Genomic DNA, 57671 nt, shown 5'->3' with positions numbered 1-57671 from the left:
CGTGATGGATGAGCCAACAGATGCCCTCACCGATACCGAAACCGACTCTCTGTTCCGCGTGATCCGCGAGCTGAAAGCGCAGGGGCGCGGCATCGTCTATATCTCCCACCGCATGAAAGAGATCTTCGAGATCTGCGATGACGTCACCGTCTTCCGCGACGGGCAGTTTATTGCCGAGCGTGAAGTGGTGACCCTCACCGAAGACACGCTGATTGAGATGATGGTGGGACGTAAGCTGGAAGACCAGTATCCGCGTATCGATAAGGCCCCGGGCGATATCCGCCTGAAGGTCGATAATCTGTGCGGCCCTGGGGTGCATGACGTCAGCTTTACCCTGCGCCAGGGGGGGAGATCCTCGGCGTGGCCGGGCTGATGGGGGCCGGACGTACCGAGCTGATGAAGGTGCTGTATGGCGCCAATCCACGCGCCAGCGGATACGTCACCCTTGATGGTCATGAGGTTGTCACCCGTACGCCGCAGGATGGCCTGGCGAACGGTATCGTCTACATCTCCGAAGACCGTAAGCGCGATGGCCTGGTGCTGGGCATGTCGGTGAAAGAGAACATGTCCCTGACCGCGCTGCGCTACTTCAGCCGCAGCGGCGGTGGCCTGAAGCATAAAGACGAACAGCAGGCCGTCAGCGATTTTATCCGCCTCTTTAACGTCAAAACCCCGTCGATGGAACAGGCAATCGGTCTGCTCTCCGGCGGTAACCAGCAGAAAGTGGCGATTGCCCGCGGCCTGATGACCCGTCCGAAGGTGCTGATCCTCGATGAGCCAACCCGCGGCGTGGACGTTGGCGCGAAGAAAGAGATTTATCAGCTCATCAACCAGTTCAAGGCTGACGGGCTGAGCATCATTCTGGTCTCTTCCGAGATGCCAGAGGTATTAGGCATGAGCGATCGCATTATCGTCATGCATGAAGGGCATCTCGGCGGTGAATTCAGTCGCGAGCAGGCCACCCAGGAAATTCTGATGGCTGCCGCTGTGGGCAAGCTTAATCGCGTGGATCAGGAGTAAGAAGATGACTACCCAGGCTGTTTCTGGACGCCGTTATTTCACGAAGGCATGGCTGCTGGAACAAAAATCGCTGATTGCCCTGCTGGTGCTGATCGCGATTGTCTCCACCATGAGCCCGAACTTTTTTACCGTTAATAACCTGTTCAACATTCTTCAGCAGACTTCCGTCAACGCCATTATGGCGGTGGGGATGACGCTGGTGATTTTGACGTCGGGTATCGACCTGTCCGTCGGTTCCCTGCTGGCGCTCACCGGCGCGGTTGCCGCTTCAATTGTAGGGATTGAAGTCAACGCGCTGGTGGCCGTAGCAGCGGCGCTGGCGCTGGGCGCCGCAATTGGTGCTGTCACCGGAATGATTGTGGCGAAAGGCCGCGTGCAGGCGTTTATTGCCACCCTGGTGATGATGCTGCTGCTGCGCGGTGTGACCATGGTCTACACCAACGGCAGCCCGGTGAACACCGGCTTCACCGACAACGCCGATCTGTTTGGCTGGTTCGGTATCGGTCGCCCGCTGGGTATCCCGACGCCGGTCTGGATCATGGGCCTGGTGTTCCTCGCGGCGTGGTACATGCTGCATCACACCCGTCTGGGTCGCTATATCTATGCTCTGGGCGGTAACGAAGCGGCAACGCGTCTGTCCGGCATCAGCGTCAATAAAGTCAAAATTATCGTCTACTCCCTGTGCGGCCTGCTGGCCTCGCTGGCGGGCATTATCGAGGTGGCGCGTCTCTCCTCCGCGCAGCCAACTGCGGGTACGGGTTATGAGCTGGACGCCATCGCTGCGGTGGTGCTCGGCGGCACCAGCCTGGCAGGGGGTAAAGGTCGTATCGTGGGGACGCTGATCGGTGCGCTGATCCTCGGCTTCCTGAACAATGGTTTGAATTTGTTAGGTGTTTCTTCCTATTACCAGATGATCGTCAAAGCGGTAGTGATTTTGCTGGCGGTACTGGTAGACAACAAAAAACAGTAACTGACGACACTACAGGACATCTTTGATATGAACATGAAAAAACTGGCTACCCTGGTTTCTGCTGTCGCGCTGAGCGCAACTGTGAGTGCAAACGCCATGGCGAAAGATACTATCGCGCTGGTGGTTTCTACCCTGAACAACCCGTTCTTCGTCTCCCTGAAGGATGGTGCGCAGAAAGAAGCCGACAAACTGGGCTACAACCTGGTGATCCTCGACTCCCAGAACAACCCGGCGAAAGAGCTGGCTAACGTTCAGGACTTAACCGTTCGCGGCACCAAAATTCTGCTGATCAACCCGACCGATTCCGATGCGGTAGGTAACGCCGTGAAGATGGCTAACCAGGCCAACATCCCGGTGATCACCCTGGACCGTCAGGCATCTAAAGGCGAAGTGGTCAGCCACATTGCGTCTGATAACGTGCTGGGCGGTAAAATCGCCGGTGACTACATTGCGAAGAAAGCGGGTGAAGGCGCTAAAGTTATCGAACTGCAGGGCATTGCCGGTACTTCCGCAGCGCGTGAGCGTGGCGAAGGCTTCCAGCAGGCCGTTGCTGCCCACAAATTCAACGTGCTGGCCAGCCAGCCGGCAGACTTCGACCGTACTAAGGGTCTGAACGTGATGCAGAACCTGCTGACCGCTCACCCGGACGTTAAAGCGGTATTCGCACAGAACGACGAAATGGCGCTGGGCGCGCTGCGCGCCCTGCAAACCGCAGGCAAATCTGATGTGATGGTTGTCGGATTTGACGGCACGCCGGATGGTGAAAAAGCGGTAAACGATGGCAAACTGGCTGCGACCATTGCTCAGCTGCCGGAGCAGATCGGCGCGACCGGCGTGCAGACTGCTGACAAAGTGCTGAAGGGCGAGAAAGTTCAGGCTAAATACCCTGTTGACCTGAAACTGGTCATCAAGCAGTAATATGCGATTCAGGCAGCTACCGGCTGCCTGAAGGACAACATATAAAGAAAAGCGTGGCATACGCCACCGGGTAATACCGGTGGCGATCTCAGATGGACACCTCAATGATGAAAACCGCAGGTAAGCTTGTCGTCCTTGGCAGTATTAATGCCGATCACATTCTCAACCTTGACGCTTTCCCGACGCAGGGCGAGACCGTAACGGGCAATCGCTATCAGGTCGCCTTTGGCGGCAAGGGCGCAAACCAGGCGGTCGCCGCCGGACGCAGCGGCGCAAACATCGCCTTTATCGCCTGTACCGGCGATGACGATACCGGTGAGCGCGTGCGCGAACAGCTGGCAAGCGACAACATCGATATCGCGCCGGTCAGCGTGGTGGAAGGTGAATCTACCGGCGTGGCGCTGATTTTTGTCAACGCGGAAGGGGAGAATGTCATCGGTATTCATGCGGGTGCTAACGCGGCGCTGACGACGGAACGCGTGGCGGCGCAACAGGCGCGTATCGCTGATGCAGACGCTCTGCTGATGCAGCTGGAATCGCCGGTTGAAAGCGTGCTGGCGGCTGCGCAAATTGCCCATCAAAATCATACCACTGTCGTACTTAATCCCGCGCCCGCCCGTGTATTATCAGACGAGCTGCTGGCGCTGGTGGATATCATCACCCCTAACGAAACCGAAGCCGAAAAGCTGACGGGCATTCGTGTCGAAAACGATGACGATGCGGCGCGCGCGGCGCAAGCCCTGCACCAGAAAGGCATCAGTACGGTTATCATTACCCTTGGCAGTCGTGGCGTTTGGGCCAGCGTCAAGGGAGAAGGTCGTCGCGTTCCCGGCTTTAAGGTGAAAGCGGTGGATACCATCGCGGCGGGCGATACCTTTAATGGTGCGCTGGTCACGGCGCTACTGGAAGGTGAGCAGCTGGATACCGCGATCCGTTTTGCCCATGCGGCAGCGGCCATTGCGGTAACGCGTCCAGGCGCACAACCTTCTGTACCATGGCGCAATGAGATCGATGAATTTTTAAGTCAGCAGAGGTAGCGTTTGGCCACAATGAAAGATGTCGCTCGCGTGGCGGGCGTCTCTACGTCGACGGTCTCCCATGTCATTAATAACGATCGCTTCGTCAGCGAAGCGATCCGGGAGAAGGTCGAAGCTGCAGTTAAATCCCTCAACTATGCGCCTTCTGCCCTGGCGCGCAGTCTGAAGCTCAACCAGACCCGCACCATTGGCATGCTCATCACTGCCAGTACTAACCCCTTTTACTCTGAGCTGGTGCGCGGCGTGGAGCGCAGCTGTTTCGAGCGCGGCTACAGCCTGGTGCTCTGCAATACCGAAGGTGACGAGCAGCGCATGAACCGTAATCTGGAGACGCTGATGCAAAAGCGCGTCGACGGGTTATTACTGCTCTGTACCGAAACGCATCAACCCTCTCCCGAGATTATGCAGCGCTACCCTTCCGTTCCCACGGTGATGATGGACTGGGCGCCGTTCGACGGTACCAGCGATCTGATTCAGGATAACTCGCTGCTGGGCGGGGACATGGCGACGCAGCATCTGATTGATAAAGGGCATACCCGCATCGCCTGCATTACCGGTCCGCTGGATAAAACCCCTGCCCGCCTGCGGCTGGAGGGCTTTCTGGTCGCCATGGATCGCGCCGGTCTGCCGGTGCCTGACGGCTATCAAATTACCGGCGACTTTGAGTTCAGCGGCGGGTTTGAGGCGATGCAGTCCTTACTGGCGCAGAAAGATCGCCCGCAGGCGGTGTTTATTGGTAACGATGCGATGGCCGTGGGAGCTTATCAGGCACTCTATCAGGCGGGACTCCGTGTCCCGGATGACATCGCCGTGGTGGGGTATGACGATATCGAACTGGCGCAGTATATGACGCCGCCGCTCACCACCATTCATCAGCCAAAGGATGAACTGGGCGAGCTGGCGATTGACGTGTTGATCCATCGTATCGCCCAGCCCGCGCTGCAACCGCAGAAGCTGCAGCTTACTCCTGTTCTGATGGAACGCGGGTCGGTTTAGGTTTGTGCCGTTCTTTAATGAGGTTACGACCGTCTTTCGGTTTTAACAGCATAAAGACCAGGGCAGAGATCACCGTCAACACGCCCATAGTGATAAAGGTGGAGTGAAACTGTTCGACAGTGTTGTTACTGTCGAACCCTTCGTAAAAACGCAGCACCGCCGCACTGACCGCAACCCCCAGACTGATCGACAGCTGCTGCGTCACGGCCAGCATGCTGTTGCCGCCGCTGGCGTTCTCATCGCTGAGATCGGCAAGGGTTATGGTGTTCATCGAGGTGAACTGGATGGACATCGCCATCCCCAGTACAAACAGCGGCAAAATCAGCATCCACACCGGCAACTCTGCCGACTGCAGTGAAAATTGCGCAATCATCACGCCGATAAACACCGTCACCCCGACCAGCGTCCTGCGGTATCCCAGCCGGCGTAACAGCTGGGTCACGCCGGATTTAGCCAGTATCGAACCCACCGCCGTGGGCGCCATCATGCAGCCAGCAATCAGCGCCGGATAACCAAACCCGACCTGCAGCATCAGCGGCATCAGGAAGGGAACACAGCCGGTGCCGAGTCGCGAAGCGATGTTTCCGGCAATGCCCACCGAGAAGGTGCGCGTGTTAAACAGCGAGAGCGAAATCAGCGGCGTAGGATGGCGACGCGCATGACGTATATAAAGAAGGAAAAGAAGAATGCCGCTGAAGATGATGGAGACGGCCAGCCAGGTGGCCACGACTTTCTCACCGAACAGCTCCATGCCGCTGGAGAACAGCACCAGACTCAGACCAAACAGGAAGAACCCCCCCCATATCGAATTTGCGCCGCGGGGTGGTGAAGTTCGGCATAAATTTACGGGCATAGAAAATACCGGCGATGCCAATCGGAATATTAATGAGGAATATCCAGTGCCAGCTGGCCCAGGTGACCAGCACGCCCCCCAGCACCGGCCCGAGGATCGGCCCGACCAGGCCCGGCATGGTAACAAAGTTAAGCACCGGCAACAGTTCGCTGCGCGGATAGGCCCTTAGCAGCGCCAGACGCGCGACCGGCATCATCATCGCGCCGCCAATACCCTGAATCACCCGGAATACAACCAGCTCACCCAGCGAACTGGAGAGTGCGCAGGCCAGTGAACCCAGCGTAAACAAAGTCACCGCCAGCATAAAGACACGTCGCGTGCCGAAGCGATCGGCCAGCCAGCCGCTCACCGGGATCAGCATTGCAACGGTCAGGGTATAACTGATGATGGCTGACTGCATGGCCAGCGGAGAACGGTTAAGGCTTTCGGCAATCGCCGGAAGCGCGGTGTTGAGGATGGTGGCGTCCAACGCCTGCATAAAGAAAGCCATTGCCGCGATCCATGGCAAACCCGCCATGCTGCGCGCTTTTTTTACTGTCATTCGAATTCCTGTTTTTTGTTGCTACCGTGCCGGTGCGGCAAGCAGTGCCTGGCTGGCCGTCATGGCGCGTAGCCCATCGCTATCCTGAATGGCATCAACGATAGCCTGGTGTAAATCCAGCTTCACCACCTCGTCCTGAGTAATAGACGTAAAGTAGGTGTGATAGACAGAGTGAAAGAGCGAGGCAAAAGAGGTCAGGAAGGGATTACCGCTCATCTCATAGATATGCTCGTGCCAGGCCATATCCACTTCTATCCAGCGTTCCCGGTTAAAGTGCTTTTTCAGATGCACCATCTCATCCATCAGGGTATTTAATCGCGCTTTTTGTTCTGCCGTTCCGATCGTGGCGGCCAGCAGGCAGGCCTGCGGCTCCAGACTGCTGCGCATGACCAGGAAATGGTCGATCACCTGATGGAAGTTATCTTCCGTCATCCACCAGGAGAGTAGCTCCTGATCGAGAAAGTTCCAGTTGCTCTGAGGCATCACGCGCGTACCGATACGCGGGCGGGGAAGTACCATCCCTTTCGCGGTTAAGGTTTTCACGGCTTCACGCACGGCAGTTCGGCTCACGCCAAACTGCTCACCCAGTTCCAGTTCGCCCGGCAAGATACTCCCTGGCAGATATTCACCCGCCAGGATCCGCTGTGCCAGTTTTTCTGCCAGCACATAGGAGAGGTTTTTTTGTGCCGCCAGCTGTTGCGCGCTCAAAGGCATAACGCATATTCCTTGATTCTTAATGCTAGTAAGTATGCCATCTGCAGGATAGTTGTGGTTGGTAAAACGACAATTAGCGCAATTTCTGGCTAAAAGACGGGTCTTTTGGTGAAAAAAAGTACGGTTGATTATTTTTTTTAAATTTACTCTTGTCACTGCCGAAGAACTCCCTATAATGCGCCTCCACTGACACGGAACAACGGCAAACAGGCCGCCGGGTCAGCAGAGAAAAGCGCGAAATAATCGCTTGACTCTGAAAGAGGAAAACGTATTATACGGGACCTCGCAACGGTGAGCGAAAGCCGCGTTGCACTGCTCTTTAACAATTTATCAGACAATCTGTGTGGGCACTCAAAGTGACATGGATTCTTAACGTCGCAAGACGATAAATGAATACCAAAGTCTCTGAGTGAACATACGTAATTCATTACGAAGTTTAATTCACGAGCATCAAACTTAAATTGAAGAGTTTGATCATGGCTCAGATTGAACGCTGGCGGCAGGCCTAACACATGCAAGTCGGGCGGTAGCACAGGGGAGCTTGCTCCCCGGGTGACGAGCGGCGGACGGGTGAGTAATGTCTGGGAAACTGCCTGATGGAGGGGGATAACTACTGGAAACGGTAGCTAATACCGCATAACGTCGCAAGACCAAAGAGGGGGACCTTCGGGCCTCTTGCCATCAGATGTGCCCAGATGGGATTAGCTAGTAGGTGGGGTAACGGCTCACCTAGGCGACGATCCCTAGCTGGTCTGAGAGGATGACCAGCCACACTGGAACTGAGACACGGTCCAGACTCCTACGGGAGGCAGCAGTGGGGAATATTGCACAATGGGCGCAAGCCTGATGCAGCCATGCCGCGTGTATGAAGAAGGCCTTCGGGTTGTAAAGTACTTTCAGCGGGGAGGAAGGCGATAAGGTTAATAACCTTGTCGATTGACGTTACCCGCAGAAGAAGCACCGGCTAACTCCGTGCCAGCAGCCGCGGTAATACGGAGGGTGCAAGCGTTAATCGGAATTACTGGGCGTAAAGCGCACGCAGGCGGTCTGTCAAGTCGGATGTGAAATCCCCGGGCTCAACCTGGGAACTGCATTCGAAACTGGCAGGCTAGAGTCTTGTAGAGGGGGGTAGAATTCCAGGTGTAGCGGTGAAATGCGTAGAGATCTGGAGGAATACCGGTGGCGAAGGCGGCCCCCCTGGACAAAGACTGACGCTCAGGTGCGAAAGCGTGGGGAGCAAACAGGATTAGATACCCTGGTAGTCCACGCCGTAAACGATGTCGACTTGGAGGTTGTTCCCTTGAGGAGTGGCTTCCGGAGCTAACGCGTTAAGTCGACCGCCTGGGGAGTACGGCCGCAAGGTTAAAACTCAAATGAATTGACGGGGGCCCGCACAAGCGGTGGAGCATGTGGTTTAATTCGATGCAACGCGAAGAACCTTACCTACTCTTGACATCCAGAGAACTTAGCAGAGATGCTTTGGTGCCTTCGGGAACTCTGAGACAGGTGCTGCATGGCTGTCGTCAGCTCGTGTTGTGAAATGTTGGGTTAAGTCCCGCAACGAGCGCAACCCTTATCCTTTGTTGCCAGCGGCTAGGCCGGGAACTCAAAGGAGACTGCCAGTGATAAACTGGAGGAAGGTGGGGATGACGTCAAGTCATCATGGCCCTTACGAGTAGGGCTACACACGTGCTACAATGGCGCATACAAAGAGAAGCGACCTCGCGAGAGCAAGCGGACCTCATAAAGTGCGTCGTAGTCCGGATTGGAGTCTGCAACTCGACTCCATGAAGTCGGAATCGCTAGTAATCGTAGATCAGAATGCTACGGTGAATACGTTCCCGGGCCTTGTACACACCGCCCGTCACACCATGGGAGTGGGTTGCAAAAGAAGTAGGTAGCTTAACCTTCGGGAGGGCGCTTACCACTTTGTGATTCATGACTGGGGTGAAGTCGTAACAAGGTAACCGTAGGGGAACCTGCGGTTGGATCACCTCCTTACCTTAAAGAACCTGCCTTTGTAGTGCTCACACAGATTGTCTGATGAAAAGTAACGAGCAAGACGGCTGCGAAGTCGTGACACATCGTGTCCCCTTCGTCTAGCGGTTAGGACTCCGCCCTTTCACGGCGGCAACAGGGGTTCGAATCCCCTAGGGGACGCCACTTGCTGGGTGTGAGTGAAAGGCACAACCAATCAGTATCTCAAAACTCATCTTCGGGTGATGTTTGAGATATTTGCTCTTTAAAAATCTGGATCAAGCTGAAAATTGAAACGACACGCCGTGTCTGCTCTCCGTAATAAGAGCAGATAAGCGGTGTGTTGGAGTCTCTCAAATTTTCGCAATCAGAAGTGAAACATCTTCGGGTTGTGAGGTTAAGCGACCAAGCGTACACGGTGGATGCCTAGGCAGTCAGAGGCGATGAAGGACGTGCTAATCTGCGATAAGCGTCGGTAAGGTGATATGAACCGTTATAACCGACGATTTCCGAATGGGGAAACCCAGTGCAATCCGTTGCACTATCGTTAAGTGAATACATAGCTTAACGAAGCGAACCAGGGGAACTGAAACATCTAAGTACCCTGAGGAAAAGAAATCAACCGAGATTCCCCCAGTAGCGGCGAGCGAACGGGGAACAGCCCAGAGTCTGAATCAGCATGTGTGTCAGTGGAAGCGTCTGGAAAGTCGCAGGGTACAGGGTGATACTCCCGTACACGAAGATACACCTGCTGTGAACTCGAAGAGTAGGGCGGGACACGTGGTATCCTGTCTGAATATGGGGGGGACCATCCTCCAAGGCTAAATACTCCTGACTGACCGATAGTGAACCAGTACCGTGAGGGAAAGGCGAAAAGAACCCCGGCGAGGGGAGTGAAAAAGAACCTGAAACCGTGTACGTACAAGCAGTGGGAGCACCTTCGTGGTGTGACTGCGTACCTTTTGTATAATGGGTCAGCGACTTATATTCTGTAGCAAGGTTAACCGTATAGGGGGAGCCGAAGGGAAACCGAGTCTTAACTGGGCGTTAAGTTGCAGGGTATAGACCCGAAACCCGGTGATCTAGCCATGGGCAGGTTGAAGGTTGGGTAACACTAACTGGAGGACCGAACCGACTAATGTTGAAAAATTAGCGGATGACTTGTGGCTGGGGGTGAAAGGCCAATCAAACCGGGAGATAGCTGGTTCTCCCCGAAAGCTATTTAGGTAGCGCCTCGTGAATTCATCTCCGGGGGGTAGAGCACTGTTTCGGCTAGGGGGCCATCCCGGCTTACCAACCCGATGCAAACTGCGAATACCGGAGAATGTTATCACGGGAGACACACGGCGGGTGCTAACGTCCGTCGTGAAGAGGGAAACAACCCAGACCGCCAGCTAAGGTCCCAAAGTCATGGTTAAGTGGGAAACGATGTGGGAAGGCACAGACAGCCAGGATGTTGGCTTAGAAGCAGCCATCATTTAAAGAAAGCGTAATAGCTCACTGGTCGAGTCGGCCTGCGCGGAAGATGTAACGGGGCTAAACCATGCACCGAAGCTGCGGCAGCGACACTATGTGTTGTTGGGTAGGGGAGCGTTCTGTAAGCCGTCGAAGGTGGACTGTGAGGTCTGCTGGAGGTATCAGAAGTGCGAATGCTGACATAAGTAACGATAAAGCGGGTGAAAAGCCCGCTCGCCGGAAGACCAAGGGTTCCTGTCCAACGTTAATCGGGGCAGGGTGAGTCGACCCCTAAGGCGAGGCCGAAAGGCGTAGTCGATGGGAAACAGGTTAATATTCCTGTACTCGGTGTTACTGCGAAGGGGGGACGGAGAAGGCTATGTTGGCCGGGCGACGGTTGTCCCGGTTTAAGCATGTAGGCGGAGGTTCCAGGTAAATCCGGTACCTTTTCAACGCTGAGGTGTGATGACGAGGCACTACGGTGCTGAAGCAACAAATGCCCTGCTTCCAGGAAAAGCCTCTAAGCATCAGGTAACATCAAATCGTACCCCAAACCGACACAGGTGGTCAGGTAGAGAATACCAAGGCGCTTGAGAGAACTCGGGTGAAGGAACTAGGCAAAATGGTGCCGTAACTTCGGGAGAAGGCACGCTGATATGTAGGTGAAGCCCCTGCGGGTGGAGCTGAAATCAGTCGAAGATACCAGCTGGCTGCAACTGTTTATTAAAAACACAGCACTGTGCAAACACGAAAGTGGACGTATACGGTGTGACGCCTGCCCGGTGCCGGAAGGTTAATTGATGGGGTTAGCGGCAACGCGAAGCTCTTGATCGAAGCCCCGGTAAACGGCGGCCGTAACTATAACGGTCCTAAGGTAGCGAAATTCCTTGTCGGGTAAGTTCCGACCTGCACGAATGGCGTAATGATGGCCAGGCTGTCTCCACCCGAGACTCAGTGAAATTGAAATCGCTGTGAAGATGCAGTGTACCCGCGGCAAGACGGAAAGACCCCGTGAACCTTTACTATAGCTTGACACTGAACACTGGTCCTTGATGTGTAGGATAGGTGGGAGGCTTTGAAGCGTGGACGCCAGTCTGCGTGGAGCCAACCTTGAAATACCACCCTTTAATGGCTGGTGTTCTAACGTGGACCCGTTACCCGGGTTGCGGACAGTGTCTGGTGGGTAGTTTGACTGGGGCGGTCTCCTCCTAAAGAGTAACGGAGGAGCACGAAGGTTAGCTAATCCTGGTCGGACATCAGGAGGTTAGTGCAATGGCATAAGCTAGCTTGACTGCGAGAGTGACGGCTCGAGCAGGTGCGAAAGCAGGTCATAGTGATCCGGTGGTTCTGTATGGAAGGGCCATCGCTCAACGGATAAAAGGTACTCCGGGGATAACAGGCTGATACCGCCCAAGAGTTCATATCGACGGCGGTGTTTGGCACCTCGATGTCGGCTCATCACATCCTGGGGCTGAAGTAGGTCCCAAGGGTACGGCTGTTCGCCGTTTAAAGTGGTACGCGAGCTGGGTTTAGAACGTCGTGAGACAGTTCGGTCCCTATCTGCCGTGGGCGCTGGAGAATTGAGGGGGGGCTGCTCCTAGTACGAGAGGACCGGAGTGGACGCATCACTGGTGTTCGGGTTGTCATGCCAATGGCACTGCCCGGTAGCTAAATGCGGAAGAGATAAGTGCTGAAAGCATCTAAGCACGAAACTTGCCCCGAGATGAGTTCTCCCTGAGCCTTTAAGGCTCCTGAAGGAACGTTGAAGACGACGACGTTGATAGGTCGGGTGTGTAAGCGCAGCGATGCGTTGAGCTAACCGATACTAATGAACCGTGAGGCTTAACCTTACAACGCCGAAGCTGTTTCGGCGGATTTGAGACAATTTTCAGCTGATACAGATTAACTGACAGGCCCGAAGGGCGTGTCGGAAACAGAATTTGCCTGGCGGCTGTAGCGCGGTGGTCCCACCTGACCCCATGCCGAACTCAGAAGTGAAACGCCGTAGCGCCGATGGTAGTGTGGGGTCTCCCCCATGCGAGAGTAGGGAACTGCCAGGCATCAAATAAGTAAGAAGCCCATCCTCCCGGATGGGCTTTTTTGCGTTGCGGCGGGAAAAACCACCGGGTGGCGGCTTCGCCTTACCCGGCCTACAACGTCTCCATCCATTGCTGGATGAAATCCACGATCCCCTCGCTATTATTGATATCCAGTACCGGTACGGGAAGTGAAAGCACATCGTCACTGGCCACCGCGATGACGTGCTCATCAAGCGTTAACTCAGTAATATCATGCCCGGTGTCGCTTCTGAAAAGCAGGATCTTTGCCACCGGCTCATGCTTAAAACCTTCCACCAGCACCAGATCCAGCTTCGAATGATCCATCCGACTGATGAGATAAGCCAGATCGATCTCCTCTTCGTCAGGGGTTTCCGTCATTAAGGCCCATCGCTGACTGCTGGCGACGAGGGTTTGTGCCGCACCGGCCTTGCGCAGTTCGTAACTATCTTTCCCGGGCGTATCGATATCCATGTTGTGGTGGGTATGTTTGATGAGCCCCGGGCGCACACCTCTGGCACAGAGTGCCGGGATGACGGCCTTTAACAGGGTAGTTTTCCCCGTACCGCTCCAGGCGGCAATCGCTATAACCGGTATCATTTGTACCTCTGAACCGCTTGCATCTCTTCGAGGGTATTCATATTAATAAATGCCTGCTTCATATCACTAAAATCAACGGAATGGCCGCCCGCCAGGCGCATAAAGACCATCACCCGTCGCTCGCCTGCGGCTAGATAGTCCTGTAGCTTCGGCATCAGCTGGCGATGCATTAATGCAATGGTTGGGTGATCGCGATCGCCGTCATGTGCCCACACCACGGGAGCCGTTTCCCTGCTTTTTATCAGCCGCTCAGCCAGGCAATCCGGGATAAAGGGTGTATCGCAAGGACAGAACAGAAACCACTCCGCGTCGCACTGCAGCATGACAGAAAGCATGCCCGCCAGCGGCCCAGGGTAATCAGCCAGGAGATCCGCGTAAACGGGATACCCGCTTTCCTGATAAGTGGCTATATTACGGTTGGCACTGACGGCGAGCGTGTCGACCTGCTTACGCAGCGTTCGCGCAACGTGCTGCCATAACGGCAGACCGTTCAGCTCCTGCAAGCCCTTATCTTTACCACCCATGCGTGACGCTTTGCCTCCGGCTAATACCACCCCGGTGATGCTGCTTATCTGGCTCAACAATATCGCCTCTTTTCTTGTGGGATTGACCCTGCTAACGTGTCACTCTAAATGAAAGGAGCATTACTATGAAATGTAAACGTCTGAACGAAGTTATTGAACTCCTCCAGCCAGCCTGGCAAAAAGAGCCAGAACTTAACCTGATGCAATTCTTACAGAAACTGGCGCTGGAGTCAGGCTATGACGGTGAGCTGGCCGACCTTTCTGATGACATCCTGATCTATCACCTGAAAATGCGTGATTCAGGCAAAGATGCGGTGATCCCGGGTATTCAGAAAGATTACGAAGAAGATTTTAAAACCGCCCTTCTGCGCGCGCGTGGTGTAATTAAAGAGTAAAAGCTTGTAAGAGGCACCACCGTAAACGCCGTTAAATGATATCCTCAATCATTCGTATAATTTCCGGATGATCGGATGAACGACCAGGCTTTTACTTTCCAGACCTTACACCCGGATACCATTATGGATGCGCTGTTTGAACAGGGCATCCGGGTGGACTCAGGCCTGACTCCTTTAAACAGCTATGAGAACCGCGTTTACCAGTTTCAGGACGAGGATCGCCGGCGCTTTGTGGTGAAATTTTATCGCCCGCAGCGCTGGTCAGCTGATCAAATTCAGGAAGAGCATCAGTTCGCTCTCGACCTGGTGGCCGATGATGTTCCCGTCGCTGCACCCCTTGAATTCAATAATCAGACGCTGCTGACTCACCAGGGTTTTTATTTTGCCGTCTTCCCCAGCCTCGGTGGTCGGCAATTTGAAGCCGATAATATCGATCAGATGGAGTGGGTAGCCCGTTATTTAGGGCGCATTCATCAGACGGGGCAGAAAAGCGCATTTACCGCCCGCCCTGCCATCGGCATTCAGGAATACTTGCTCGAACCTCGTCAGGTATTTGAAACTTCCACGCTCATCCCTTCAGGGCTTAAGGCGCAATTCCTTGCCGCAACGGATGGCTTAATTAATGCCGTCATACTGCGCTGGGATAACAACGTAACAACGCTGCGTCTGCACGGCGATTGCCATGCCGGAAATATCCTCTGGCGTGATGGACCATTATTTGTCGATCTCGATGATGCGCGAATGGGACCTGCCATTCAGGATCTCTGGATGCTGTTGAATGGCGATAAAGCCGAGCAGCGGATGCAGCTGGAGACAATTATCGAAGCCTATGAAGAATTCAGTTCCTTTGATTCAGACGAAATTGCATTAATCGAACCTTTACGCGCCATGCGTTTTGTTTATTATCTTGCATGGTTAATCAGGCGTTGGGACGACCCCGCTTTCCCCAGAAACTTCCCATGGCTTACCGGGGAAGATTACTGGCGTAACCAGATATCCACATTTATTGAACAGGTAAAGGTTCTGCAGGAACCCCCTTTGCAATTAACGCCAATGTATTAATCGAACACACCCAGGAGAGAGTTGATTATGAAAAAAATATGGCTGGCGCTGGCAGGTATGATTCTGGCTTTTAGCGCATCGGCTGCACAGTTTACCGATGGCAAGCAGTATATTACCCTCGATAAGCCAGTTGCCGGAGAACCTCAGGTTCTGGAGTTCTTCTCATTCTACTGCCCGCACTGCTATGAGTTCGAGCAGGTTCTGCACGTTTCCGATAGCGTGAAGAAAAAGCTGCCGGAAGGCACCAAAATGACCAAGTATCACGTTGAGTTTCTTGGTCCATTGGGCAAAGACCTGACTCAGGCATGGGCCGTAGCGTTGGCGCTGGGTGTGGAAGACAAAATTACTGCGCCGATGTTTGAAGCGGTTCAGAAAACCCAGACCGTCCAGACCACTGCTGATATCCGTAAAGTATTTGTTGATGCCGGTGTTAAAGGTGAAGAATACGATGCAGCCTGGAATAGCTTTGTCGTGAAATCCCTGGTGGCTCAACAGGAAAAAGCTGCTGCCGATCTGCAGCTGCGCGGCGTGCCGGCTATGTATGTTAACGGTAAATATCAGCTGAATATGCAGGGCATGGATACCAGCAGCATGGACATCTTCGTCCAGCAATATGCCGATACCGTGAAGTATCTGGTTGAGAAGAAGTAATAAAGAAAACGCCGGTCAATGACCGGCGTTATTGTATTCGGCTTTTATCTTGTTTATCAGCGCGTCCTTCTCACTCCACAGCGTATTCAGCCAGAGCTGGAAACGTCGCTTAAAGTTCTTATCGCTGACATAGTCCCCGTGTAACTCCTCCGCCACAGGCACCAGATTAATACGCACCACAATCCGGGTTAATTTGCCGCTGAGCATATCGTAAAACGGCGTCTTATCGTTTTCGGGATAGCAGAGCGTCACGTCCAGTAACTTGTCGAACTGTTGGCCCAGTACGTTAAGCGCCATGGCAATCCCGGCCGCTTTGGGTGGCAGCAGGTTGGCATATGGCGAGCGGGTTTGCTGCTGTTTCTCTTCGGTAAAGCGAGAGCCTTCGACAAAGTTGACGATCGTGGTGGGGTGCGCACGAAACTTCTCACACGAGCGGCGGGTCGTTTCAACATCTTTGCCGCGGCGCTCAGGATGGCGAATCAGATAGCTGCGCGAATAGCGTTTCATGAAGGGCATATCCAGCGCCCAGCAGGCGAGGCCAATAAAGGGCACCCAGGCGAGCTGTTGTTTAAGAAAGTATTTGTTCATCGGGATATGTTTGCGGAACAGCACGCATAACACCACGATATCGGCCCAGCAGTGGTGGTTACAGATGAGCAAATACCAGTTTTTCTTGTTGAGCCCTTCCAGACCCTGAACATCCCACTTTAGATGCGGGTTAAGGCGCAGAAGTACCGCCAGGCCTTCACACCAGCAGTACATCATGAAGTTACAGAAAGCAGAGACTGCACGCCAGACGATGGGGATCGGTAATAGCAGTTTAATTATTCCGGCGATGATGATCGGCACGGAACAGGCGATGGTGACCAGAATAGTTAATGCGATACTTAACAGAAGTATGCTCGCAGCCAGCAGTCTCGACATGATGAGTGTTTTCAGGTAGTTAGCTATAATTAGCGCCTGATAAACAGACACCGGGCGCTGATTTTACCAGAAAACGCTCTAAGGATGGCGCTTTTACCTGGCGGGAATTCTCATTTGCCTGCCCGGTGGAGAAAAATTCTGTAGCGCGGATCCTGCGTGGCTTATATCCACATGGAGTAAATTGTCATCAATCAGAAATATGAGATCGCGATCAAATAATAATCCATTGATTCATAAGGATAATTATTTTATGGGCGATCGTCAGATAGCACATTTAGTCCAGGCCGCAGAAACTACTCACAAACTTATCCACAGATTTACTTTGCGAGCGATCGTCAGGATCGCAAAATCTTTGGCTGTATTGGCCGCGAAAAACTGATGTTTTCATCCTTCTGTGGCATCCTTTATCCATAAATTACTCAAAGGCACGGACATTATGGTTCAGATCCCCGAAAATCCGCTTATTCTCGTCGACGGTTCGTCTTATCTCTATCGGGCGTATCATGCGTTTCCTCCGCTGACTAACAGCGCGGGAGAGCCTACGGGCGCAATGTATGGCGTGCTGAACATGCTGCGTAGCTTGATCCTGCAGTATCAGCCGAGCCATGCCGCTGTGGTCTTCGATGCGAAAGGCAAAACTTTCAGGGATGAGCTGTTTGAACATTACAAATCCCATCGCCCGCCGATGCCGGACGATCTGCGCGCGCAGATTGAGCCTCTGCATAAGATGGTGAAAGCGATGGGGCTGCCTTTAATGGCCGTCTCTGGCGTGGAAGCGGACGATGTGATCGGTACGCTGGCGCGAGAAGCCGAGAAGCTTGGCCGTCCGGTATTAATCAGTACCGGCGATAAAGACATGGCGCAGCTGGTGACCCCGGGGATCACCCTGATTAACACCATGACCAATACTATCCTCGGGCCGGAAGAGGTGGTGACCAAGTATGGCGTGCCGCCAGAGCTGATCATCGACTTCCTCGCCCTGATGGGCGACTCTTCCGATAACATCCCTGGCGTGCCGGGCGTGGGCGAGAAGACGGCCCAGGCGCTGCTGCAGGGGCTGGGTGGGCTGGATACGCTGTATAGCGAACAGGACAAAATTGCCGGGTTATCCTTCCGCGGCGCCAAAACCATGGCCGCCAAACTTGAGCAAAACAAAGAGGTGGCGTACCTCTCCTATCAGCTGGCGACGATTAAAACCGACGTTGAACTGGATCTGACCTGCGAACAGCTGGAAGTGCAGCAGCCTGCCGCCGAAGAGCTGTTGGGCCTGTTTAAGCAATATGAATTCAAACGCTGGATAACCGATCTCGAAGCGGGGAAATGGCTGCAGGCGAAAGGGGCGAAACCAGCCGCTAAGCCGAAAGAGACGCTGGTGATTGATGCAGAAGAGGAGCCGGAAGAAGAAGCCAGCGTCCTCTCGTCTGAACATTACGAAACCATTCTCGATGAAGCACAGCTGCAGGTCTGGATTGAAAAATTAAAGCAGGCGCCGGTGTTCGCTTTTGATACCGAAACCGACAGCCTCGACAACGTCTCCGCCAATATGGTGGGTCTCTCCTTTGCCACTGAGCCTGGCGTTGCCGCCTATGTGCCGGTCGCCCACGACTATCTGGATGCGCCTGAGCAGATCGCTCGCGAGCGCGTACTCGAACTCCTTAAGCCGATCCTTGAAGACGACAAAGCACTCAAGGTGGGGCAAAACCTGAAGTTCGATCGCGGCATCCTGCAGAACTACGGCATTGAGCTGCGGGGCATCGCCTTCGATACCATGCTGGAGTCCTATATCCTTGACAGCGTGGCCGGTCGTCATGATATGGATTCACTCTCCGATCGCTGGCTGAAGCACAAAACCGTCACCTTTGAAGAGATCGCGGGTAAGGGTAAGAATCAGCTGACGTTTAACCAGATCGCACTGGAAGAGGCGGGACATTACGCGGCAGAAGATGCCGACGTCACGCTGCAACTGCATTTAAAGATGTGGCCAAAGCTGCAAAAGCACGCCGGGCCGCTGAACGTATTCCAGAATATCGAGATGCCGCTGGTGCCGGTTCTGTCCCGGATTGAGCGCAACGGCGTGAAGATCGACCCGGCTGTGCTGCATAAGCACTCGGAAGAGATCGCGTTGCGCCTGAACGAACTCGAGCAAAAAGCGCATGAGATCGCCGGCGAGGCGTTTAATCTCTCGTCCACCAAACAGCTGCAGACCATTCTGTTTGAAAAGCAGGGCATTAAGCCGCTGAAGAAGACTCCGGGCGGCGCGCCGTCCACCTCTGAAGAGGTGCTGGAGGAGCTGGCGCTGGACTATCCACTGCCAAAAGTGATCCTGCAATACCGCGGGCTGGCAAAGCTGAAATCGACCTATACCGATAAGCTGCCGTTGATGATCAACCCGAAAACGGGCCGCGTGCATACCTCTTATCATCAGGCTGTGGCGGCTACCGGGCGGCTGTCCTCAACCGATCCTAACCTGCAAAACATTCCGGTGCGTAATGAAGAGGGGCGTCGTATCCGTCAGGCGTTTATTGCGCCGCAGGACTACGTCATCGTCTCTGCTGACTACTCTCAGATTGAGCTGCGTATTATGGCACACCTGTCACGGGATAAGGGCCTGTTGACCGCCTTTGCGGAAGGGCAGGATATTCACCGGGCGACGGCAGCCGAAGTGTTTGGCATGTCACTGGAGAGTGTGACCGGGGAACAGCGCCGCAGCGCAAAAGCGATCAACTTTGGTCTGATCTACGGTATGAGCGCCTTTGGTCTCTCCCGTCAGCTCAATATTCCGCGTAAAGAGTCGCAGAAGTACATGGATCTCTATTTTGAACGCTATCCGGGTGTGCTGAAGTACATGGAGACCACCCGCGCCCAGGCGAAAGAAAAAGGCTATGTCGAAACGCTGGAAGGTCGCCGCCTCTATCTGCCGGATATCCAATCCAGCAATGCAGCCCGCCGCGCCGGAGCTGAGCGTGCAGCCATCAACGCCCCGATGCAGGGGACAGCGGCAGATATCATTAAACGTGCAATGATCGCCGTTGATGCCTGGCTGGAGACAGAGCAGCCGCGGGTGCGTATGATCATGCAGGTTCACGATGAACTGGTGTTCGAAGTGCATAAAGACGATGTCGAATCCGTCTCGAAAAAGATCCATGAACTGATGGAAAACAGCGTGAAGCTGGATGTGCCGTTGCTGGTGGAAGTGGGTAGCGGAGAAAACTGGGATCAGGCTCACTAACGCTTTCTGAGATATGAACAGTTTCTGTAAGTAAGCAACATATCCATGAACGTTTTGTGATGATCATTAGAATTACCTATGTAAAGAATGAAAAAAAACTACAAAAAGTGCTTTGTCTATAGTCTAAAAAAGGGTAGAGTTATTCGCGTAGGGTACAGAGGTAAGATGTTCTATCTTTCAGACCTTTTACTTCACGTAATCGGATTTGGCTGAATATTTTAGCCGCCCCAGTCAGTAATGACTGGGGCGTTTTTTATTGTGGCAAAGAAAAGTTCAGCGCAAAAAAAAGCGCGGACATCGCCGCGCTGATTATCACTCTTCCGCTTCTGTTGCGGGTTCCAGCTCGCTGTACCAGCGATCCAGCTTCTCACGCAGTTTATCCACGCCGAGTTTCTTCAGTGAAGAGAAAGCTTCAACCTGGATGTCGCCGTTGAACGCCAGTACCGCTTCACGCACCATATTCACCTGCGCTTTACGCGCGCCGCTGGCGAGTTTGTCGGCTTTGGTCAGCAGAACCAGCACCTCGATCCCGCTTTCGACTGCCCAGTGGATCATCTGCTGATCAAGATCTTTAAGCGGATGGCGAATATCCATCAGCACGACCAGGCCTTTCAGGCACAGGCGTTTTTCCAGGTATTCACCCAGGGCGCGCTGCCACTTAATTTTCATCTCTTCCGGTACTTCGGCGTAGCCGTAGCCAGGCAGGTCGACCAGACGTTTGCCCGGCGCAACTTCGAACAGGTTAATCAGCTGGGTACGGCCAGGCGTTTTAGAGATACGGGCCAGGCTTTTCTGATTGGTCAGGGTATTCAGAGCGCTGGATTTCCCCGCGTTGGACCGGCCAGCAAATGCCACTTCAAGACCCGTATCGGCGGGTAAATGGCGAATATCAGGTGCACTGAGCACAAAATGCGTCTGGTGATAATTCAGGTTGGTCACGTGGTTGTCTCCAGAAATTCGTAACGTTGGGGGGGATTATACCTGAACAGAGAGAAAAGGCTTTTCCCATCGGCGACCCGGCTGTAAGTAAAAACCCTGTGCTTTGTGAGAGATCTGCTCTTCCTGCTATGGGAGATTTAAGAAAAGTCGCAGAGCTTTAAAAAATCAAAACCATTAAAATCAAACTATTAACGCTTAGTCTTAATCTGAAAGTCGCGCTGCTACGCTGTTTGTGGGTTGTAGGTTTAGCCGGACAGGGTAAAGTAGCGTTCAACGGCGAGGATGCCGACAGGAAGCGGACTTAAGGATAAGGGTCAGGAGCGCCAGGAGGCGAAGACAAAGGATAGTCAGGAAGACGCACGCCTGGAGGCGTTGAAAAGGGAAAAGGACATATCACGGACGGTACCGGCTAACGGAAAAACAGGGTTAGTTGTCAGCAAACAGGGATTGTCAGACCCATAACGGGTCGTGAGTCAGGAAAAAAGGCGACAGATTGCTCTGTCGCCTTTTTTCTTTGCTTGCTTTCTGCTAGATTTCGCCGCAATTCTATACTCAAGAAAACGACGTAAAGACAAAACATCATGAAAAAACCGACCCCCGCTGCAGGCGCTAAACGTCCAGCAAAAGCACGCCGCAAAACGCGCGAAGAACTGAATCAGGAAGCGCGCGATCGCAAACGCGATAAAAAGCATCGTGGTCATGCTGCCGGCAGCCGCGCGAGTGGCGGTGACTCATCCGGCGCTTCTGCGAAAAACAAGCAGCAGAAAGACCCGCGTATCGGCAGTAAAACACCTGTTCCATTAGGCGTGACCGATGCCCCGGTCACCAGGCAGCACAAACCCAAGAGCGAGAAACCTATGCTTTCACCGCAGGCTGAGCTGGATTTGCTGGAGAATGATGAGCGCCTGGACGCGCTGCTGGAACGTCTTGAAGAGGGTGAAACCCTGAATGCTGAAGAGCAGTCATGGGTGGATGCCAAACTGGACCGCATCGATGAACTGATGCAGAAGCTTGGCCTCTCTTACGACGATGAAGAAGAAGAAGAGGAAGAAGAAGAGAAGCAGGAAGACATGATGCGCCTGCTGAAAGGTGGAAACTAACATTTGCACCCGGCGGGCTTTATCGTCCTGCTTATAACCCTTCCGGTTATATGTTATCTGGTGTGGTTATTCGTTAAACTACGGCGGTTGTCGCGGCGACAGAAGTGGCTGCGCACCCGATTCATGGCCCGCTCAGGGTCCAGAACGGGCCGCCGTATACGAACGCGACACCAACGGAAGGAGTGAACATGTCTGTACCAACCATCGACTGGGATCTGGCCCTGATCCAAAAATATAACTATTCCGGGCCACGTTATACCTCTTATCCAACCGCGCTGGAATTTTCCGACGCTTTCGGTGATAGCCAATTTCAGCAGGCGGTTGCGCGTTACCCTGACCGTCCGCTCTCTCTGTATGTTCATATCCCGTTCTGCCATAAGCTCTGCTACTTCTGCGGCTGCAATAAAATTGTGACCCGCCAGCAGCACAAAGCCGACCAGTATCTGGATGCGCTTGAGCAGGAGATCCTGCATCGCGCGCCGCAGTTTGCCGGTCGCCATGTCAGCCAGCTCCACTGGGGCGGCGGCACGCCGACCTACCTGAATAAAGCGCAAATAAGTCGTTTGATGACGCTGCTGCGTGGCAACTTTACTTTCAACGATGATGCCGAAATCTCGATCGAGGTCGATCCCCGCGAAATTGAGCTGGATGTACTGGATCACTTACGCACGGAAGGGTTCAACCGCCTGAGTATGGGTGTGCAGGACTTCAATAAAGAGGTCCAGCGCCTGGTCAACCGCGAGCAGGATGAAGAGTTCATCTTCGCGCTGTTGAATCACGCGCGGGAGATTGGCTTCACCTCCACTAATATCGACCTGATTTATGGCCTGCCGAAGCAGACGCCAGAAAGCTTTGCCTTCACGCTGAAGCGCGTGGCGGAGCTTAATCCGGATCGCCTGAGCGTCTTCAACTATGCGCACCTGCCGACGCTGTTTGCTGCCCAACGCAAAATCAAGGATGCCGATCTGCCTTCAGCCGAGCAAAAGCTGGATATCCTGCAGGAAACCATCACCTCTCTGACCGAGACCGGCTATCAGTTCATCGGTATGGATCACTTTGCCCGCCCGGATGACGAGTTGGCCATTGCGCAGCGCGAAGGCGTTCTGCATCGTAATTTCCAGGGTTACACCACTCAGGGCGATACGGATCTGCTGGGGATGGGCGTTTCGGCCATCAGCATGATTGGCGACTGCTATGCGCAGAACCAGAAAGAGCTGAAGCACTATTATCAGCAGGTGGATGATACCGGCAACGCCCTGTGGCGCGGCATCGCGTTAACCCGCGATGACTGTATCCGCCGGGACGTGATAAAAGCGCTGATTTGCAACTTCCGCCTCGATTACAGCGACGTTGAAGCGCAGTGGGATCTGCAGTTTAGTGACTACTTTGCTGAAGACCTGAAGCTGCTGGCACCGCTGGCGAAAGACGGGCTGGTGGATGTCACGGAGAGGGCGATTGAGGTGACGCCGAAAGGGCGTCTGCTGATTCGTAATATCTGCATGTGCTTTGACGCCTACCTGCGTCAAAAGGCGCGCTTACAACAGTTCTCGCGCGTGATTTAAGGCGTACCGAAGTAAGTAGGCCGGGTAAGGCGTAGCCGCCACCCGGCGAACCCTCTAACTAAACAACCCAACCAGCGCCGCACACAGCACGGCTGCAATGGCCGCTTGTGGCGTATGTCCCGCTGCTGCGCTGGCTTCGACGCCGCCAGACAACATAGTGATGATTGATTCCAGCATGATTATCCCCCCCGTTTTCCCGGGCAAGATGATACTTAACTCATCGGAACAGTAAAGCGCAAAATAACGCCAGTTTGCGTTAGATTAACTCCCTTTACACAGCCGAAAATATCACTCCATTCCCAGCTCTTTTAACTTACGCGTCAGGGTATTGCGACCCCAGCCGAGCAGGCGTGCTGCCTCCTGCTTATGGCCCTGGGTATGGCGCAGCGCGGTAGTGAGCAGCGTGCGTTCCATCTCGGGCTGTGCCTCGGAGAGCAGGTTTTGATGACCGGAACGCAGCGCGCGATCGGCCCATTGCGCCAGCAGCGTGGCCCAGCTGTCGGGCAGGGTCTGGCCGGTGCTGCTTTCTGGAGCATGAGTTTCGAAAAGCTCAGGCGGAAGGTCCTGAATCAGCACCTCCTGTCCGGCAGCCATCACCGTTAACCAGCGGCAGGTATTTTCCAGCTGACGCACGTTGCCGGGCCAGGCCAGACGCGTCAGGGCGGCTTCGGTTTCCGGGTGCAGCAGTTTGGCTTCCACCCCCAGCTCACGGGCGGCATCCTGCAGGAAATGACGTGCCAGACGCGGGATATCTTCCCGGCGCTCGCGCAGCGGCGGCAGGTGAACACGAATGACGTTCAGGCGGTGGAATAAGTCCTCACGGAATTTCCCCTCCTGAACGCGCAGCTCGAGGTTCTGGTGGGTGGCGGCAATAATCCGCACATCAACTTTGACCGGCGCATAGCCGCCCACGCGGTAGAATTGACCGTCCGCCAGCACGCGCAGCAGTCGCGTCTGGACGTCGAGCGGCATATCCCCGATCTCATCCAGAAACAGCGTCCCGCCGTCGGCCTGCTCAAAGCGGCCCTGACGAATGGTGTTGGCGCCGGTAAAAGCCCCTTTTTCGTGGCCAAACAGCTCGGACTCAATCAAATCCTTGGGGATTGCCGCCATATTCAGGGCGATAAACGGGGCTTTGGCCCGTGGGCTGTGGCGATGCAGGGCATGCGCGACCAGCTCTTTCCCGGTACCTGACTCGCCGTTAATCAGCACGCTGATGGAGGAGCGTGACAGGCGACCAATGATGCGAAACACATCCTGCATCGCCGGCGCTTCGCCAATGATATCGGTGGTAGGGCCGAAAACCGGAGCGTTACGCGGCTGCTGCTGTTCCTGATAGTGGCTGATGGCGCGTTCAACCAGCGCCACCGCCTCGTCAATATCGAACGGTTTTGGCAGATAATCGAACGCACCCTGCTGGTACGCACTCACCGCCGCATCCAGATCGGAGTGCGCGGTCATTATGATGACCGGCAGCATCGGGTGGCGCTGCTTAATCTGTTTTAACAGCGCGAGCCCGTCCATCCCCGGCATGCGGATATCGGACAGCAGCACGTCCGGGGTTTTGGTGGTGAGTGCATCCAGCACCTCGGCCCCACTTTCAAAAGCGGTGCAGCTTAATCCTGCTCCGGTAAGCGCCCGTTCAAGCACCCAGCGGATGGAGCTATCGTCATCAACTACCCAGACTATCCCTCGTTGCATAACCTAACCCTCTATTTCCTGATTGGCAGGTAAACCGAAAACTCGGTATGACCCGGCCAACTGGTAAATTCAATTTTGCCGGAGTGCTGATCTATCAAATTACGGGCAATCGATAAGCCAAGCCCGGTCCCGCCTTCACGGCCGCTGACCATCGGGTAAAACAGCGTGTCCTGTAAATGGGAAGGGATGCCCGGGCCGTTATCTTCCACGTCGATGCGGGCCGCCAGACGGTAGCGCGTTCCGTGCAGAGTGAGCTGAAACGCGGTGCGGGTACGCAGGATAATTTCTCCGCCATCCGCCCCTAATGCCTGCAGGGCATTGCGCACGATGTTCAGTAATACCTGTTCAATCTGGTCGGGATCGTGCGGCAGTTCCGGCAGACTTGGATCGTAATCCCGAATCAGCCTGACGTTGTCCGGCAGCTCCATCGACACCAGTTTGACGACACGCTCGGCCACTTTGTGAATGCTCTCGGTGACATGCATCCCGGGCTGCTGCGGGCCTAACAGGCGATCGACCAGATTACGCAGGCGATCGGCCTGTTCAATGATGACGTTGGTATATTCCGCCAGCGCAGGGTCGGGCAGGGCTTTGGTTAACAGCTGCGCCGCGCCGCGCAGGCCGCCGAGCGGGTTTTTAATCTCATGGGCCAGGCCACGCACCAGGTCACGGGCAGCAATCTGCTGGGCATGCTGAAGCTGCTCCTGGCTCAGGCGACGCTGATTATCCATCGGTGCCATCTCCAGCAGGATCAGACCTTCCGGCAGCCGCTGGGCGGTCAGGGAGAGAATATGCGAGCGCCCGTCGATCACCAGCGTGACTTCATTATCGGTAAAGCCTTGTCCCGCCTGCAGGCTCTCCTGCATCAGGCCGATGTTCAGAGAAAAATAACTCAACAGCTCCGGTAGCGGTGCGCCAAACAGCTTGCGTGAACTCTGGGCAAGCAGCTGCTGGGCCGCAGGATTGGCGTAATGCACCGCCAGATCGTCGTCGACCAGTAAAATGCTGTTGATAAGAGAATTGAGGATCTGCCCAGCATCGGGCAGCGTGCCAGTTGCCATTCAGCAGTCTCCTGGAGTTGTTTGCACTATTTTAGTGCAGTATAGCGTTTCTGGTGTAAAAAGCGCGTGAGATCAGCGTGTTGGTGGAGAAAAAAGCCCATCCGAAGATGGGCTGAAAAGTTTCCACGGCAACAAAAAAAACGGCTATCAATCTCGCGCGGAAAAGTCCGCGCGACAGGGATTGAATTAAACGCTGTAGTACAGTTCGAACTCAACCGGGTGTGGTGTCATGCGAACGCGGTCGTTCTCTTCGATACGCAGCGCGATGTAAGCGTCGATCGCTTCATCAGTGAACACGCCGCCAGCAGTCAGGAACTCACGGTCTGCATCCAGCGCGTTCAGTGCTTCTTCCAGAGAACCGGCAACCTGTGGGATCTCTTTCGCTTCTTCTGGCGGCAGGTCATACAGGTTTTTGTCCATGGCTTCGCCCGGGTGGATCTTGTTCTTGATACCGTCAAGACCGGCCATCAGCAGTGCTGCGAAGCACAGGTATGGGTTAGCCGCTGGATCCGGGAAGCGCACTTCGATACGACGTGCTTTTGGAGACGCAACAACCGGGATACGGATAGAAGCAGAACGGTTACGGGCAGAGTACGCCAGCATAACTGGTGCTTCATAGCCTGGGACCAGACGCTTGTAGGAGTTGGTGGTTGGGTTCGCCAGGGCGTTGATCGCTTTAGCGTGTTTGATAACACCACCGATGTAGTGCAGCGCCTGCTCGGACAGACCGGCATATTTGTCGCCAGAGAACAGGTTAGTACCGTTCTTGGACAGGGACATGTGGCAGTGCATACCGGAACCGTTGTCACCAAACATTGGTTTTGGCATAAAGGTCGCGGTTTTACCGAAACGGTGCGCAACGTTGTGAACAACGTATTTGTAGATCTGAATTTCGTCCGCTTTCTTGGTCATGGTGTTGAAACGGGTGGCGATTTCGTTCTGGCCAGCAGTCGCAACTTCATGGTGGTGCGCTTCAACAACCAGGCCCATCTCTTCCATGATCAGACACATGGTAGAACGGATGTCCTGTGAAGAGTCAACCGGTGGAACCGGGAAGTAACCGCCTTTAACAGCAGGACGGTGACCTTTGTTACCGCCTTCGTATTTGGTGGAGGAGTTCCATGCGCCTTCGATATCATCGATAGCAACGTGGGAACCGGAAGTGGTCGCACCAAAACGGATGTCGTCGAACAGGAAGAATTCTGGCTCTGGCCCGAACAGAACGGTGTCTGCGATGCCGGTGGAGCGCAGGTACTCTTCAGCGCGTTTAGCGATAGAGCGTGGGTCGCGGTCGTAGCCCTGCAGGGTGCCTGGCTCGAGGATATCGCAACGGATGATCAGGGTAGACTCTTCGAAGAACGGGTCAATGAGCGCAGTGGATGCGTCTGGCATCAGAACCATGTCGGATTCGTTGATACCTTTCCAGCCACCAATCGAGGAGCCGTCAAACATTTTGCCTTCTTCAAAGAATTCGGCATTCACCTGATGAGCAGGAATAGTGACGTGCTGTTCTTTGCCTTTGGTATCGGTGAAGCGCAGATCAACAAACTTCACTTCATGTTCGTTCAGCATCGTCAAAACGTGTTCAGCGGACATACTTAACTCTCCAGATTGGTCATTGTCGTCGTGGTAACGAGGTCTTCAAATTCTGTGTAAGGCAGGCGATGTTGCCTTTGGTTGCCGTATTTTTTATAAAGCGAAATCTGTGCCAACTTTTAAAACACCCCAAAAAGGCGCTATCATGCGCACCATAGTGCAAAAGGGCTGCACCATGATGGTTTTGTTGCACCAGTATAGTGCTTCAATGTGAACATTGAGCACCATATTGGTGCAATTTACGTTAAAGTGCCCTTTTACCGCTCCGTGAAAGCGATCACAAAGCATCTCTGCGATACTTGTTTGCGGGGGATGTTTGTGATCCTGTTTTGTAGTGCGATTAATCCGTGTACAATAACGCGCTATTTCTAAATGCCTGAGGCAAAGTTGTGATCGAAAATCTGCGTAATATCGCCATCATCGCGCACGTTGACCATGGTAAAACTACCCTGGTTGATAAGCTGCTGCAGCAATCCGGTACGTTCGATGCGCGTGCCGAAACTCAAGAACGCGTGATGGACTCCAACGATTTGGAGAAAGAGCGTGGGATTACCATCCTCGCTAAAAACACCGCTATCAAATGGAATGACTACCGTATCAACATCGTTGATACCCCAGGGCACGCCGACTTCGGTGGTGAAGTTGAACGTGTAATGTCCATGGTCGATTCCGTGCTGCTGGTCGTTGACGCAATGGATGGCCCAATGCCGCAGACGCGCTTCGTTACCAAGAAGGCATTTGCCCATGGTCTGAAGCCAATCGTGGTTATCAACAAAGTTGACCGCCCTGGCGCGCGTCCTGACTGGGTTGTTGATCAGGTCTTCGACCTGTTCGTTAACCTCGACGCAACCGACGAGCAGCTGGACTTCCCTATCGTTTACGCTTCTGCGCTGAACGGTATTGCAGGTCTGGACCACGAAGACATGGCTGAAGACATGACCCCGCTGTACCAGGCGATTGTTGACCGTGTTCCTGCACCGAACGTTGATGTTGAAGGCACTCTGCAGATGCAGATCTCTCAGCTCGACTACAACAACTATGTTGGCGTAATCGGCATTGGTCGTATCAAGCGCGGTAAAGTGAAGCCTAACCAGCAGGTCACTATCATCGATAGCGAAGGCAAAACCCGTAACGGTAAAGTCGGTAAAGTACTGACTCACCTGGGTCTTGAGCGTATCGAGAGCGATATTGCTGAAGCGGGCGACATCATCGCGATCACCGGTCTGGGCGAGCTGAACATCTCTGATACCATTTGCGACACGCAAGCGGTTGAAGCGCTGCCAGCCCTGTCTGTTGATGAACCGACCGTAACCATGTTCTTCAACGTCAACACCTCTCCGTTCTGTGGTAAAGAAGGTAAGTTTGTTACCTCTCGTCAGATCCTTGACCGCCTGAACAAAGAGCTGGTGCACAACGTTGCGCTGCGCGTTGAAGAAACCCCGGATGCGGATGCGTTCCGTGTATCCGGTCGTGGTGAGCTGCACCTGTCTGTTCTGATCGAGAACATGCGTCGTGAAGGTTTCGAAATGGCGGTTTCCCGTCCGAAAGTAATCTTCCGCGAAATCGACGGCCGTAAACAAGAGCCGTTCGAAAACGTAACGCTGGACGTCGAAGAGCAGCACCAGGGTTCTGTCATGCAGGCACTGGGTGAGCGTAAAGGCGACCTGAAAAACATGAATCCAGATGGCAAAGGCCGCGTACGTCTCGACTACGTGATCCCAAGCCGTGGTCTGATCGGCTTCCGTTCAGAGTTCATGACCATGACTTCCGGTACCGGTCTGCTGTACTCCACCTTCAGCCACTACGACGACGTTCGTCCGGGCGAAGTAGGCCAGCGTAACAACGGCGTTCTGATCTCCAACGGTCAGGGTAAAGCAGTTGCGTTCGCCCTGTTCAGCCTGCAGGACCGCGGTAAGCTGTTCCTGGGTCACGGTGCAGAAGTTTACGAAGGCCAGATCATCGGTATTCACAGCCGTTCTAACGACCTGACTGTAAACTGCCTGACCGGTAAGAAACTGACCAACATGCGTGCGTCCGGTACTGACGAAGCAACGGTTCTGGTTCCACCGGTTAAGATGACTCTGGAGCAGGCTCTGGAATTCATCGATGACGACGAACTGGTAGAAGTGACTCCAACCTCTATCCGTATCCGTAAACGTCACCTGACTGAGAACGATCGTAAACGCGCAATGCGCGGCCCGAAAGAAGATTAATTCTCTTCTCTTCGTCCTCTGAAACCCCGCCTTCTGGCGGGGTTTTTCTTTTCTGCCGTGCCACGCGCCTCATAGCCAAACATCTTCTTTCCCGCTACAGTTAATTTTCACGGCGAAAAGGAGAAACACATGCTCTATATCTTTGATTTAGGCAACGTAATCGTCGATATCGACTTCAATCGTGTGCTGGGAACATGGAGTGATTTCAGCCGCGTTCCGCTGGCGACGCTTAAGCAGAGTTTTACTATGGGCGACGCTTTCCATCAGCATGAGCGCGGCGAGATTTCGGATGAACAATTTGCCGAAAAGCTCTGTCATGAGATGGATCTTCCCCTCAGTTACGAACAATTTTCCCACGGCTGGCAGGCGATCTTTGTCGGTGTTCGTCCCGAGGTGATTGCCATTATGCACAAGCTGCGCGAGCAGGGGCATCGGGTGGTGGTGCTGTCCAACACCAACCGGCTGCATACCACTTTCTGGCCGGATGAATATCCGGAAGTGAAAGCGGCCGCAGATAAAATTTACCTGTCCCAGGAGATGGGGATGCGTAAACCGGAAGCGCGGATCTACCAGGCCGTCCTGCAGGCCGAAGGATTCTCTGCCGCCGACGCCATCTTTTTTGACGATAACGTCGATAATATAGAGGGAGCTAACCAGTTGGGTATCACGTCAATTCTGGTGACCGGAAAACAGACGATACCTGACTACTTTGCGAAGCAGTTATGCTAAAAACCGTTCATCAAAAAGCCAGCCACCACACCCGACCGCTGCGTGCGTGGCTAAAACTCCTCTGGCACCGCATCGATGAGGACAACATGACCACGCTGGCAGGCAACCTCGCCTACGTGTCGTTGTTGTCCCTGGTGCCGCTGGTGGCTGTCATCTTTGCACTTTTCGCCGCCTTTCCGATGTTTTCGGATGTCAGCCTGCAGCTGCGCCATTTTGTCTTTGCTAACTTCATGCCGGCCACCGGAGATGTGATTCAGAATTACATCGAGCAGTTTGTCGCCAACTCCAGCAAGATGACCGCGGTCGGGGCGTGCGGGCTTATCGTCACCGCGCTGCTGCTGATGTATGCCATTGATAGCGCGCTGAACACTATCTGGCGCAGCACCCGGGCGCGCCCCAAAGTGTACTCCTTTGCGGTGTACTGGATGATCCTGACTCTGGGGCCGTTGCTGGCCGGTGCCAGCCTGGCGATTAGCTCTTATCTGCTCTCGTTACGCTGGGCCAGCGATCTCAACAGCGTGATTGATGACGTGCTGCGCATCTTCCCGCTGCTCCTGTCCTGGCTCGCTTTCTGGTTGCTCTACAGCATTGTGCCTACCACGCGCGTGCCCAACCGGGATGCGATGGTAGGGGCGCTGGTGGCGGCTCTGCTTTTCGAACTGGGCAAGAAAGGTTTCGCGCTCTACATCACCATGTTCCCCTCATACCAGCTGATTTATGGCGTGCTGGCGGTGATCCCCATTTTGTTCCTCTGGGTGTACTGGACCTGGTGTATCGTCTTGCTTGGCGCAGAAATTACTGTCACTCTCGGGGTATACCGCGAGCTAAAAAAAGCAGCAGAAGCCGAAAAACGACGAGAAACAGACCAACCATGATTGCATTAATCCAGCGCGTAACCCGTGCCAGCGTCACCGTGGAGGGAGAGGTGACGGGTGAAATTGGCCAGGGACTTTTAGTCTTGTTAGGTGTCGAAAGGGATGACGACGAGCAAAAAGCCAACCGCTTATGCGAGCGCGTGTTGGGTTACCGTATCTTCAGCGATGCGGAAGGCAAAATGAATCTCAACGTCCAGCAGGCGGGTGGCAGCGTGCTGGTGGTGTCGCAGTTTACGCTGGCAGCAGATACCGAACGCGGCATGCGCCCGGGCTTCTCAAAAGGGGCGGCGCCGGATCGCGCAGAAGCGTTATATGAATACTTTGTTGACCGTTGCCGTCAGCAAGAGATGCATACACAGACCGGACGTTTCGCTGCAGATATGCAGGTCTCGCTGGTAAATGATGGCCCCGTCACGTTCTGGCTCCAGGTATGAGTGATCTGACGGTAAGGCCGCGGGTAACAAGAGAGAGTACAGCTATGTATCACCTTCGAGTACCGCAAACGGAAGAAGAGTTAGCGCTTTACTACCAGTTCCGCTGGGAGATGCTGCGTAAGCCATTACATCAGCCGAAAGGGTCGGAGCGCGACGCCTGGGACGCCATGGCGCATCACCAGATGGTAATGGATGAAGAGGGCAACCTGGTCGCCGTCGGGCGGCTGTATATCAATGCCGATAATGAGGCCTCCATCCGCTTTATGGCGGTGCATCCCAGCGTACAGGATAAAGGCCTCGGCACGCTGATGGCGATGACGCTGGAGTCCGTTGCCCGTCAGGAGGGCGTGAAGCGCGTCACCTGTAGCGCGCGCGAAGATGCGGTGGAGTTCTTTGCCAAGCTGGGTTTTATTAACCAGGGCGAAATCACCACCCCGCAAACTACCCCGATTCGTCACTTTTTGATGATCAAACCCATCGCCTCGCTGGATGATATTCTGCATCGCGCCGACTGGTGCGGTCAGCTGCAGCAGGCCTGGTATCAGCACATCCCGCTGAGCGAAAAGATGGGGGTGCGCATTCAGCAGTACACCGGGCAGAAATTTATCACCACCATGCCGGAGATCGGCAATCAGAATCCGCACCACACCCTGTTTGCCGGCAGCCTGTTCTCGCTGGCGACGCTCACCGGCTGGGGGCTTATCTGGCTGATGCTGCGCGAGCGCCACCTGGGCGGCACTATTATTCTGGCTGACGCCCATATCCGCTACAGCCGTCCTATCAGCGGTAAACCGAGCGCGGTAGCGGATTTAGGCTCATTGAGCGGCGATCTCGACCGTCTGGCCCGTGGTCGTAAAGCCCGCGTACAGATGCTGGTGGAGCTGTTCGGTGACGAGACCTCTGGCGCGGTGTTTGAAGGCACCTATATCGTGCTGCCCGCGAAGCCGTTTGGCGCCTATGAAGAGGGCGGAAACGAGGAAGAGTAGCGTCAGGATCCGGGAGTTACCCCTGGCGAAATGGGTAACTCTCCGTTTTAAGCATCAGCCCATTCGCTTAAAAACGATAGCCCATGCCTACGTTGAAACCATTGATCGAATAGTCACTACCCAGACTGGCCTTCGTGCCTTCATAGCCGATATTAATCGAGATATTATCAACGGGGTTCATCACCATTCCAACTCCCCAGGCGAAAGAGGCTGATTTCTCGGAAATACCGTCATGGCTCACTTTATTATCTCCGTAATTCACCCAGCGAGTATTTCCGGTCGCCTTCACCCATGCCGTGCCGCCGACGGCATAGAATGAGACGTACTTATTGATGCGATATGCCGGTCCTGCCAGCAAAGAATAATAATTTACGTCTATATCATTGTGAACGATGTCGTAGGCCGCTAAATAATCCTGTTTAGCGTGCGCTTTCATCCACGAGAAAGAGCCAATAAGGCTGAGTGGGGCATCAAATTCATAGCGATACTGGACGTTAACGCCGTTCAGGTTGTCAAAACCCGTCACCTCACTGTGCGCGAAGCCTAACGAGAAGGTGTGATTATTTGCAAATGCCAGGCTGCTGGTCAGAGAGGCCGCCAGTAAAATTGCCAGAGAGCTTTTATTCATTGATATAATCCATTAATCAAAGAAATTAAATAATATTGATGGCACGAAGCCAATGTGACGGTTTCCTTTCAATTATCACACTGCTTTCGGCGCTTTATTTTGCTAAGGCAATTTTGAGGATGCAAACCTTAAATACTTTATAATAAGTATGGGATTTCTTAATTGATTCAATGTTTATATTGGAATCACCCTATAACTGCCACAGCATCCGCTCGCCATGCAATATCACGAATAACGTCCCGCGCTGCCTGGCTTACACCCCCAAGCTGAAAGAAACCATGAATCACGCCGGACCAGCGCTGGCAGGTGCAGTTCACACCTTGTTCGGTCATGTGGTGATGTAAGGCTTCACCTTCGTCACATAAAGGGTCGTATTCGGCGGTGATGATATGGGTTCGGGGCAGGCCATGAAAGTCATCCCGCCACAGTGGGCTGGCTTCAGAGTGCTGGCGTTCGGTATGGGGAAAGTACATGTCGTATCCGCTGAGGAGCGTGTCGCGGGTAATAACATAATCCCGTCCATTGCGGGTGTAGCTTTCAAAATACGCCGTTGCGTCGAGCATCGGATAGATAAGGATCAGCTGAGCGGGTTGCCACAGACCTGCGGCCTTAAGCCGTAGCGCCGTGACCAGGGCCAGATGGCCACCCGCGCTGTCTCCACAAAGGGTGATATGGTTTTTATCCACACCAAACCTGTCCGCATACTTCCAGACCAGATTCGCGCCTCGTTCAGCATCGTCATGCGCGGCAGGGAAGGTATGTTCGGGAGCCAGCCTGTACTGCACCGCAATCACCCGACAGTTGCCATAATACGCCAGCTGGCGCAGCTGGTTATCATGGGTATCAAAACCACCGCTGACAAAACACCCGCCATGATAGTAGATAACGGTGGGCAGCGTTTCAGGTGCGTTGAGCGGTGAGTAGGTCCGAAACGTTATTCCGTCCTGCGTCTGCGTTGCTGCCTGGACGCGTGTTTCCTTCTCCCCGGCAAGCACCGTACTGGCAACATAGCCAGCCCTCCGTTCATCAATATTCTGACCGAGCGGAGAGGGTCGCCCTGCGGCGATAAAGTCCTGAACCAGCTTATCAATGCCCTTTTCCAGTGCCATCGTTTAATCCTTAAATCTGTATGGATATACAGCGTTATAGCCTGGTTTTCGGTGGATGAAAACAGCGGATTTGGGTGGGGATAAGAATCTGGAAAGCGGCTCGCAGAAACAAAATGTACTGAGCGGAACGAGTGGATTTGTCCACTTTATCTCAATAACGTAACAGGAGAGGGGTACGTCATTGACGTACATTTAACTTTTGATACTCTAAGCCAATGGCGTATGTTTTATGCTATTCATTGATACGGATATCTTCACCGAAGACGTCAAAAAATTACTGGATGACGACGAATACCATAAACTGCAGGTCTTTCTGGCAATGCAGCCAGAATATGGCGATCTGATTCAGAACACGGGAGGCTTACGTAAGATTCGCTGGCTTGCCGGAGGTAAGGGAAAGCGTGGTGGTGTACGAGTCATTTATTTTCATCGCTCACGTGAAAATGAAATTCGATTGCTGCTCATCTATCGCAAAGGGATCCAAGATGACCTGTCAGCAAACGAGAAAGCCGTACTGAAAATGATTATTGAGAGGTGGTAAATGGATAAGGCGCTATTTGAGCGGTTAACCCAAAGCGTGACTCAGATGAACGAAATTGCCGAGGGCAAACGCGAGCCATCGCGCACCTTTCAAATCGATGCCATGAAAATTAAAGAAATTCGTCAGGCGTCAGGGCTGTCGCAAAGTAAATTCGCGCAACTAATTTCGGTCAGTGTTGATACGCTACGCAACTGGGAGCAAGGCAGACGTTCACCTACAGGCCCGGCCAGGGCGCTACTTCGTGCTATTGCCAACGATCCGCAGCATGTTATTCCTGCGCTATCCCAGTAATTTAGCCCGGCAGCAAAACCTACCGGGCTAAAAAGAAGATTACTCCCCTTCACCCGGGAACAGGAACGGGTTAATAGAGCTGCGGGCAAAGCCCTCCTGCTCCATTTTGGCGTCCAGGATCAGCGTGGCGAGATCGTCAGCGACGGCCTCCACTTTCGGGTCTTTTTCCTGGTACAAAATCTTCAGGTAGGTGCCGCAGTCGCCGCAGCTCTCGGCTTTCACCGCGGACTGCTCGTTCTCCAGCGACCAGTAGTGCAGATCGCGGGTCTGCTCGCAGTTGCTGCATTTGATGCGCACCACGTGCCACTCGGTTTCGCACAGGTTGCAGTGCAGGTAGCGCAGCCCCTGAGTAGTACCGATTTGCACCATGCTGGAGACCGGCATCGAACCGCACACCGGGCAGAACTGGCGTGCTTCACCGTATTCTGCCCGGGCTTTACCTGGGATCAGACTGGCCATTTGCGCCCAGTAGAGCGACAGGGCGGCCCAGATAAACGGCGCTTTATCGCTGCTGACCGAGGCAAAATCAGAGGCAAACAACGCGCTCGCCATCTGCTCCAGCTCCTGCTCTGAGGCTTTTTCGAGATTCTCGATCACCGCCAGCGCAGGGCCGCTCATCTCGGGCTTCAGCTCGGCAATCAGCGAATGCAGCAGCGTGTGCCAGTGCTTATCGCGCGGCAGCACGTGGATATCCAGCGGCGGCTTGCCCTGAACGTTCGCCTCTTTGATGCGCGCGGTCAGATCCATCTGCAGCGGATGGTCGTACAGCACCACTTCCTGAGCATGGGCGATCAGCCCGGCAAAGCGCAGGTAGTCGCCGAGCGGGTTGTTCTCTGCCAGCTCACGCAGGCGTTCCGCGCGGCGGTTATAGAGGTTTTTCAGTCTGGGGAACAGTAGCGGCGGAATCACTTCCGCCGTGCGTTTCTCGCTCGAACCCAGCTCATCTTGCGGGATTATGCGAATACTCATTCAGATGACTTTTCCTGTTTCTGGCGGACTTCACGGTACCAGCGCGGGTGATGTTTCTTCGCCCACGTCTTAGTAACCCAGCCTTCCACCATCGCGGTAATGGTGCCTTTCACCCAGAGGGCGGCGTAGATATGCACCATGATAACCACAATTAACGCCACTGCGGCAAATGAATGCAGCATTAACGCAAATCGGATCACCGGGATTGAGAAAGCAGGCGCAAAGTACGGACGCCAGATGATCACGCCACTTGCCAGCAACAGGACCAGGAAGATAATCGCCGCCCAGAATACGCATTTCTGGCCGAAGTTATAGCGTCCGGTATCACCTACTTCCTCGTTGACGACGATCTTACGAATATTCTTCGCCCAAAAGATATCATCCCGATTGATTAGGTTGTGGTGCCAGTAGCGGAAAAACATGATGATGAACGAGGCGAACATCACCACCCCGACGAACGGGTGCAGGATGCGCGCCAGCTGCGGCGTACCGAGGATCTGCATCAGCCAGTTGAAGGAGGGGAAAAAGAACCCCAGCCCGCTTATCGCCGCCAGCATGAAGCAGAAGGCGGTGACCCAGTGGTTGATACGTTCCGGCGCCGTGTAGCGCACGATGGTGTCACGTCTTTTCATTTGCGCACCTCGTCTTTCTCTTCATGCAGGTTGTCGTCTTCCTCTTCTGCGCGGTTCGGACCGACACCGACATAGTGGAAGATGCTCGCGGCGAAGGTCGCGGCAAATCCGACGGCGGCCAGCGGCTTCCAGATGCCTTTCCAGAATTTCACCGTGGCGCTGATCTCCGGGTTCTCCGGCAGGCCGTGATACAGATTCGGCTTGTCGGCGTGGTGCAGGACGTACATCACGTGGGTACCGCCAACTCCGGCCGGATCGTACAGGCCTGCGTTGTCGTAACCGCGGGTTTTCAGCTCGGATACGCGCTCGCCCGCCAGCGTTTTCATGTCCTCTTTGGAGCCAAAATGAATGGCACCGGTTGGACAGGTCTTCACGCAGGCTGGCTCCTGGCCGACATTCACGCGGTCAACGCACAGCGTACATTTGTAGACGCGGTTGTCTTCCGGGTTCAGGCGCGGCACGTCGAACGGACAGCCCGCGATGCAGTAGCCGCAGCCGATGCACTGTTCAGACTGGAAGTCGACGATACCGTTGGCATACTGAATGATCGCCCCTTCAGACGGGCAGGCCTTCAGGCAGCCCGGATCCGCGCAGTGCATACAGCCATCTTTGCGGATCAGCCACTCCAGTTTGTCGTTTTGCTCCACTTCCGAGAAGCGCATCACCGTCCAGGATTTGGCGGTCAGATCGGCGGGGTTGTCGTACACCCCGACGTTGTGACCCACTTCATCACGGATGTCGTTCCACTCCGAACAGGCCACCTGACAGGCTTTACAGCCGATACAGGTGGTCACGTCGATAAGCTTCGCCACTTCCTGCTGGTGGTCCCGCGCCTGTGGCGCGGGGGTGAAACTGTTAGTCGCGGAACGACGGATAATGTCTTGCGATTGATAAGCCATAAGTCGTCTCCGTTACACCTTTTCCACGTTCACGAGGAAGGCCTTAAACTCCGGCGTCTGCGTATTCGCATCACCGACGAACGGCGTCAGGGTGTTAGCAATAAACCCTTTCTTCGCCACGCCCTCATAACCCCAGTGAATCGGAATACCGATGGTATCCACATCCTGACCGTGAACCTTCAGCGTGCGAATACGCTTGGTCACCACCGCTTTGGCCTTGATATAGCCGCGGTTGGAGGAGACCTTGACGGTATCGCCGTGGGCGATGCCGAGCTTGTTCGCCAGCTTCTCGCCGATCTCCACAAACTGTTCCGGCTGCGCGATGGCGTTAAGCAGCGCGTGCTTGGTCCAGTAGTGGAAGTGCTCGGTCAGACGGTAAGTGGTACCCACGTACGGGAACTTGTCTTTTTTGCCCAGCGCTTCGAAATCACCCTTAAAGATACGGGCTGCCGGGTTAGAGACCACGTTCGGGTGCAGCGGGTTGGTACCCAGCGGCGTCTCAAACGGCTCGTAGTGTTCCGGGAACGGTCCTTCCGCCATCTTATCGATCGCGAACAGACGTCCCATCCCTTCAGGCTGCATGATAAACGGCCCGACATCGCTGCCCGGAGGCGCGGTGCTGTAGTCCGGAATATCCACGCCGCCCCATTTCGCGCCGTCCCATTTCAGCAGCTGACGCTTCGGATCCCACGGGTTGCCCTGCGGGTCTGCGGAGGCACGGTTATAGAGGATGCGGCGGTTCAGCGGCCATGACCATGCCCAGCCCAGCGTATTGCCGAGGCCCGAAGGGTCGGCGTTATCGCGGTTGGCCATCTGGTTGCCTTTCGGCGTCCAGCTACCGGCAAAGATCCAGCAGCCGCTGGAGGTGGTACCGTCATCACGCAGGTGCGCGAAGGTGCTGAGCTGATCGCCTTTCTTTGCCAGAACCGCACCGGTAGCCGGGTCGATAACATCCGCCAGCGCCTTACCGTTGCTCTCCATCGCCACTTCTTCCGGGGATGGGTTCTCCGGCGTCGAGTAGTTCCAGGTCATGTTCAGCACCGGCTCCGGATTCGCGCCGCCTTCAGCCGCGTACATCTTACGCAGGCGTAAGAAGATACCGGCCAGGATCTCACCGTCGTTCATGGCGATGCCCGGGGCGTCCGCGCCTTTCCAGTGCCACTGCAGCCAGCGGCCGGAGTTGACGATAGAGCCGTTCTCTTCCGCGAAGCAGGTGGACGGCAGACGGAACACTTCGGTCTGAATCGTCGACGGATCGACGTCGTTCGACTCACCGTGGTTCTGCCAGAAGGTCGAGGTCTCGGTATTGAGCGGGTCAATCGTCACCAGGAACTTCAGCTTCGACAGAGACGCCACAACCTTGTTCTTGTTCGGGAACGACGCTACCGGGTTAAAGCCCTGGCACAGATAGCCGTTGACCTGGCCCTGGTTCATCATCTCGAAGTACTGCAGAACGTCGTAGCCCTTGTCCCACTTCGGCAGCCAGTCAAAGCCCCAGCTGTTTTCCGCCGTCGCTTTATCGCCATAGAAGGCCTTCATCATCGAGACGAAGAACTTCGGATAGTTGCCCCAGTAGTTCACCTGGCCTTCGAGCAGCGGTTTTGGCGTGCTGGCCGTCAGGTAGGTTTGCAGATCGGTCTGCTTTTCGCTTGGCAGGTTCATATAACCCGTCAGGCTTTGCGACAGCAGGCCAAGGTCGGTCAGACCCTGAATGTTGGAGTGACCGCGCAGGGCGTTGACGCCGCCGCCAGCCATCCCCATGTTGCCGAGCAGCAGCTGCACCATCGCCATGGTACGGATGTTCTGCGCGCCGATGGAGTGCTGTGTCCAGCCGAGTGCATACAGGAACGAGGCGGTTTTATCGTGAACGCTGGTTTCAGCGATCATCTCACACACCTTCAGGAAGTCCGCTTTCGGCGTCCCGCAGATGTTTTCCACCACGTCCGGCGTATAGCGGGAAACGTGCTCTTTCAGCAGGTTCCACACGCAGCGCGGGTGTTGCAGAGTGGTGTCGCGCTTCGCAAAGCCTTTCTCATCCAGCTCGTAGTTCCAGCTGGTTTTGTCGTATTTGCGTTTTTCGGCGTCGTAACCGCTGAACAGGCCATCTTCGAAGTGGTAATCCTCACGCACGATCAGGCTGGCGTTGGTATAGGCTTCGGTGTACTCGCGGTTATATTTTTCGTTAGTCATCAGGTACAGCAGTACGCCTGACAGGAAAGTGATGTCAGTACCTGAACGAATAGGGGTGTAGAAATCCGCCACTGACGCTGTACGCGTAAAGCGGGGATCGATCACAATCAGTTTCGCACCGTTGTGGATTTTGGCTTCCATCGCCCAGCGGAACCCGACAGGGTGCGCTTCAGCGGCGTTACCGCCCATCACCACGATAAGGTTGGCGTTCTTGATGTCGACCCAGTGGTTGGTCATCGCACCGCGACCAAATGTTGGAGCAAGACTTGCTACCGTTGGTCCGTGTCAGACACGCGCTTGGTTGTCGACCGCGAGCATGCCGAGTGCGCGCGTGAATTTCTGGGTTAAATAGCCGGTTTCGTTACTGGAGGCAGACGCACACAGCATGCCGGTGGAGAGCCAGCGGTTGACGGTGGTGCCTTCAGCGTTCTGCGCCATGAAGTTGGCATCGCGGTCTTCTTTCATCAGCTTAGCGATGCGATCGAACGCTTCGTCCCAGCCAATTTGCTGCCATTTGTCGGAGCCTGGCGCGCGATATTCCGGGAATTTCAGGCGGCTTTCTGAGTGGATGAAGTCCACCAGACCTGCCCCTTTCGGGCAGAGCGCACCGCGGTTGACCGGATGATCCGGGTCCCCTTCGATATGGAAAATAGATGCTTTGGCGTTTTTTGCACCGTCACCGAGGCTATACATCAACAGCCCACAGCCGACAGAGCAGTACGTACAGGTGTTACGGGTTTCGCGGGTGCGCAGCAGTTTGTACTGCCGTGTTTCCGCCAGCGCTACGCCGGGCGCAAAGCCCAGTGCCGCCGCCGTGGTGCCTGCCATACCGCCAGCGCAGATCTTAAAGAACTGCCTTCTGCTGACCTGCATGGTCACTCCTTGTTTCGACATTGCTACCTTTATAGGTCGAGCCGCAGGAGCGTCTTGCTGCTTGCCTGCAACGCGCATTATTCGGGTATTTAGAGTTTTACTTTACGGTGACAAAACAACCGCAAAGGGTTGGAATTTTGTATTCCCACAATTCCTTAAGGGATAGCGCGCAGAATACCACATTGTCGGTAGGCTTGTTTGAATGGAGTTAATACAACGTGAATAAAAACTAAGCCTGCTAATTTAAAAATGTGAAGTAAATCACATTATTAACTTTGTGTGTTACAAAGCTGTATCATCCCGGTCCATCACCTTCTCCACAGGAGGTAAAGCCGGTCCCGGATGTCCGAAAGAAAAATTGATCCATCTCTGGGGCGCATCGCTGCCATTTGTGCTGCAATAGCGCCCTTACTTGCGAAGTTGCCCAGGAACGAAGTCGTGCCAAAAGAAAACCGAGATACCTCCTTCCAGCCCGTCGGCGTAGTGACGTGCGAGGTACGCAGACCCCCCTCAACTCAACCAGCCCATCCAGGACTGGATTGCGCAAGAGGTGCCCGTGGCGCTGGTCTACAACGGTATCTCGCACGTGGTGATGATGGCTTCGCCAAAAGATCTGACCCTCTTTGCCATCGGATTTTCGCTCTCTGAGGGGATTATCGACCACCCGCAGGAGATCTACGGGATGGATGTGGTGCCGGTCTGCAACGGAATGGAAGTACAGATTGAACTCTCCAGCCGTCGTTTTATGGCCCTGAAGGAGCGTCGCCGCGCGCTGGCCGGGCGTACCGGCTGCGGCGTTTGCGGCGTGGAGCAGCTGAACGACATCGGCAAACCCATCACCCCGCTGCCCTTTAGCCAGACCTTCACGCTGGCGAACCTCGATACCGCGTTGAACAGCCTGCACTCGGTACAGCCGGTAGGGAATCTGAGCGGATGTACGCACGCCGCCGCCTGGGTATTACCGTCGGGCGAGATCGCGGGCGGGCATGAGGATGTCGGACGCCATGTGGCGCTGGATAAACTGCTGGGCAGGCGCGCAGGAGAGAATGAGATGTGGCAGCAGGGGGCCGCCCTGGTCTCCAGTCGGGCGAGCTACGAGATGGTGCAGAAGGCGGCGATGTGCGGGGTCGAGATCCTGTTTGCGGTCTCCGCAGCCACCACCCTGGCGGTGGAGGTGGCCGAGCGCTGCAACCTGACGCTGGTGGGGTTCTGCAAGCCGGGAAGAGCGACGGTCTATACCCATCCGCAGCGTTTGAATATTGTTCAATAAATTTGAATTGTTTTAGCAAATCCTTCCGCTATCAGTTGTCGGTGATGAGGCCTATTATTTATCACATCAAGGCACAACGCCTTACACCAACAACTTATTGAAAGGGTCACTATCATGAAAAGCATCAAAAATTTTGTCGCAGTAATCGCTCTGGCTACTTCTTTCGGTTCTTTCGCTGCGCAGTCCGTCACCGCATCCGCCAGCACCATTGATGGCGCAGAAGCTAAAATCGCGGCTCAGGCTCAGCAGGCTGGCGCGTCCTCTTACACCATTACTCAGGCTTTCTCCGGTAACCGTGTACACATGACCGCTGAACTGAATAAATAAGCGCACAGTATCTGTCGAAAGAGCGCCCCCCGGGGCGCTTTTTTAGTTTATGCCTTCCAGGCGTAATAATGCCGTCACCACGGCCGCCGCGACGATCACGAAAATCAACGGTACCTTGCGCCACGCGAGGAATACCGCAAAGGCCACGCCCAGCACCCGCGCCATTCCGGCAAAATGCTCCCCTTCATAGAAGGTGGTCGCCAGCGCCACTGAAAACAGCAGCACCGTTGCCGCATCCGACAGCAGCGCCTGGGAGCGTTCAGACAGCGCTAACCGGCTGCCCAGCTTCGCGCCGCCGAGACGCATCAGGTAGGTACCCGCCGACAGCAGGGCGATACCGAGAATAAAGACGGTCATGTTTTCCATTATTTCTTCCTCGTCGCCAGGCCAAGCAGGGAGAGTAACACCGGCAGGCCGACCGGCGCAAAGGGCACGGCGGCCAGCGACAGCGCCGCACCGCTGCAGGCGCGGATAAGCGTAGTGCGGTTCTTAAAGGCGGGCACGACCAACGCCAGTAAAATGGCCGGGAACACCGCGTCCAGCCCGATGGTTTCCGGGTCGGGCAGCAGTTTGCCGACCATCGCCCCCAGCAGGGTGCCCAGCGGCCAGATAATCGCCACCCCCAGGCCGCAGAGCCAGTAGGCGGCTTTGCGCTGCTCCGGCGTTTTTTGCGACAGGCCAAACACCACGCTTTCGTCATTCATAATGTGACAGCCGAGGAAGCTGGCGCCGCGTTTACCCACCAGCTCGCGCACCGTTACGCCAAAGGGGACATGGCGGGCGTTGACCAGCAGCCCGGCCGCTGCTGCGGCAAGGGGATTGCCCCCGCTGGCGACGATGCCGATAAACATAAATTCCGAGGCGCCCGCCAGAACCGAAATCGAGAGCACAAACGGCACCCACAGCGGGAAGCCATACGCCATCGCCAGCGAGCCGTAGGACATCCCCACGACGCCCACCGCCAGACACACGAGGATAATCGCCTTGATGGTGTCGCCTTTGAGACAAGAGAAAGCGTGTTTCATACAGTTTTAGCCATATCGAACGAGTATCCATTATAATGAACGCATCACATTCGTTTATCAAGATGAACGATTCGTTCGATTTATAGAACAAGAGACCGTTTATGACGCAGCCAATCAGCGTAATTGCCAAAAGTCTGGTGCGGGAGCGCATGAGGACCGGGCTTTCACTGGCGGAAATTGCTCGCCGGGCCGGGATCGCCAAATCCACACTCTCCCAGCTGGAGTCCGGCAACGGCAACCCCAGCCTCGAAACCCTGTGGTCGCTCTGCGTGGCGCTGGATATTCCCTTTGCCCGTTTGCTCGAACCACAGCAGCCCATCACCCAGGTGCTTCGCCTTGGGGAAGGGACAAAAGTCATTGCTGAACAGGCTAACTATGAGGCCATTTTACTGGCGACCTGTCCGCCAGGCGCGCGACGCGATATCTATATCCTGATGGCGCAGCCCGGTGCCGACCGTATTTCCCATCCGCATCCGCCGGGGTCGGTTGAACATATTATCGTCATAAAGGGACGGGCGCTGGTTGGCCTCACCGGAGCACCGGAAGAGCTCGGGGTTGGGGACTATATTTGCTATCCTGCCGACCAGCCGCACATCTTCAAAGCCTTTGAGCCCGATACCTATGCGCTCATGGTGGCGGAACAGAACTGACACACGAAGACACGGATAATCATGTCGCTTAAAGCTATTGCTAAAGAACTGGGACTGTCGGTAACGACGGTGAGCCGCGCCCTCAACGGCTATTTTGACGTTTCCAGCGAGACGCGTGCCCGCGTGGAAGCCGAAGCGCAGCGCCGCGGCTATCGGCCGAATACCTTCGCCCGCCGTCTGAAGATGGGCAAAATCGACGCCGTGGGGCTGGTCTTCCCGGTGCATCCCGTTCCGCTCAATAACAGCGTCTTTATGGAGATGGTCGGCGAAATAAGCCACGAACTGGCGCAGCATGAGATCGACTTACTCCTGATTGCCGATGACGATTTGGCCGACAAGCACAGCTACATGCGCATGGTGCAAAGCCGTCGCGTGGATGCCCTGATCGTAGCGCACACCCTGGATAACGATCCGCGTCTCGGACAGTTGCAGGCCGCCGGATTCCCCTTCCTGGCGCTCGGCCGCAGCCATCTGCCGGAGCCCTATGCCTGGTTCGACTTCGATAACTATGCGGGCACATATACCGCGACCCGGCGGTTAATCGATAAAGGGCATCAGCGCATTGCGCTGCTGGGTGAGAGCAACAATCAGGCGTTTATTACCCAGCGTCGCCAGGGCTATCTCGATGCCCTGAAAGAGGCGGGGCTCTCAAGCGAATGGCTGCGCACCATGCCGCCTTCACGCCGGGCGGGCTACAACACTACCCAGGCGCTGCTGGCGCTGGATGTCGCTCCCACGGCGATCGTCACCGACTGCAACACCCATGGCGACGGTGCCGCGATGGCCCTGGCGCAGATGGGGCGTTTAACCGGCGAGAAGGCCGTGGCGCTGGTGGTCTATGATGGCCTGCCGCAGGACAGCATTGTCGATATCGACGTGGCGGCGGTGATCCAGTCCACCCGTCAGGGGGGTGGGCAAGCAGATTGCCGACATGGTGTTGCGGCTGATTAACGGCGACGACATCAGCCAGCTTCAGGTGTTGTGGCAGCCGGAATTCTCACCGGGCCAGACGGCATAAATTTCCCCAATTTCTAAACCCGATCACAAATCCGAAACGTTTTGGTTTGTATCCGAAACGTTTCGGATCAACACTCAGGATATCCCGATGACAGGAGATGTCCGATGCAAGAGGCAGTTTTACGACTCGCGAGCGAAACGGTCGATGTGGTGATAAAAACCCACCCGTTCGCCGAAATTCTTTACTGGGGGCCGCACCTTCGCCACTTTTCGCCGCAGGATGCGGCCACGCTTTCCCGCCCGATTGCCAACGGCAGACTGGACGTTGACTCACCGGTCACGCTGATGGCGGAACTTGCCCACGGCCTGTTCGGCGCGCCGGGCATTGAAGGTCACCGTCAGGGGCTGGATGGTTCGCCGCGGTTCCGTACCGTCGCGGTATCCCAGCAGGGACAAACCCTGACCCTCACCGCCGAAGATGACTCCGCCGGCCTGCGTCTGACCAGCGAGATCGCTCTTGATGACAGCGGCGTGCTGGCAATTCGCCACGGCCTGACCAACCTTAAAAGCCAGCCGTGGCAGGTTAATCGCCTGGCCGTCACCGTGCCGCTGGCGGAACGTGCCCGCGAGGTGATGGCGTTTCATGGCCGCTGGATCCGCGAATTCCAGCCGCATCGCCTGCTGCTGGAGCACGACAGCTTTGTGATCGAAAACCGCCGCGGCCGCAGCTCCCACGAGCATTTCCCGGCGCTGATTAGCGGTACGCCGGGCTTCAGCGAAATGCACGGCGACGTCTGGGGCGTGCACCTGGGCTGGAGCGGCAACCACCGCCTGCGCGCGGAGGCCAAAACCGATGGCCGTCGCTATCTGCAGGCCGAAGCGCTCTGGCTGCCGGGGGAAATGGCGGTGGCGGAGGGGGAAACCCTGTGGACGCCATACCTCTACGCCAGCTATTCCAACCAGGGGCTGAACGGCATGAGCCAGCAGTTCCATCGCTATCTGCGCAGCAACATCATCCGCTTCCCGGAGAACAAACCGCGCCCGGTGCATCTCAACACCTGGGAGGGGATCTACTTTAACCACGATCCTGAGTACATCATGCGGATGGCAGACGAAGCGGCCTCGCTGGGTGTGGAGCGCTTTATCATCGATGATGGCTGGTTTAAAGGGCGTAACGATGACCATGCTGCGCTGGGGGACTGGTATCTCGACGAGCAGAAATACCCCAACGGTTTAACGCCGGTGATCAACCACGTCAAAAGCCTCGGGATGGAGTTTGGTATCTGGGTCGAACCGGAGATGATCAACCCGAACTCCGATCTGTATCGCGCCCACCCGGACTGGGTGCTGGCCTTACCGGGTTATGAACAGGCCACCGGCCGCCACCAGTGGGTGCTGAACCTCAACATTCCTGCCGCCTTCAACTACCTGCTGGAGCGCATGAGCTGGCTGCTGGGAGAGCATCAGGTCGACTATGTGAAGTGGGACATGAACCGCGAGCTGGTGCAGCCGGGCCATAACGGCAAAGCCGCTGCCGACGCCCAGACCCGCCAGTTCTACCGTCTGCTGGACACGCTGGGCGAGCGCTTCCCGCACGTGGAGTTTGAATCCTGCTCCTCCGGCGGCGGGCGTATCGACTATGAAGTCCTGACCCGCTGCCATCGCTTCTGGGCGTCGGATAACAACGACGCGCTGGAACGTAATACTATCCAGCGTGGCATGAGCTACTTCTTCCCGCCGGAGGTGATGGGCGCGCATATCGGTCATCATAAATGCCATGCCACTTTCCGCCAGCACAGCATCGCCTTCCGTGGCCTGACGGCGCTGTTCGGCCATATGGGGCTGGAGCTGGATCCTCTCGCCGTGGATGAGCAGGAGCGCGAAGGCTACCGGCACTATGCGGCCCTGCATAAGCAGTGGCGCGAGGTGATCCATCACGGCACCCAGTGGCGGGTGGATATGCCCGACAGCACTACCCTGGCGCAGGGGATAGTGAGTCAGGACCAGCGCCAGGGGCTGTTTATTGTCAGCCAGTTGGCGATGCCGGATTACACCCTGATGATGCCGCTGCGTATGCCGGGGCTGGCGGCCAACGCCCAGTACCGCATCACGCTGCTCGACCACCCCAACATCCGTCTGACCGGGGAAGGGGGGGCACACCATGCGCAAGCTTCCGGCGTGGATGGAGACGCCGCAAACGGTGAGCGGCGAATGGCTGATGCAGGCGGGGCTTGCTCTGCCGGTTCTGGATCCGGAAACCGCCATCCTGATTGGCGTTGAACGCGTATAAGGGCAATGGGCCGGGCAACCGGCCCTGAGTTGAGGATAAAAATAATGAACACGACTGCCTGTACCCACAAAGACAACCCGAACTTCTGGATCTTCGGGTCGTTCTTCTTTCTCTACTTCTTCATTATGGCCACCTGCTTTCCGTTCCTGCCAATCTGGCTGTCGGATATCATCGGGCTGAATAAAACCCATACCGGGATCGTCTTCTCCTGTATCTCGCTGTTTGCCATCTCGTTCCAGCCGGTGCTGGGGATAGTGTCGGACAAGCTGGGGCTGAAGAAACACCTGCTGTGGATCATCGCGGTCCTGCTGTTTCTCTTCGCGCCCTTTTTCCTCTACGTCTTCGCCCCGCTGCTAAAGACCAACATCTGGCTCGGGGCGCTGAGCGGCGGGGTCTATATCGGCTTCGTCTTCTCGGCGGGCTCGGGCGCGATTGAGGCCTATATTGAGCGCGTGAGCCGCAACAGCTTCTTTGAGTACGGCAAGGCGCGCATGTTTGGCTGTCTCGGCTGGGGGCTGTGCGCCTCGACGGGCGGCATCCTGTTCGGGATTGATCCCTCGTATGTGTTCTGGATGGGTTCCGCGGCGGCGCTGGTGCTGATGGTGTTGCTGGTGGTCGCCAAACCGAAACCTAACCAGACCGCCCAGGTGATGAACGCCCTCGGCGCTAACCAGCCGCAGATCACCGCCAGAACCGTCATTAACCTGTTCCGTCAGCGCAAAATGTGGATGTTCATCCTGTACGTGATTGGCGTGGCCTGCGTGTACGACGTCTTCGATCAGCAGTTCGCCACCTTCTTTAAAACCTTCTTTGCCACGCCGGAGGAGGGCACACGGGCGTTTGGTTTTGCGACCACCGCCGGGGAGATCTGCAACGCCATCATCATGTTCTGCTCGCCGTGGATCATTAACCGCATTGGCGCGAAAAATACGCTGCTGATTGCCGGGGTGATTATGGCGACGCGCATCATTGGTTCGTCATTTGCGACCACCGCCGTGGAAGTCGTGGCCCTCAAGATGCTGCACGCCCTGGAAGTGCGGTTCCTGCTGGTGGGCGCGTTCAAGTACATTACCGGCGTGTTCGATACCCGGCTGTCCGCGACCATCTATCTGATTGGCTTCAACTTTGCCAAACAGCTGGCGGCGATTTTCCTCTCCGCCTTTGCCGGGAATATGTATGACCGGATCGGCTTCCAGGAGACCTACCTGATGCTGGGCTGCTTTGTGCTGGCGGTGACGGTGCTGTCGGCGTTTACGTTGAGCAGCAGGCATGAAATTACAACAAGCGGGAATACGGTAGAGGCGCGTTAATAAGGAAATACTGCCGCAAAAGCGGCAGTATAATTCAGGGTTTGGGTATTCGACAAATAGCCAATGAATTTTTTAATTTTATGGACTCGATGCCATTATTCGTTGGGTAAAATAACTTATTCTTTTCGTGCAATGAAAACTTGAACCCTCCATAAATAACTGACTTATCGGCACCATAAAAAATGGATGGCTTAAAAATAATATTTCCGCAGCGGTCATAAATGGCAAAAAAGTAGTCTTCACCAATTAGCATTTTATAGAAAGAATATAGTGTGAAAGGCTTTGCTTTGTATACAACTAAAAGATAAATTTTATCTGGGCTCGTCTTTTTAAATATTTGATTATCTTCCCCATAGAATAGTGTTGTAGGAGAAAAAATAGCCCCACAAAAAACAATAAGAGGTATTATTTTTATAAAAATATATGTTATTATTTTTCTCATAAGGGTATGATCTTGTCCTTTTCCGCTGGCTGCATCCATAAAATATCTGATAGAATGATGAAGTCTCCGCCGGTTTTATGTTTTCTCTGCCATGCTCGGAAGTCTTTATTAAACACAGGGACAAAGCCAGAATATGTTCTGACCAGTTCACCAAAAAAACCTGACATGTAAGAGGACATATAAATGGCTGATTCTTTTTTATCCAATATTCGATCTTTACTCCACACTCCTAAAGGTTCTGATATTGTGCCATCATCAACAAAGTCATAAGTATCCTTCAGATAATATCCTATGGATTCAACATTAAATTGGTTTTTCATGTTTTCTTTGGACGTATATCCCCGTACACATATCTTAAGTGTGGTATTACCCATGGCACCATACCATTCATTCACCGTATCAAGTTTACTGCCTATCCGTTTAAAGTTAATTTGTGCAGTTGAGTCAAGTATCTTTACATCATCAGTATAACCTATTTTGATCGCTTCTTTATTATAATCGCCAGCATTGAAAATTCTATCTATTAACTGCTCTTTCCCCTTTATACTATTCCATTTTTTACCTAGCTCGATTATTCCATCTTTGACTTGATTAAACTGAATAGCCCATGACATATTGACAATGTTGGTATTGATTTTTGAGTTTTCTATAAGGTATGCATCTGTGGATAATAATTCATTTTTCATTTCTTTATTGAAGGCGCATTCAGGGGTAATGCTGAACCAGTGCTTCATTAATTGAGAGGCGGTCTTCCACCCCATATTATCCATCGCCTGTGGAATCATGTCTAAATGGAAAAAATCAGCTTCTACCCTTTTCTCCTGCTTCTCTTTATCCATAGATGTTATGGTTTGATCTATTCCCATTATCTTATTCCTGCTCTGATTTGAAATACGTAATCCAGCGATACCGACGCTTCGCTATCACTAGTAACTCTGTTTGTAAGAGCTGCCTGGGTTTGACCTTTTACAGTTCCCGTTGTTGTGGTGATCTGCCAGGCAAATAGAATATCTTCATTTCCTGTATTTAAATCGCTGACCCGAAAGCAGGCAGTGAAAGGGCCACATGACAGATCGGGTAATGGCGCAGGCATTTTTAACAAATTTTGTTGCTGAGAATTCCTTGCAGCCACCATTGTCCGCTTCGTCCGGCGCAGGTAGGTCCCCAGGGTCCCGTATTCAATTTTCCCCGCCTCCAGCCGCAGATAACTCCCGCCACCAATCAGCGTGATGCGCTTTTTCCCCGCCAGGGTAATGTCGCTCGCTGAAGTCAGGGTGAGTTTCTGCTCTGCGAACAGACGCATGTTCCCGTTCTGCGCCTGCACCTCCACCGGACCTTCACTGGCCTTCAGACTCAGCTGGCCGGTCCGGGCAAACAGCCCCATTTTCTCCCCGGCCAGGGCGGTCATGTTGCCCGTCACCCCGAGGCTGGTATCCCCGCCTGCATTGATGGCGACATTCTTCGCGGCGGTCATCTGCATATGCTCGCCACTGGTCAGCGCCACCCCTTCCGGGGCGGAGAACAGCAGGGTCTCGTTCAGCGGCTTCAGCCGTTGTTCAAACATCTGAATCTGGCTGTCGATATCCGCCTTCAGGGCCTGCGCCTGCTCTGCCGCCACCTCCAGCTGCTGCAGTTGCCGGAGGCAGGCCTCGATTTCCTTGAGGGCGGTGTCCATATCCAGCACCTCGCCCTGCGCCTTCTGCTGCCCGTCGGCGCAGATGAACAGCCCCTTCGCCACCCGTATCACGCCGTGCTCATCGGTTCTGAGCTCAAAGCCTTTGCCCCGGGGTTTCTCCTGCGCATCCACCAGATGCCCGGCATTCAGCTGGGTTCTGCCGTACTCCGTGGCAAGCCTGATGTGCTCCTCCCCACGCCGGTCCTCCATCCGCAGCTTGTTGTTGGCCGGGGTGCGCAGCACGTTGCGGGTGTGGTTGTCGCGGGTGACGTGGTCAGGGTATTCAGAGTCGTGCAGGGCGTGGGAGATATACGGCAGGTCGATGTCGCCGCTGTTGTACGCGATGGCGACTTCAGCACCGTCGAGAAGCGGGGTGTGCCAGCCGTACGTCTCACCGCTGTACGGCTTCGCCATCCGCAGCCACAGGTACGCGAACCCCTGCTCCGCATCGCTCCGGTCAAAATCCAGCCTGACCCGGTAGCGGCCGTGCCCGTCAAGATGGGCATAAATGTCGTTCTTCTCCCGGCTCTCGATGCGGGCCGGTAAAGTGCCGTGCACCTCCGGGCGCGGGACTCCGGCGGGGCGGAAGCAGTAGCGTTCCGTATAGGGTATCCCGTCGACAGAAACGTGGAGCCGGGTATCCCGGGCGGCGTGGTACTTCACCTCCGTGATGACCACGCCTTCTTTCAGCGCACGAATCACCTCGCCCTGCGGCTCCAGCACCTGACCCGGCAGCAGGCAGGCGGCGTTACTCTCCAGATGAATACGGGCAGACCGGTTCAGCTCCCGCTCATGGTGAATGCGGGCATAAAAGGCACCGGATTCGGTTTCCGGCTCCGGGTCACTGTCGTCCCCGGCCTTCCGGTACGGCTCTGCGTAGCGGTAGTGCTCTCCGGTGGTCACGGCGTCACTGCGCACGCTCACCGTGGCATCCATCGGTGTCCCGGCGATACGGTAGTTGTAGTCCCGCACGCTGACCATCCCCGGCACCACCTGATGTAACGTGCGCACGTCCCACACTGACTCTGCCGCCCCGTCGTACAGGCCGGAGGGCTCGCGGTACGGCAGGCGTACGTCAAACCGGTAGTTCAGTTGGCTGTCGGCAAAAATATAAGTATCCAGCCCGCGCGCCTCGTCCATTTCCGTGCGCCAGAAAATCCCCACCTCTGAAAGTATGCGCTGAATAAATTCGAGGTCCGTCTCCCGCCACTGGGTAATCAGCTCCCGCGCCGGATACACACGCTCCAGGCGGAAGTCAAAATCCGCGCCCTCCAGGCCGTGCTGACGCAGGACCTGGTCCACCACCTCCGGCACGGACTGGCTCTGAAAGATGCGGCACTGGCGGGTACGGCTGAGCAGCGCCAGACGGGAGCTGAGCACCATCTGCCAGTGCGCCTGGTCGGCGGTGGTGGTAATCCACTCCAGACGGGTGATGATGCCATGCACCGCCTTCCCGCTGCGCATACGCAGGGTGGCATGTTTCAGCAGCACCTCTTCCGGGCGAATATTGCCCTGCGGGGTGGTGAAGTCGATGGTCCACTGGAAGGGCTCGCTGAGGGCTTCCCGGCCGCTGAAGCGCAGCACGTCAGGTGTGACGGGGGGAGTCGGTAATTTCGAGGGTGTAGCGGGTCTGTCCGTCGAAAAGGGCCAGCCAGTTATCCATAACAAAGCCTCATTTAACGTAAGGTTAATGAGGGATGGTTGCACGGCGGGGGTAGGCTGTAAATGGCTGAAACAGGAGTTAAAATCTGAAAATAAAAAACCCCGTAGAATGACCTCTACGGGGTTGAGTGTTACTCCAGGTAAAACACCTCTTGCAGCCCGGTACTCACCGGGCTGTTATCCGGGTTAGACGGCATCACTTCCCCCATATATTTCCACCAGCGCTGGCAGACATCGGTGTTTGCCACCGCGTTCCAGCGCTCTTCCGATTCGATCTCCACCGTGGCAAACAGCAGGTTGCGGGTCTTATCCAGATAAATGGCGTAGTGGTGCGCGCCGTGGTCTTTCAGCACCGCTTCCAGCTCGGGCCAGATCGGGTTGTGGCGACGTTCATACTCCTCGTGTGCGTCAGGGTTCACCTGCATTACAAAGGCTTTGCGGATCATAATGCCTCCAGATAGAGTTCGCGCACCTCGTCGCGGCTGGCGCTGCGCGGGTTGCAGGGGGCGCACGGGTCGGCGAGGGCTTTGTCGAGCCAGCCTTCGATATCGGCTTTGGTCACGCCCAGCTTGCTGAAGCCTGACGGAATGCCGACGCGGGTGCTCAGGTCGCGAATTGCCTGAATGGCCGCCATGCTGGCCGCTTCGTCGCTCATCTCGCGGGTATCAACGCCCATCGCCTGCGCCACGCGGGCAAAGCGCACTACGGCGTTCGGACGGTTAAAGTTTTCGACGATCGGCAGCAGGATGGCGTTGCACACGCCGTGCGGCAGGTTGTGCGTGGCTCCCGGCTGGTGGGCCAGGGCATGTACCAGCCCGAGACCGGCGCTGTTAAAGGCCATCCCGGCCAGATACTGACCGAAAGCCATCTGCTCGCGTGCCTCGAGGTTATGCCCGTTGTCTACCGCTTCCGGCAGCCAGTGGGCGATCAGGCGAATGGCCTCCAGCGCGTTGGCGTCGGTCAGGGGATGGGCACCCACGGAGACCCAGGCTTCGATGGCGTGGGTCAGGGCATCCATCCCGGTGGCGGCGGTGACGGAATCCGGGATGTCGAGCATCACGCTGGCGTCATCCACGGCGATATCCGGGATAATGTTCGGGTCGATGATCACCTCTTTCACCTGACGCGCGGAGTCGATGATCACCGCGTTGCTGGTCATCTCCGCCGCCGTGCCGGCGGTGGTGTTGATCGCCACCAGCGGCACCCCGGCGTTGATCACTTTGCCGACGCCGGAGTAAGCGGTGGACGGGCCAGGATTGGCGGTGAGAATTTTAATCGCTTTCGCGGTATCAATCGGGCTGCCGCCGCCGAAGGCAATAATGTAATCACAGTGCGCGTCCTGATACGCGGCAAATCCTTTTTGTACCAGCGCCTCGGTCGGATTCGGGAAGACCGCGTCGAACAGCTGATAAGACATCTGCTGCGCGTCGAGGGCGGTAAACAGGCTGTCGAGCAGGCCCATTTTCACCAGCTGACCATCGGTGACGATCAGCGCCTTGCCCCACTGTTTGTTTGCGACCAGCTTAACCATATCGCCGATCGCGCCTGCGCCGTGCAGGCTGATTTTCGGCAGCGCCAACATAAAGCTCATGATCATTCTCCTTAATTACGGTGATTTTTATGCCCGGCGGCGCTGCGCTTGCACGGGCCTACGGTTAGGTAGGCCGGGTAAACGTAGTGCCACCCGGCATTTAGATCCGTCTTCGCTGCATCACGCGGCGGGTGATGATCGGCAGAGAGATCACCACAATCAGCATCGCGCCGATAATCACCGACATCACGATGCCCGGCACGTTGAGCAGGCTCAGGCCGAAGGTGACCAGCCCCATCAGGAAGGCGGCGATAATCACGCCCACCATGCTGCCGGAACCGCCGAGAATATTGACCCCACCGAGTACCGCCATGGTCACCACCGCCAGTTCCCAGCCCATCGCAATGGTCGGGCGGGTACTGCCCAGACGCGAGGTGAGTAGCACCGAGGCCAGCCCGGCCATCAGCCCCACCAGGGCAAAGAGGATCAGGTTGTGGCGCTTCACGTTAATGCCGGAATACCAGGCCCCGGTCGGGTTATTGCCGATGGCGTAGGTGCGACGCCCGAAGTTGGTCTTGTGCAGCACGAAGGCAAACAGGATTGCCAGCACGATAAAGAGCGCGAACTCAAACGACAGCGCCCCCCAGACGTACCCCTGACCAAACCAGGCGAAGCTCTCCGGATACGCGTTCAGCGCCTGGTCGCCCAGCAGAATGTAGGTGATGCCGCGATAAAGGCTCATGGTGCCGATGGTGATCACAATCGACGACAGATTAAAGCGGGTCACCAGCAGGCCGTTGAACAGCCCGCACAGCAGGCCAACCCCTAAGCCCACGCAGACCAGCAGCGGCGTATCCAGCCCGGCCGCCGCACAAAAGCCCATCACCGTGGAGCTCAGGGCGATGGTGGAGGCCACCGACAGGTCAATTTCACGGGCGATGATCAGCATCGCCATCGGCAGGACGATGATCGCCTTTTCGGTGAAGTTGAAGGTTGCATCCGACAGGTTCCAGATATCAAGGAAGTACGGGGAGGCCAGGGCGTTACCCACAAACACCGCCAGGGTAACCGCCAGCAGAAAACCTTCCCAGCACAGCAGGCGCTGGAAAATGCCTGCCGGGGCGGGGGTGTTTTTAATCTCTTCAGACGTCATTACTTTACTCATGATCTTACCGCCTGTTTCTGACGAGCCAGCGCCGCATCGCGCAGGATCAGCCGTCCTTTGCGTTTGTTGCCGCGCTCATTGAGCAGCACCGCAATCACGATCACCGTCCCGGAGATCGCCATCTGCCAGAACGGCGACACGCCGATCACCGGCAGGGCATTGTTGATCACCCCGAGGAACAGCGCCCCGCACAGGCAACCTAACACCCGGCCGGTACCGCCCATGGTGCTGATGCCGCCGATCACGCAGGCCGCCACCACCTGGAGCTCAAAGCCGTTCGCCACGTCGACATAGGCCACCGCAAAGCGGGAGATCCACAGATAGCCGCAGAACCCGGCCAGCGCCCCGGAGAGGCAAAAGCTGACGAACTGCATTTTTCCGGCGTTGATCCCGGTGTAGTACGCCGCCGTGGCGTTACCGCCCGCGGTGTAGAGCGCGCGCCCGGTGCGGCTGTAGCGCAGGAAATAGCCCACCAGCAGCAGGGCGGCAATGGCGCACCAGCTCAGCACCGGCAGGCCCAGCACCGACGCCCGCGGCAGGCCGAGGAAGTCGGCCCCCATCTGGTTGGAGTTGACCCAGCCGCCGCCGGAGAGCAGAAAAATAATCCCGCGGTAGATGCTCATGGTGCCGAGCGTCACCACAATCGCCGGGATGCCCATCTTCCACACCAGCAGGCCGTTGATGATGCCCATCACCAGACCCAGCACGGTGGCCAGGATCAGCAGCGCCCAGACCGGTACCTCGGGGTAGTTAAAGTTAATCAGGGCGACAATCATCCCGGTCAGCGCCAGGTTAGCCGCCATCGACAGGTCGATGCCCTTGGTGAGCAGGACCATCATCTGCCCGAGGGCGAGAACGATCAGAATCGAGGTGTCGTTGAACATCTCCACCAGGTTGCCCGGCGCGATAAACGACGGGACGCGGGCACCGATGGCGACCACCATCAGCACGATCACCGCCGCCAGCAGCGCCTCGCGGTGTTTAAGCAGCTGTTGCACCATTATGTGGCCTCCTGTCTGGCACCGCTGGCGGCGCTGACGATGGTTTCCGCCGTCGCGCCCCCCGCCTGATATTCCGCCACCATTAACCCTTCATGCATGACGATAATGCGGTCTGCCATGCCCATCACTTCCGGCAGTTCGGAGGAGACCATGATCACCGCCAGCCCCTGACCGACCAGTTCGGACATAAACTGATGCACCGCCGCTTTAGAACCGATATCGATCCCTTTAGTCGGTTCATCGAGGATGATGACGTCCGGGTGGGTCGCCAGCCATTTGCCGATCACCACTTTCTGCTGGTTGCCGCCGGAGAGGGTTTCCACCGCCTGCTTCCAGCTAAAGGCTTTCACCTGCAGGCGTCTGGCGTATTCATCCGCCAGCTGCCACTCGCGATCGTCATGCAGTACGCCGTTGGGGTTGAGCTTGCTGAGCTGTGGCAGGCTGATGTTCTGCGCAATCGACAGCTCGATAATCGCTCCCTGCTTCTGGCGCTCTTCCGGCACGCAGACGATCCCGGCCCGGATGGCATCCGCCGGCTGGCGGAAATGCTGTTCTTTGCCGTTCAGCACAATGCTGCCGGAGGAGGGGCGCGAGACGCCGGAGAGCGCCTGCATCAGCTCGGTACGCCCGGCGCCCACCAGCCCGTAGAAGCCGAGGATTTCGCCTTTGCGTAGGGTAAAGGAGATATGGGCGAACTCGGTCGGATGGCAGAGATCCTGCACCTCCAGCACGGTGTCGCCTTTTTCACACGCCACTTTCGGGAAGGTCTGGGTAATGGCGCGGCCGACCATCATCGCCACCATCCGTTCTTCGGTGATGTCGTTGATAGCACCAGCACCGACAAACACGCCGTCGCGCAGGATGGTGTAGTGATCCGCCAGCTCAAAAATCTCGTCGAACTTGTGCGAGATAAACAGGATCGCTTTCCCCTCCTGCTTGAGGCGTTCAACGATCTGATAGAACTCAAGAATTTCATGCTGCGACAGGGCGGCGGTGGGCTCATCGAGGATCACCACCTGGGCATCAAAGGACAGCGCCCGGGCAATCGCCACCATATGCCGCTGGGCGATGCTCAGGGTTTTCAGCGTCGCGCGCGGGTCAATCTGCACCTCCAG

General features: G+C 55.5%; 44 protein-coding genes, 1 tRNA gene, 3 rRNA genes and 7 pseudogenes (2 of these 55 cut by a window edge). 29 read left to right on the top strand and 26 right to left on the bottom strand.

Annotated features, from left to right (window positions below; translation table 11 throughout):
• The 5 genes and pseudogenes from rbsA to rbsR all read left to right on the top strand — a co-directional run.
• Positions 1 to 1020: pseudogene (gene rbsA / locus AAHB66_RS23470) on the top strand (ribose ABC transporter ATP-binding protein RbsA) (it extends 488 nt beyond the left edge of the window).
• Between the two features lie 4 nt (positions 1021 to 1024).
• A complete protein-coding gene (gene rbsC, locus AAHB66_RS23465) occupies positions 1025 to 1990 on the top strand; it encodes a ribose ABC transporter permease (RefSeq protein ID WP_106995525.1) in 966 nt (321 codons plus the stop codon).
• 27 nt (positions 1991 to 2017) lie between these two features.
• Entirely contained in the window at positions 2018 to 2908 is an 891-nt protein-coding gene (rbsB, locus tag AAHB66_RS23460) for a ribose ABC transporter substrate-binding protein RbsB (protein WP_032615470.1), read from the top strand.
• A gap of 107 nt (positions 2909 to 3015) precedes the next feature.
• Positions 3016 to 3945 carry a ribokinase gene (rbsK, locus tag AAHB66_RS23455; protein ID WP_347116551.1) on the top strand — a complete coding sequence of 310 codons (930 nt, stop codon included), beginning with the start codon at positions 3016 to 3018 and terminating at the stop codon, positions 3943 to 3945.
• A gap of 3 nt (positions 3946 to 3948) precedes the next feature.
• Positions 3949 to 4941, top strand: a complete 993-nt coding sequence (gene rbsR / locus AAHB66_RS23450; protein WP_347114756.1) for a ribose operon transcriptional repressor RbsR — start codon at positions 3949 to 3951, stop codon at positions 4939 to 4941.
• On the opposite strand, the pseudogene mdtD reads toward rbsR, so the two are convergent.
• Together mdtD and AAHB66_RS23440 are read right to left on the bottom strand one after the other, a co-directional pair.
• Positions 4907 to 6335: pseudogene (gene mdtD, locus AAHB66_RS23445) on the bottom strand (multidrug transporter subunit MdtD). The gene rbsR and the pseudogene mdtD sit on opposite strands and share 35 nt — an antisense overlap.
• A gap of 21 nt (positions 6336 to 6356) precedes the next feature.
• Positions 6357 to 7049, bottom strand: a complete 693-nt coding sequence (locus tag AAHB66_RS23440) for a FadR/GntR family transcriptional regulator (protein WP_347114755.1) — start codon at positions 7047 to 7049, stop codon at positions 6357 to 6359.
• 458 nt (positions 7050 to 7507) lie between these two features.
• Here AAHB66_RS23440 and AAHB66_RS23435 point away from each other — a divergent pair.
• The 4 genes from AAHB66_RS23435 to rrf all read left to right on the top strand — a co-directional run bounded on the left by AAHB66_RS23435 (position 7508) and on the right by rrf (position 12541).
• Positions 7508 to 9050: ribosomal RNA gene (locus AAHB66_RS23435) — 16S ribosomal RNA — on the top strand.
• Between the two features lie 87 nt (positions 9051 to 9137).
• Positions 9138 to 9212, top strand: a tRNA-Glu gene (locus tag AAHB66_RS23430).
• A gap of 209 nt (positions 9213 to 9421) precedes the next feature.
• Positions 9422 to 12331: ribosomal RNA gene (locus AAHB66_RS23425) — 23S ribosomal RNA — on the top strand.
• Positions 12332 to 12424: 93 nt separating this feature from the next.
• Positions 12425 to 12541 (top strand): 5S ribosomal RNA (gene rrf, locus AAHB66_RS23420).
• Together the 16S, 23S and 5S rRNA genes with 1 tRNA gene alongside form the textbook arrangement of a ribosomal RNA operon.
• Positions 12542 to 12631: 90 nt before the next feature.
• On the opposite strand, the gene mobB is transcribed toward rrf, so the two are convergent.
• Positions 12632 to 13138 carry a molybdopterin-guanine dinucleotide biosynthesis protein MobB gene (gene mobB, locus AAHB66_RS23415; RefSeq protein WP_347114754.1) on the bottom strand — a complete coding sequence of 169 codons (507 nt, stop codon included), beginning with the start codon at positions 13136 to 13138 and terminating at the stop codon, positions 12632 to 12634.
• Complete coding sequence (gene mobA, locus AAHB66_RS23410; protein WP_347114753.1) at positions 13135 to 13719, bottom strand: molybdenum cofactor guanylyltransferase MobA; 585 nt, start codon at positions 13717 to 13719, stop codon at positions 13135 to 13137. The genes mobB and mobA overlap by 4 nt, the downstream gene beginning before the upstream one ends.
• A gap of 68 nt (positions 13720 to 13787) precedes the next feature.
• Between mobA and AAHB66_RS23405 the strand changes: the two genes are divergently transcribed.
• From AAHB66_RS23405 to dsbA, 3 genes are all read left to right on the top strand, one after another.
• The gene (locus AAHB66_RS23405) at positions 13788 to 14057 is read left to right on the top strand and encodes a YihD family protein (RefSeq protein ID WP_347114752.1); all 270 of its coding nucleotides are present in this window, start codon (positions 13788 to 13790) and stop codon (positions 14055 to 14057) included.
• A 75-nt stretch (positions 14058 to 14132) separates the two neighbouring features.
• Positions 14133 to 15119: a serine/threonine protein kinase gene (locus tag AAHB66_RS23400; RefSeq protein ID WP_347114751.1), complete on the top strand. Its 987-nt coding sequence runs from the start codon at positions 14133 to 14135 to the stop codon at positions 15117 to 15119.
• A 27-nt stretch (positions 15120 to 15146) separates the two neighbouring features.
• Positions 15147 to 15770, top strand: coding sequence for a thiol:disulfide interchange protein DsbA (dsbA, locus tag AAHB66_RS23395; protein ID WP_347114750.1), 624 nt, complete (start codon positions 15147 to 15149; stop codon positions 15768 to 15770).
• A gap of 15 nt (positions 15771 to 15785) precedes the next feature.
• Here dsbA and AAHB66_RS23390 read toward each other — a convergent pair whose 3' ends face one another.
• A complete protein-coding gene (locus tag AAHB66_RS23390) occupies positions 15786 to 16694 on the bottom strand; it encodes an acyltransferase (RefSeq protein WP_347114749.1) in 909 nt (302 codons plus the stop codon).
• Between the two features lie 436 nt (positions 16695 to 17130).
• Between AAHB66_RS23390 and polA the strand changes: the two genes are divergently transcribed.
• Positions 17131 to 19923: a DNA polymerase I gene (polA, locus tag AAHB66_RS23385; protein ID WP_347114748.1), complete on the top strand. Its 2793-nt coding sequence runs from the start codon at positions 17131 to 17133 to the stop codon at positions 19921 to 19923.
• 312 nt (positions 19924 to 20235) lie between these two features.
• On the opposite strand, the gene yihA is transcribed toward polA, so the two are convergent.
• Complete coding sequence (gene yihA, locus AAHB66_RS23380) at positions 20236 to 20862, bottom strand: ribosome biogenesis GTP-binding protein YihA/YsxC (RefSeq protein WP_333854658.1); 627 nt, start codon at positions 20860 to 20862, stop codon at positions 20236 to 20238.
• A 282-nt stretch (positions 20863 to 21144) separates the two neighbouring features.
• Here yihA and AAHB66_RS23375 point away from each other — a divergent pair.
• The 3 genes and pseudogenes from AAHB66_RS23375 to hemN all read left to right on the top strand — a co-directional run bounded on the left by AAHB66_RS23375 (position 21145) and on the right by hemN (position 23524).
• Positions 21145 to 21292: pseudogene (locus tag AAHB66_RS23375) on the top strand (hypothetical protein).
• Positions 21293 to 21443: 151 nt separating this feature from the next.
• Positions 21444 to 21962: a Der GTPase-activating protein YihI gene (gene yihI, locus AAHB66_RS23370; protein ID WP_347114747.1), complete on the top strand. Its 519-nt coding sequence runs from the start codon at positions 21444 to 21446 to the stop codon at positions 21960 to 21962.
• Between the two features lie 188 nt (positions 21963 to 22150).
• Entirely contained in the window at positions 22151 to 23524 is a 1374-nt protein-coding gene (gene hemN / locus AAHB66_RS23365; RefSeq protein WP_347114746.1) for an oxygen-independent coproporphyrinogen III oxidase, read from the top strand.
• Between the two features lie 54 nt (positions 23525 to 23578).
• Here the strand turns inward: hemN and AAHB66_RS23360 are convergent, their stop codons facing one another.
• The 4 genes from AAHB66_RS23360 to glnA form a co-directional block, all read right to left on the bottom strand.
• Complete coding sequence (locus AAHB66_RS23360; protein ID WP_307763671.1) at positions 23579 to 23701, bottom strand: YshB family small membrane protein; 123 nt, start codon at positions 23699 to 23701, stop codon at positions 23579 to 23581.
• Positions 23702 to 23812: 111 nt separating this feature from the next.
• On the bottom strand, positions 23813 to 25225 hold the full coding sequence (gene glnG / locus AAHB66_RS23355) for a nitrogen regulation protein NR(I) (protein ID WP_347114745.1): 1413 nt from the start codon (positions 25223 to 25225) through the stop codon (positions 23813 to 23815).
• A gap of 11 nt (positions 25226 to 25236) precedes the next feature.
• Positions 25237 to 26286 carry a nitrogen regulation protein NR(II) gene (gene glnL / locus AAHB66_RS23350; RefSeq protein ID WP_142487613.1) on the bottom strand — a complete coding sequence of 350 codons (1050 nt, stop codon included), beginning with the start codon at positions 26284 to 26286 and terminating at the stop codon, positions 25237 to 25239.
• 186 nt (positions 26287 to 26472) lie between these two features.
• A complete protein-coding gene (glnA, locus tag AAHB66_RS23345; protein WP_333854662.1) occupies positions 26473 to 27882 on the bottom strand; it encodes a glutamate--ammonia ligase in 1410 nt (469 codons plus the stop codon).
• 389 nt (positions 27883 to 28271) lie between these two features.
• Here glnA and typA point away from each other — a divergent pair, with 389 nt between their 5' ends.
• The 5 genes from typA to fabY all read left to right on the top strand — a co-directional run bounded on the left by typA (position 28272) and on the right by fabY (position 33119).
• Positions 28272 to 30095, top strand: coding sequence for a ribosome-dependent GTPase TypA (typA, locus tag AAHB66_RS23340; RefSeq protein WP_333854663.1), 1824 nt, complete (start codon positions 28272 to 28274; stop codon positions 30093 to 30095).
• A gap of 129 nt (positions 30096 to 30224) precedes the next feature.
• Positions 30225 to 30824 carry a glucose-1-phosphatase gene (gene yihX, locus AAHB66_RS23335; protein WP_347114744.1) on the top strand — a complete coding sequence of 200 codons (600 nt, stop codon included), beginning with the start codon at positions 30225 to 30227 and terminating at the stop codon, positions 30822 to 30824.
• A complete protein-coding gene (locus AAHB66_RS23330) occupies positions 30818 to 31699 on the top strand; it encodes a virulence factor BrkB family protein (RefSeq protein ID WP_347114743.1) in 882 nt (293 codons plus the stop codon). The genes yihX and AAHB66_RS23330 overlap by 7 nt, the downstream gene beginning before the upstream one ends.
• The gene (gene dtd, locus AAHB66_RS23325; protein WP_333854670.1) at positions 31696 to 32133 is read left to right on the top strand and encodes a D-aminoacyl-tRNA deacylase; all 438 of its coding nucleotides are present in this window, start codon (positions 31696 to 31698) and stop codon (positions 32131 to 32133) included. Before AAHB66_RS23330 ends, dtd begins: the two co-directional genes overlap by 4 nt.
• A 44-nt stretch (positions 32134 to 32177) precedes the next feature.
• Complete coding sequence (gene fabY, locus AAHB66_RS23320) at positions 32178 to 33119, top strand: fatty acid biosynthesis protein FabY (RefSeq protein ID WP_185902396.1); 942 nt, start codon at positions 32178 to 32180, stop codon at positions 33117 to 33119.
• A gap of 67 nt (positions 33120 to 33186) precedes the next feature.
• Here the strand turns inward: fabY and AAHB66_RS23315 are convergent, their stop codons facing one another.
• Both AAHB66_RS23315 and AAHB66_RS23310 read right to left on the bottom strand, forming a co-directional pair.
• Positions 33187 to 33747, bottom strand: coding sequence for an Ail/Lom family outer membrane beta-barrel protein (locus tag AAHB66_RS23315; RefSeq protein ID WP_347114742.1), 561 nt, complete (start codon positions 33745 to 33747; stop codon positions 33187 to 33189).
• A 185-nt stretch (positions 33748 to 33932) separates the two neighbouring features.
• Positions 33933 to 34856: an alpha/beta hydrolase gene (locus tag AAHB66_RS23310; RefSeq protein ID WP_347114741.1), complete on the bottom strand. Its 924-nt coding sequence runs from the start codon at positions 34854 to 34856 to the stop codon at positions 33933 to 33935.
• 229 nt (positions 34857 to 35085) lie between these two features.
• On the opposite strand from AAHB66_RS23310, the gene AAHB66_RS23305 reads away from it, so the two are divergent.
• Positions 35086 to 35397 carry a type II toxin-antitoxin system RelE/ParE family toxin gene (locus AAHB66_RS23305; protein WP_347114740.1) on the top strand — a complete coding sequence of 104 codons (312 nt, stop codon included), beginning with the start codon at positions 35086 to 35088 and terminating at the stop codon, positions 35395 to 35397.
• Positions 35398 to 35688 carry a NadS family protein gene (gene nadS, locus AAHB66_RS23300; RefSeq protein WP_347114739.1) on the top strand — a complete coding sequence of 97 codons (291 nt, stop codon included), beginning with the start codon at positions 35398 to 35400 and terminating at the stop codon, positions 35686 to 35688.
• 39 nt (positions 35689 to 35727) lie between these two features.
• Here the strand turns inward: nadS and fdhE are convergent, their stop codons facing one another.
• Genes fdhE through fdnG form a run of 4 tightly spaced genes read right to left on the bottom strand, consistent with a single transcriptional unit; the run spans position 35728 to position 41251 of the window.
• Entirely contained in the window at positions 35728 to 36657 is a 930-nt protein-coding gene (gene fdhE, locus AAHB66_RS23295) for a formate dehydrogenase accessory protein FdhE (protein WP_307763682.1), read from the bottom strand.
• Positions 36654 to 37289, bottom strand: a complete 636-nt coding sequence (gene fdoI / locus AAHB66_RS23290; RefSeq protein ID WP_333854675.1) for a formate dehydrogenase cytochrome b556 subunit — start codon at positions 37287 to 37289, stop codon at positions 36654 to 36656. The genes fdhE and fdoI overlap by 4 nt, the downstream gene beginning before the upstream one ends.
• Complete coding sequence (fdxH, locus tag AAHB66_RS23285; protein ID WP_347114738.1) at positions 37286 to 38188, bottom strand: formate dehydrogenase subunit beta; 903 nt, start codon at positions 38186 to 38188, stop codon at positions 37286 to 37288. The genes fdoI and fdxH overlap by 4 nt, the downstream gene beginning before the upstream one ends.
• Before the next feature lie 12 nt (positions 38189 to 38200).
• Positions 38201 to 41251, bottom strand: a complete 3051-nt coding sequence (gene fdnG, locus AAHB66_RS23280; RefSeq protein WP_347114737.1) for a formate dehydrogenase-N subunit alpha — start codon at positions 41249 to 41251, stop codon at positions 38201 to 38203.
• A 538-nt stretch (positions 41252 to 41789) separates the two neighbouring features.
• Here fdnG and fdhD point away from each other — a divergent pair.
• Both fdhD and AAHB66_RS23270 read left to right on the top strand, forming a co-directional pair.
• Positions 41790 to 42521 (top strand): annotated as a pseudogene (gene fdhD, locus AAHB66_RS23275) (formate dehydrogenase accessory sulfurtransferase FdhD); the annotation flags it as partial.
• A 114-nt stretch (positions 42522 to 42635) separates the two neighbouring features.
• Positions 42636 to 42848 (top strand): YdgH/BhsA/McbA-like domain containing protein, encoded by a 213-nt coding sequence (locus AAHB66_RS23270; protein WP_347114736.1) that lies wholly within the window; start codon positions 42636 to 42638, stop codon positions 42846 to 42848.
• A 42-nt stretch (positions 42849 to 42890) separates the two neighbouring features.
• On the opposite strand, the gene AAHB66_RS23265 is transcribed toward AAHB66_RS23270, so the two are convergent.
• Both AAHB66_RS23265 and AAHB66_RS23260 read right to left on the bottom strand, forming a co-directional pair.
• Entirely contained in the window at positions 42891 to 43214 is a 324-nt protein-coding gene (locus AAHB66_RS23265; protein ID WP_347114735.1) for an AzlD domain-containing protein, read from the bottom strand.
• Complete coding sequence (locus AAHB66_RS23260) at positions 43214 to 43873, bottom strand: AzlC family ABC transporter permease (protein ID WP_347114734.1); 660 nt, start codon at positions 43871 to 43873, stop codon at positions 43214 to 43216. The genes AAHB66_RS23265 and AAHB66_RS23260 overlap by 1 nt, the downstream gene beginning before the upstream one ends.
• Positions 43874 to 43974: 101 nt before the next feature.
• On the opposite strand from AAHB66_RS23260, the gene AAHB66_RS23255 reads away from it, so the two are divergent.
• From AAHB66_RS23255 to AAHB66_RS23240, 4 genes and pseudogenes are all read left to right on the top strand, one after another.
• Positions 43975 to 44523: an XRE family transcriptional regulator gene (locus AAHB66_RS23255; RefSeq protein WP_347114733.1), complete on the top strand. Its 549-nt coding sequence runs from the start codon at positions 43975 to 43977 to the stop codon at positions 44521 to 44523.
• Between the two features lie 21 nt (positions 44524 to 44544).
• A pseudogene (locus AAHB66_RS23250) lies at positions 44545 to 45541 on the top strand (LacI family DNA-binding transcriptional regulator).
• A gap of 104 nt (positions 45542 to 45645) precedes the next feature.
• Positions 45646 to 47770: pseudogene (locus AAHB66_RS23245) on the top strand (alpha-galactosidase).
• Between the two features lie 44 nt (positions 47771 to 47814).
• The gene (locus tag AAHB66_RS23240; protein WP_347114732.1) at positions 47815 to 49080 is read left to right on the top strand and encodes an MFS transporter; all 1266 of its coding nucleotides are present in this window, start codon (positions 47815 to 47817) and stop codon (positions 49078 to 49080) included.
• 34 nt (positions 49081 to 49114) lie between these two features.
• On the opposite strand, the gene AAHB66_RS23235 is transcribed toward AAHB66_RS23240, so the two are convergent.
• The 8 genes and pseudogenes from AAHB66_RS23235 to AAHB66_RS23200 form a co-directional block, all read right to left on the bottom strand.
• Entirely contained in the window at positions 49115 to 49561 is a 447-nt protein-coding gene (locus AAHB66_RS23235) for a DUF6201 family protein (RefSeq protein WP_347114731.1), read from the bottom strand.
• Positions 49519 to 50388, bottom strand: a complete 870-nt coding sequence (locus AAHB66_RS23230; RefSeq protein WP_347114730.1) for a DUF6402 family protein — start codon at positions 50386 to 50388, stop codon at positions 49519 to 49521. Before AAHB66_RS23230 ends, AAHB66_RS23235 begins: the two co-directional genes overlap by 43 nt.
• Positions 50388 to 52860: pseudogene (vgrG, locus tag AAHB66_RS23225) on the bottom strand (type VI secretion system tip protein VgrG). The gene AAHB66_RS23230 and the pseudogene vgrG overlap by 1 nt, the downstream one beginning before the upstream one ends.
• Positions 52861 to 52990: 130 nt before the next feature.
• Positions 52991 to 53305 (bottom strand): L-rhamnose mutarotase, encoded by a 315-nt coding sequence (gene rhaM, locus AAHB66_RS23220; protein ID WP_347114729.1) that lies wholly within the window; start codon positions 53303 to 53305, stop codon positions 52991 to 52993.
• Complete coding sequence (gene fucO, locus AAHB66_RS23215; RefSeq protein WP_347114728.1) at positions 53302 to 54450, bottom strand: lactaldehyde reductase; 1149 nt, start codon at positions 54448 to 54450, stop codon at positions 53302 to 53304. The genes rhaM and fucO overlap by 4 nt, the downstream gene beginning before the upstream one ends.
• Positions 54451 to 54550: 100 nt before the next feature.
• Entirely contained in the window at positions 54551 to 55555 is a 1005-nt protein-coding gene (locus tag AAHB66_RS23210) for an ABC transporter permease (RefSeq protein ID WP_347114727.1), read from the bottom strand.
• Complete coding sequence (locus AAHB66_RS23205; RefSeq protein WP_347114726.1) at positions 55552 to 56556, bottom strand: ABC transporter permease; 1005 nt, start codon at positions 56554 to 56556, stop codon at positions 55552 to 55554. The genes AAHB66_RS23210 and AAHB66_RS23205 overlap by 4 nt, the downstream gene beginning before the upstream one ends.
• On the bottom strand, positions 56556 to 57671 hold the 3' portion of the coding sequence (locus tag AAHB66_RS23200; protein ID WP_347114725.1) for a sugar ABC transporter ATP-binding protein. 387 nt of this gene lie beyond the right edge of the window; the window shows 1116 of its 1503 coding nt (coding positions 388–1503); the start codon falls outside the window, past its right edge; it ends in the stop codon at positions 56556 to 56558. Before AAHB66_RS23200 ends, AAHB66_RS23205 begins: the two co-directional genes overlap by 1 nt.

Origin of the sequence: Leclercia sp. S52 (assembly GCF_039727615.1) — a bacterium.
GTDB lineage: Bacteria > Pseudomonadota > Gammaproteobacteria > Enterobacterales > Enterobacteriaceae > Enterobacter > Enterobacter adecarboxylatus_B.
The sequence above is the reverse complement of the archived record's forward strand: the minus strand, read 5'-3'. Positions and strand labels throughout refer to the sequence as shown.

Excerpts from the sequence above, each read along its gene's own strand:
- AAHB66_RS23400 (WP_347114751.1), top strand. The coding sequence starts at position 14,133 with ATGAACGACCAGGCTTTTACTTTCCAGACCTTACACCCGGATACCATT.
- dtd (WP_333854670.1), top strand. The coding sequence starts at position 31,696 with ATGATTGCATTAATCCAGCGCGTAACCCGTGCCAGCGTCACCGTGGAG.
- AAHB66_RS23360 (WP_307763671.1), bottom strand. The coding sequence starts at position 23,701 with ATGCTGGAATCAATCATCACTATGTTGTCTGGCGGCGTCGAAGCCAGC.
- AAHB66_RS23265 (WP_347114735.1), bottom strand. The coding sequence starts at position 43,214 with ATGGAAAACATGACCGTCTTTATTCTCGGTATCGCCCTGCTGTCGGCG.
- yihX (WP_347114744.1), top strand. The coding sequence starts at position 30,225 with ATGCTCTATATCTTTGATTTAGGCAACGTAATCGTCGATATCGACTTC.
- AAHB66_RS23210 (WP_347114727.1), bottom strand. The coding sequence starts at position 55,555 with ATGAGTAAAGTAATGACGTCTGAAGAGATTAAAAACACCCCCGCCCCG.
- AAHB66_RS23330 (WP_347114743.1), top strand. The coding sequence starts at position 30,818 with ATGCTAAAAACCGTTCATCAAAAAGCCAGCCACCACACCCGACCGCTG.
- AAHB66_RS23235 (WP_347114731.1), bottom strand. The coding sequence starts at position 49,561 with ATGGATGCAGCCAGCGGAAAAGGACAAGATCATACCCTTATGAGAAAA.
- mobB (WP_347114754.1), bottom strand. The coding sequence starts at position 13,138 with ATGATACCGGTTATAGCGATTGCCGCCTGGAGCGGTACGGGGAAAACT.
- fabY (WP_185902396.1), top strand. The coding sequence starts at position 32,178 with ATGTATCACCTTCGAGTACCGCAAACGGAAGAAGAGTTAGCGCTTTAC.
- fdoI (WP_333854675.1), bottom strand. The coding sequence starts at position 37,289 with ATGAAAAGACGTGACACCATCGTGCGCTACACGGCGCCGGAACGTATC.
- AAHB66_RS23310 (WP_347114741.1), bottom strand. The coding sequence starts at position 34,856 with ATGGCACTGGAAAAGGGCATTGATAAGCTGGTTCAGGACTTTATCGCC.
- AAHB66_RS23315 (WP_347114742.1), bottom strand. The coding sequence starts at position 33,747 with ATGAATAAAAGCTCTCTGGCAATTTTACTGGCGGCCTCTCTGACCAGC.
- AAHB66_RS23270 (WP_347114736.1), top strand. The coding sequence starts at position 42,636 with ATGAAAAGCATCAAAAATTTTGTCGCAGTAATCGCTCTGGCTACTTCT.
- AAHB66_RS23305 (WP_347114740.1), top strand. The coding sequence starts at position 35,086 with ATGCTATTCATTGATACGGATATCTTCACCGAAGACGTCAAAAAATTA.
- AAHB66_RS23205 (WP_347114726.1), bottom strand. The coding sequence starts at position 56,556 with ATGGTGCAACAGCTGCTTAAACACCGCGAGGCGCTGCTGGCGGCGGTG.
- AAHB66_RS23440 (WP_347114755.1), bottom strand. The coding sequence starts at position 7,049 with ATGCCTTTGAGCGCGCAACAGCTGGCGGCACAAAAAAACCTCTCCTAT.
- fucO (WP_347114728.1), bottom strand. The coding sequence starts at position 54,450 with ATGAGCTTTATGTTGGCGCTGCCGAAAATCAGCCTGCACGGCGCAGGC.
- rhaM (WP_347114729.1), bottom strand. The coding sequence starts at position 53,305 with ATGATCCGCAAAGCCTTTGTAATGCAGGTGAACCCTGACGCACACGAG.
- nadS (WP_347114739.1), top strand. The coding sequence starts at position 35,398 with ATGGATAAGGCGCTATTTGAGCGGTTAACCCAAAGCGTGACTCAGATG.
- AAHB66_RS23260 (WP_347114734.1), bottom strand. The coding sequence starts at position 43,873 with ATGAAACACGCTTTCTCTTGTCTCAAAGGCGACACCATCAAGGCGATT.
- glnL (WP_142487613.1), bottom strand. The coding sequence starts at position 26,286 with ATGGCAACTGGCACGCTGCCCGATGCTGGGCAGATCCTCAATTCTCTT.
- rbsB (WP_032615470.1), top strand. The coding sequence starts at position 2,018 with ATGAACATGAAAAAACTGGCTACCCTGGTTTCTGCTGTCGCGCTGAGC.
- glnG (WP_347114745.1), bottom strand. The coding sequence starts at position 25,225 with ATGCAACGAGGGATAGTCTGGGTAGTTGATGACGATAGCTCCATCCGC.
- fdhE (WP_307763682.1), bottom strand. The coding sequence starts at position 36,657 with ATGAGTATTCGCATAATCCCGCAAGATGAGCTGGGTTCGAGCGAGAAA.
- glnA (WP_333854662.1), bottom strand. The coding sequence starts at position 27,882 with ATGTCCGCTGAACACGTTTTGACGATGCTGAACGAACATGAAGTGAAG.
- yihI (WP_347114747.1), top strand. The coding sequence starts at position 21,444 with ATGAAAAAACCGACCCCCGCTGCAGGCGCTAAACGTCCAGCAAAAGCA.
- rbsK (WP_347116551.1), top strand. The coding sequence starts at position 3,016 with ATGAAAACCGCAGGTAAGCTTGTCGTCCTTGGCAGTATTAATGCCGAT.
- rbsC (WP_106995525.1), top strand. The coding sequence starts at position 1,025 with ATGACTACCCAGGCTGTTTCTGGACGCCGTTATTTCACGAAGGCATGG.
- AAHB66_RS23390 (WP_347114749.1), bottom strand. The coding sequence starts at position 16,694 with ATGTCGAGACTGCTGGCTGCGAGCATACTTCTGTTAAGTATCGCATTA.
- AAHB66_RS23230 (WP_347114730.1), bottom strand. The coding sequence starts at position 50,388 with ATGGGAATAGATCAAACCATAACATCTATGGATAAAGAGAAGCAGGAG.
- polA (WP_347114748.1), top strand. The coding sequence starts at position 17,131 with ATGGTTCAGATCCCCGAAAATCCGCTTATTCTCGTCGACGGTTCGTCT.
- fdxH (WP_347114738.1), bottom strand. The coding sequence starts at position 38,188 with ATGGCTTATCAATCGCAAGACATTATCCGTCGTTCCGCGACTAACAGT.
- AAHB66_RS23405 (WP_347114752.1), top strand. The coding sequence starts at position 13,788 with ATGAAATGTAAACGTCTGAACGAAGTTATTGAACTCCTCCAGCCAGCC.
- AAHB66_RS23255 (WP_347114733.1), top strand. The coding sequence starts at position 43,975 with ATGACGCAGCCAATCAGCGTAATTGCCAAAAGTCTGGTGCGGGAGCGC.
- dsbA (WP_347114750.1), top strand. The coding sequence starts at position 15,147 with ATGAAAAAAATATGGCTGGCGCTGGCAGGTATGATTCTGGCTTTTAGC.
- hemN (WP_347114746.1), top strand. The coding sequence starts at position 22,151 with ATGTCTGTACCAACCATCGACTGGGATCTGGCCCTGATCCAAAAATAT.
- AAHB66_RS23240 (WP_347114732.1), top strand. The coding sequence starts at position 47,815 with ATGAACACGACTGCCTGTACCCACAAAGACAACCCGAACTTCTGGATC.